Below are 57,671 nucleotides of genomic sequence, written 5' to 3' on the forward strand. Positions count from 1 at the left end.
ATTGCAAAACCCTTACTCAACTACGTCAAAAGCTAGCTTCTGTCCTAGAAACAATTACACCAGAATACATTGCTTCCCTTACTTCTTACGACTTTATTCTCGAAGCTTTATTTAGCGCAGCTTCATAAAGAATTGGTATTAGTATTCCATAAATAAACTAGATTCTATATGAAAAAACTCTCCTAATTTACGTGCTTGTTCTGTATTTATCTTCTGTTGTCCACTTAAAATATCATCAACCAAATCTTCTGTCCCTAAAACCGCTACTAAATCATCTCTACTTCTCTCAGATTCTTCTAAAAAAAATAACAATATAGATGCAGTATTACTCTGCTGGATTGGCTGATAATATTCCTGCTCAAACTTTTCAATTAAAGTAATTAATAACTGATAAAGTTCGTCTTCTTCTGGGGTGCGTTCCCGGTGCATTAAATCTTCTACTATCTTTAAAGCTTGCTCATTTTCAACTTCACTTTTTATCAGCTTGGGAAGATAAGCTGTTAATAATTCCTTGTATTTATCTGGATTAAAAGTAAGGGTCATCTTTCCAATTTTCCTTATCATATTCCGCATGGGTGAGGATATATTTAATATAAATTAACTGCCCTTCATAATCTATACTAACAATCAAGCGATATTTATTTCCTTTAATATTGAATACTGTAAAGTTACCAACAGCTTCAGCTTTAATAAAAATTTGCTGTACTTCAACTAAATTTGACCATTTCGCTTTAGTAGCAACCTTATACCAATTGCTTAATGCTTCCTGACAATCTGCATGGTTTTCTGCATATTCTCTTAAGATTCTAAAACTAATAATGTGCATCGTCCCTGATAACAAAAAGACTTAAAATAACTATTTAAAACAGATCCAGTCGCCTTCTACTTGAGCGATCGGACCACCAGGAAATGGATCGGTTTGCGATCGGTTGGGCGCTATAATTAAAGCCGTTAATTTTTCAATGTGTTCAAAACTGGGCGCATCAGTCAGTATTTGCTGCAATACCTGACGCATCACCCGACGTTGCAGAGCCAGTGGTGCTTTCTGTAATACCCGACGATTTAACCGTAAAGGAAAAACAGTAAGGGAATCTTTTTCATCCCCAATGCCCCATTCCATAGCCTTTTCACGCAACTGCTGGGCAGCTTTTTCCAAATATTCCACTTCCGCTTGTAAAAGTTCTGCTGTTTGGGCTAAGGCTGATTCTACTTGGGGATTGAAATTTTCCCGTAAATATGGTATTAATTCTTGGCGAATGCGGTTGCGGGCATATTGCAAATCTTGATTGGTGGAATCTTCCCAAATTTGTAATTTAAATTCTTGACAAAATTGCTCTGTTTGTATTCGAGTAATTTCTAAAAGTGGACGTACTAACACAATGCCTGTACTTAGGGGGCGTTGCCAAGTTAGGGCTTGTAAGCCATCAGCACCAGTACCGCGAATTAAGTTGTAGAGGAGAGTTTCGGCGCGATCGCTCTTCGTGTGTCCTGTAACTATATATTGATAATTATTGGCCTGAGCGATCGCACTTAAAACTTGATAGCGCCAATCGCGTGCAGCAGCTTCACTATTTATCGGCTTGTTCGCTGTTTCTAAATAAAAGGATATATCCCAAGTTTTAGCTAAGTTTTCGACGTGGTTAGCATTAGCTTCGGAGTCAGAACGCCAGCGATGATCGCAGTGAGCAATACCTAAATACCATCCCCATTTGGATTGTAAATCTAAAAGTAATTTTATTAAACACAGAGAATCTTGTCCGCCGGAAACAGCGATTAATAGCCGCTGGTTGCGCTCAAATAAGTGGCGCGATCTGATTGTGCGATGGATTTTTGCATGTAAGGGAGTCCATACCATTTTATGTTTTCAGCGCACACAGACACAGATAATTTTCTATTATATCTGTATATATGAACTTGGGTATTAGTTTTTACCGTCATTCAGTTGCTGTCGAAGGTCGTCAAGGGGAGAATTTTCGTGTTTGATGTTTAATCGATTATCTTCGATTTCAGTTTCATCAGGGCAAAATTCTAAGCACACTCTAATTTTACCTGTTCGCCATTGTTGACCGGGTATTAAAATACAACATTCAAATCCTTCTCCAAATACTCTCGATCCTGACGATGTAAAGTGTTCTGCCCAAATTTTTTTGATTTCCTTGAATAACTGAAACACTATTTGAGTGCGGGGTAAATTTTCAAATGCTTCTTGATGAAAATGCACAACATTATCATCAGGATTTAGAGGTTCCCATTCATCATTCATAATCAATTTCCTGTAACTAAATTTATAGTTCCCAAGAGTTCGGAATTAATTGTTTGGATTTGACTTATAATTGCAACTTATTTAACTATCACTGCTAAGTAGCTCGGCGTAAAAATTTGTTGTTGGCATAAGGCAGGAAGCACGAGGAAAAAGGGTTTTAGTCTAGTTTATCTTTCTTCACATAGTTTAGTTTTATTGTGCCAACTTACTTAGTTGTGGGAAAGTAATGAAGAGATCCTGAGTACAGTTAGCGGTAGCGGAGCGTTTAGCCCATGCTGAGTAATGATAATCGGACTGAAGATGAGGCGATAGAGATAATTTACTTAAAAACAATGGTGTTAACTATAACCAAGTATATTTTTCGCATCCAAGGGTGAGGGACATTATACATCATAAATTTATGTTGTAATTAGTGCCGGATAGAGCTAGCGTAAAGTGGACAATTTGACAATCTTTAATACTCAAACTACTTGGCGTATAGTCATAATCTGTCCGCACGCAAGAAGAACGTAAGACACTTGATATATGGTTCAGAATCTCGAAAGAACACGCCAGAGTGCAAAGTTTCCAGAAACTGCACCGGCTGCTAATCCCGTATTTTTTAGAACCTATAGCCGCCGTACAAAGGCGGGACTTAGGGAAACATGGGATGAGGTATGCGATCGCACTATACTCGGCTTAGTCGAGTTGGGAAAGCTCACTCAAGAAGAAGCTGCCACATTGGATAAGATGCAGCGCAGCTTGAAAGCTATGCCTAGTGGGCGCTGGCTATGGGTTGGTGGTACAGACTGGATAGCCAAGCCAAAGAACTTTTCCGGGGCTTATAATTGCACTTCTACCAATCTCGAAGACTGGAGTGCCTTCGGCTTAATGATGGATTTAGCAATGATGGGCTGTGGTACTGGAGCCGTCTTAGAACCACAATTTATTAACCAGTTGCCTCCAATTCGCAATCAACTCAATGTCACTGTAAAAGGTGAAATTGGCAGCACTCCTGTCGAACAGCGGCGTGAATATACTGAAACTCATATAGAAGGAAATAACGTCACTATTCACGTTGGAGATAGCCGTGAAGGTTGGGTTGAATCATATCAAGCCTTATTAGAACTCTCTACTGATGAACAATTTTCAGCAGAAGTTGAAGTATTAGTTGATATCAGCGATGTCCGAAAAGCAGGAGAAACTCTCAACGGCTTTGGAGGAGTTGCAAATCCGGTAAAATTGCCCGGACTTTATCAGCGTTGTGCATCTATTTTGAATAAAGCTGTGGGACGGCAATTAAATTCAGTTGAATGCTGTCTGTTAATCGATCAAGCAGCTGTAACAATTGTTGCCGGTAATATTAGGCGATCGGCTGGCATGAGGCAAGGTTCAAGCGTTGATAGTTTGTTCGCTGATGCCAAAGATAATTTATGGCAGCAAGATGAAAATGGCAACTGGCGAATCGATCCAGAGCGTGATGCACTCAGGATGGCAAATCATACCAGAGTTTTTCACCGTAAGCCAACCTTAGAAGAATGTGTTGGTGCTGTCCGCAAACAATATTATAGTGGCGAGGGAGCGATTCAATGGGCTGGTGAAGCTGTAGCGCGATCAAACATTGATTTGCTGCCAACACAAGCTTTGAAAGTTGAGTTTTTACAAGCTTATGAACAAGGAACAGCAAAACACTGGTTAGAAGAACGTTATCCAAATCTTGATGCTAATGAGCTAGAACATCGTTTAGCTCGCTATGGGCTAAATCCGTGTGGTAAGTGATTTTGCCTCACGTTAAAAACCTCGCAAAAACGGGGAAGGCTGAAATGCTAATCCCGTGGTAATCAAAGGAATTAAAAAGTCTTTGACACCGTACAGCGTAGAGAGTGAAACTAGATGACATCGAAAATTGGTGTCTAGAATATAATCTCTCCAAGAGTGCGGGGGCGGATGTGAAAAACACTTTTATTATCTGATATCACATCTGCAAAATGTACGCGGAGCTACTGCGAATAATCAAGCAGTAGAACTAGGGGATAAAAAGCCTCTAGGGTAACAAAGAAAGGAAATCATCGGTAGTAATTTCCACTGCAATTTGTCAGAGGTTCACCTTAATCAAATTGACCCACGTAACTACAAAGAACAAGAAGAAGCTTTCACTGCTGGGGCGTTATCTGTAGCGGCACTTTTAAATCACAAATTCCTGGAACCACGCTATCAATACAGCCGTGAATTAGACCCGATTGTGGGAGTTTCTTTTACAGGTTTATTTGATTTCTTTGTCCATGCTTTTGGTGTTAATTGGCTGCGCTGGTGGGAGGAAGGAAGACCCGCAACGCCGCAAGGATTAGCTTTCAAGCGTGAGGAAGAGAAATACCTCAGTTCTTGGAGAGATATTGTACATCGGGTAGTTTGGGATTATTGCGATCGCCACAATCTCAAGCGCCCAAATCGTTGTACCACAGTCCAACCCAGTGGTACTAAGGCTTTATTAACTAATGCTAGTTCGGGGTGGCATCCTCCTAAAGCGCAAAGATTCATTCGTCGGATCACCTTCGGTAAAAATGACCCAGTAGCCTTGGCTTGTATTGACTATGGTTACAACGTCATTCCCTCTCAATCAGACAAAGACGAACAAGGCAATTTACTTAACGATCCCTTCGATCCACGGGTGAGTGAATGGCTAGTAGAAATCCCTGTTTCTGTAACTTGGGCTGATTTACCAGGAGCTGATGAAATTGATGTTTCTAAGTTTTCAGTCTCAGCCCAATTTGATTTTGTCCTCCAGGTTCAACGTTGGTATGTGACTCACAACACATCAGCTACTTTGGAACTTCGCTCTGATGAAATTGAGCCTTTAGGACAGCGCATTTACGAAACCATTCAGAATGATGAGGGATATATTTCAGCTGCTCTTTTAGCGCGTTTTGACGATTTGCAATCATTCCCACGTTTGCCGTTTGAACCAATAAATAAATCAACTTACGATCGCTTAACTCAAGAGGTGAAAGCGCGACGCAAAACAGATGATTTCTGTGCAGTACTAAGCCGCTACGATTTAGGCGAAATGACAGAGGCTGGCCCTAGTGGTTGTGATTCTGATAAGTGTATGTTTCCCGATCGGGAACCAAGCTCATAAGGCGAAATGATCGGGGAGTAGGGAGTGGGGGACAAGGAGGACAAGGAGGACAAGGGGGACAAGGGGGACAAGGAGATAAACAAAACTTCTAACTCTTAACTCCTAACTCCTAACTCCTAACTCAGCACTCATTACTCATTACTCAACACTGTTTTGCCCAATGCCCAATGCCCCATGCCCAATGCCCCATCCCCAATCCTTTAACACGTTACGATCAATTAAGAAGTAATAATTTTTTACGGCAGTGCCAGGAGTCTTTTTATGTTCATTAATGAATTGTCACCTATATTCAGAGAATTTACTCGGCATCCAGTCTCATTTGTAGGTGGGTTTTTCTCTGGTGTGCTTCGACTCAATCTTGCAGACGATCCAGTTAAAAGCTGGTTAGATAAACAGATCCGCTCAAATAGTTACACCAGCAGTACCACAACAGATGCACATAACGGCAAAGCCAGTGGTCCTCAGCAGATTTCGATTGACTAAAAACTCCAACCTGACATAGTTGAATTTACTACAAAATAAGGAGTCAGTGCTGCCGATGGTAGCGCTGACTCTTACTTTTTACAATCAACATCTTGGCATTTGTTACTTTTGCAAGAAGCGGGAAAAGGGACTCATGTTTTTTATTGTTCCTTTCTCCTTTTCCCTACTTTTGCAAGGTGTCTATTGTACTCCTGCAAAGAAGCAAGCTACGGAGAAAGTGTGATGATGAATTACCAACTAAGATTAACTGCGTTGCCAAATTTTAATTGTCTTATCCAGACTGCCGCTGACTAACATTTCGCCGGAAGCTGTGAAGGCTAATGCTGTGACTATATTCCCATGACCTGTAAACGTAGCCAGCAATTCCCCGGTTTGTAAATGCCACAACTTGATGGTTTTATCAGCACTACCGCTAGCGATAATTTGTCCATCGGGACTTAAAGCGATCGCATATACCCGATCTCTATGTCCTTTCAGGGTATGAAGTAATTCCCCAGTCTCCAATTGCCAAACTTTAATCGTTTGATCCCAACTACCACTCACGAGCAGTTTAGCATCTGCACTGATTGCTAAGGAACAAACGATGTGAGAATGGCCCATGAGGGTATGCAGTGGTTGTGCATCTTTTAAACTTTTGATTCCCGTTTGTGGTGAGGTGCGCCAAACTTTGATTTTGCGGTAGCTACCTGTAACGAGAGTTTCGCCGTCTCGACTTAAAACTAGGGAATGAGCAGCTGTATCATCTAAGGAAAGTGCGATCGCAACTTGACGATGCATCAAATCCCAAAAGAGAATTTTCCTGTCATCTCCCCCTGTCGCTAACATTCTGCCATCTGGGGTGAAAGCAGCACACCGCACTACCCCATTGTGTTTGTGCAAAATATCTATCAAGTCTAAAGCGCCTACGTGCCAAAGCTTAATTGTCGAATCTGCACCGCAACTGACTAAAGTCTGTCCATCTGAACTAAAAGCTAGGGAATTCACTTCATCCACCAGCCCCGATATTACCCAAGGATACTCTGATAATGTCTCTATTAATTCGCCCTTGCTTAAATCCCAGAGTTTCGTCTCTCCACGACTACCACTTGCCAAAATGGGTAAGGCTTTGCCATTATTACACCCGGAACTGAAAGCTAGGCAATTAATCCCTCTGGTGTGTCCTTGCAAAGTCTGCCAGCATTCCCAGTCACCGACTATAGCTTTGAGACAATGTTCTGATGGTAGAGTCTGTATTGTATCTGCGATCGCTCTTTCATTAATTACTGGCGACGTGTCTTTTTTACCCATCAGTGATTCTAAATACCAACTTAACCCCCCTGCATATAACAAATTACTCGGAGTCACATACAGTTTTGGTTCGCTAAATTCAAGTTGATTTGTAGGTAAAAAGCCTGTTATGATACTTTGCTTCTCGTAACCTAAATTACCTGTAGATGGATAAAATAAACAGAGAAAAATTAATACTTGGTGATTTTTTAAATCTTCTTGAGTAACTGACCACCTAATTTTGTCTTTCTTAATACCATTAAAACTTTCTCCATCCGCAACGTAAACTTGAACACTTAGCTGAGGACGATCCTTGAGTATATAAGGAAATTTACTTTCGCCACCCAAATTTCCCTCGTCATCTAAAATCATGTTTTGCAAAGTATCTTGTGACACCTTTTTTACTAACTTGCCCAAGCGTTCGCTTATTACCCTGTCAACAATATGCTCCCGGAAAAGATAATCTTGGGCTTGTTGTTGGAAGTATTTGGGAAAAGGTATTGTCCAGTCAGGAGGCTCAGGATATTCCGGCGGCGTCGGCGGCGGATTTTTGGCGAGAACTTCTGCTTGTTGACGAGAAAGTTCTTGGAGTCTAGCCAATGGCTCGCCCCAAAAGGCTATAACTTCAGTGTGACAACCTTTAACTTGACTTTCCAGCAAAGATAAGTCATAAGTTTTAGGTTTTTTCACACGTTGAAGGAAGTCAATTTGTTGAGCTTTGAGTAAGCTAATCCAATCCATCTACATTCCTGCGGCAAACTATTGCATACCTACGGTAAGCTATACAAACGCAATTACTCAAGTTTATAACCTTAGTTAATTAAAAATTCAGTAATATTAACAGTCTAATAAAACACAGCCATTGACAAATGTTTCCGGGAAAGAGATAGATGGATAGCACTTAGACATTTCATGAACTGATGCAGTTGAAGTATATAGAATTAAATGATATCAGTCAATTCTAACGGAGATAGAGATCGAGATACTGTTTCTAGAGAAACACTTCTAGCTGCAAAGGAAAGTTAAATTTGAGACGGATTTAAAGATTGCAGTCACGTTAAGTCAGCAAATAGCTACATAAAAATCACCTAGTAACGATAATTCTCGGAAATATCCTCTGAAATCAAAATAAATGGTGAAGATTGGCTAATTTTAACCTTTGCGTTTTGGTTGTTTGGGTGTAGTACTTACATTAGATGAGTCGCCAAAAGTATCCCTTGCTTCGATTTGTTTAATTTTCATTTGTAAGTTCAAGTCATCACTGCTAACGATTGTTTCTAAATTCGCTAATCTCTGTTCTAACAGTTCTATTTGTTGCTGTTGCAAATAGTTAGTTTTGGATTTTTGCTCATCAGAACGCCAAACTGCAACTGTACCAACAGCCGCGCCACCAATTGCAACTAAAGGAAGAATAGCACCGCTTCTAGTAACGGCTGACAGTGGCACGCAAACTCCCAGAATGGCGACTGTAATTACCCAAATTCTTGTGGTAGCAGATAATCTGACATCTTGGTATTGTTCGAGATTGGGTTGAGATTTTTTAGCCATAAGTTTATCCACAGAAAAGTTATTTGCTACATTTGCACAAATGTTTACTAAATTACTTCCTACGATGGGGTTAAGTATAATTGCTATCCTAATATTATTTTTGTAATTATGGTTACTCAGTTATTTGCGATCGCTAAATTAGGATTGTTAGGAGCATTTGCACTTGGACAATAGAAAAATTTTCTGAAAATGATATTAGGAAGAACCAAATGACAGTTCGTGCTTTTTTCCAAGCTGCTAAAATTGAGGGTTTCCAGTCTCCTTACGATACCATTCACCTGAAAATTTTCTATCCAGCACAGATGTCGAGGCGTAACGTAGAAATAAATAGGGAAATTTCACCAGTTGATTTAGAAAAGGCACCTTTTCCAGTAGTGATTTTCTTCAACGGCTTTAACTGTGATGCTCAACAATATCAATGGTTGGCGGTTAAACTGGCTGAACGTGGATTAGTGGTGATTCTCTTTAACTGGATTGCAGAAGTTATGCCAGGAGTAATTAGTCTGAATCCAGGGGTTGATTTTGAAAAGATGAAACCAACAATTTATCGTACTGTTCCCACTGCTTTGGCTTTGCCAACACTGCTAGCGAAAGTGGAACAGTTACAGTCTGAGGGTATTTTAGCTGGAATGCTCGATCTGCAACGAATAGTTTTAGGTGGACACTTTGCAGGTGGTAGAGTAGCAATCGAAAATGCTGATCCCCACTTTTTCCCTCAAGTTGCAGCATCTTTTGGTTATGGTTTACACACTATGGGAACGTTATTATTGGGGTATGAACCAGGTACTATCTTACCCTTATCAGACTCCCTACCACTTCTACTGATCGGAGGAACCTGCGATGGAATAATTGCGAACAGCAGCGATCGCTATGGTATAAGTCCTGGAAATTCTACCACTCCAGTCATCCGTACATTCCAAGAAGCAATTACTGGCGGACGAAATGATAGCTATCTACTACTTTTGGAAGGAGCAAATCACTTTTCGATGGTTAATCGGCTAGACTCCACCTTAAAGACACCCTTGTTGGACTTTCCCGCCACCCAACCCCAAGAAAGCTTCCGTTTGCTGATAGGTGAAATCATTAGTTTGTTTATTGACACTCATGTTCGCCATCAACCAGAAGCATCTCGGTCGCTTGAGCAATTATTAAATACTGCCAATCCTCTGATAAAATCCTTTGAGCGTAAATAATTAAATTTATTATGACAAGTGCATCCTATATTTTTCTAGCTGGAGCAAGTCGCGGGGTTGGTCGAGAAATTGCTCAATATCTCACAGCACAACAGCTAAAGGTTAAAGCACTCCTGAGAACAGCAGCAGTTGCTAGTGAACTAGAAGCAATGGGTATTGAAGTAGTTCAGGGAGATGCCTTAAATCTTGGCGATGTCGAACGCGCAATGGTAACAGATGCACCTATTCACACCGTTATCAGTACAATTGGCGGTTTACCATCAGATGTAGAAAGGCCGGATTATCCTGGTAACAGAAATCTGATCGATGCAGCAGTTAAAGCTGGAGTGCAAAAGTTTATTCTTGTATCCTCCATTGGTGCTGGCAATAGTGTTGTTGCTGCCTCACCCCAAGTTTTAGAGGTATTGGGAAAAGTTTTAGCTGAGAAAGACAAAGCCGAACAACACTTAATTGCCAGTCGACTCACCTATACAATCATCCGTCCTGGTGGACTAAAATCAGAACCAGCAACGGGTAATGGCGTTTTAACCGAAGATCCGCACATTATTGGTAGCATCAATCGTGCAGATGTCGCGCAGTTAGTTGGTCGCAGTTTAAATAGCCAACGTGCCAATAATAAAATATTGTCAGCCGTAGACCGAAATATGCTATTCGGACAAAGAGAATTTGCCGAATTTACTTTGGAGTAATTTAAGCACGCCAGCGGAGTATTTGACCCTTGACAGGATTGACAAATTCTCGTCCTTCAGAAACAGAACGAGCATACTCTCGCTTTAACTGGTAGTACCACTGCGCCTGCATATCTGAGTCCTTAATCAGCCGCAGCACAGGGTTATATTTCAGTCCAATTTGCTGTTTTTCTACCACTGTTCGATCTTGACCAATGAAAGTCCGCGCCAGCACGTGTAACAGTGGTTTGAAAAAGCCTACCCAAGGAAGTGTCCAGTAAAGAGCAAAAGTTACCTCCGTTTCTGTGTCTGAAATCGGTGTAACTGCTGTCAAATTAACGACTCGATTATTACCAATGGTGGTTTCTTCAATTCTGACTCCAGGCAAACGAAAAGAAATCTCTGTTTCCGGGACACCACCGCCAATCAGCCAGTATAATCGACCCCCATTCGCAGGTAATCGGTGTCGTCGCATCGTAAAGCCGTAGGGTGAAGCATCAAATTGCTTTACTTCCTCGTGCAATTGCTCATTTCGCCACCACCAAGCGCGATGAACATAAGGTGAATGAGCCGGGTCCATCAGACCTACCACTGCATGATCTATGAAACAAGGAAATTTTACCACCTCTACAAACTGGTGAGAGCGATCGTCAAACCCTGGAATTACCGGAATTTCCATCTCAGATGCAGGTTGAGGGTTATCGGGATCGGGCATATATATCCAGATATTTCCTTGGGCTTCGCGAACACTATATGACTGCACGTCGAAGCGACTCAAATCAATCTGCTGTTCCTCCACAAGAGAAGGTATCGCAGTACAACGCCCAGCAGAGTTAAAGCGCCAACCGTGGTAACAACATTCAACTTCCTGTCCGTTGAATCTCCCACAACTCAAGGGCACACCACGATGGGGACAAATGTCCGTCATTGCAGACACTTTGCCATCCTGGCTGCGAACTAACAGCACTGGTTCTCCTAAGAAAATGCGGCTGATCATCATACCTGGCTTGATTTGATTGCTAGGCAGAGCATAGTACCAAGTATTACGTAATACAAAATTATCGTTATTTTTCATAACTAATGGCCTCTGCCTTTGACACAACAAAAGTCCTGGTTTGTGGAAAGGAAGGTGATGCTGGAAAACATTCTTTCAGGTTTTTAATTGCTGTAGATAAATTCAACTGATGTACTTCTTGATTGTGTTCGTAATTCTCTCAGATTTAGGTTGTTCTCAGAGCATTGCAGGTGTGAAATTGCATTATTCACCAGAAATTTGTACAAATACCGTTCTTTTACGCGGGCCATCCAACTCAAAAAACAACACAGATTGCCAGGTTCCCAAAGCTAATTTACTATCCACAACGGGAATTATCTCACTTGTGGTCAGCATCATTGCCATTAAATGAGAGTGAGCATTAATCGGCTCATCTTCTGGGACATCTCTTAAATGCAAATCATTATGCAAATAGCGGTCTGATTCCGGTGCGATTTTTTGCAAGAATACTTTTATATCTTCTAATAATCTGACTTCATTTTCGTTGATAGCTAAGGCTGTTGTTGTGTGTCGAGAAAATACTAAAACTTGTCCATTTTTAATTGATGTTGAGGCAATAAAATCTTTAATTTGTGGGGTGATATTATGAATATTAATTTTTGGTTCAGTTTCAATTTCAATTAACTTATTAATAATTGGCATCTGTTGAATTTTATATTTGGGATTGCGAACGAGGTACGCTAACACAGCTTAACGCCTTTTTGAAGGAGGCAGTTCTTGCTGGAGGCAGGAATTGAATGACTTTTAACTCCTAACTATAGTTTCCAAACCTTGTACTAATCTTTCTATACCTTCTTTTGCTGTTTCTTTTTGTAACGCCCCATAGGCAACGCGTAGATAGCATCCGTCATCTATGCCAAAAGTTGTACCTGGAATAACTGCAACTTTATGTTCCTGGATGAGTTGTTTGACTAACTCAAAAGCATCCATCTGGGTATGAACTTTGAGGAAAAAATAGAAAGCGCCATTGGCAGGGATAATGCTACATAAGCCTTGTAGACGATTAAGGGACTCTAATACTAGTTGGCGTACTTGAGCGATCGCTCCGATATGACTCTTCAAATAATCCTCTTTTGTCTGCAATGCCCCTAAAGCTGCATATTGAGAAATGACTGGCGGACAAATCAAAATTGTATCCTGGACTTTTTTAACAGCGACAAGTAAGTGTTTAGGAATCACCATGTAGCCAATGCGCCAACTCGCAAAACCGTATGCTTTAGAAAAGCTATAAAGAGAAATGGTGTACTCGCTGCTATTACTAAATGAGCCAGGTGAAACGTGTTTTACTCCGTTATATGTAAAGTATTCATAAGCTTCATCGCTGATGTGGTAAATACTGTGAGTAGCACAAATTTGATTTACTTGGCGCAATGCAGTTTCAGAATAAACAACTCCAGTGGGATTATTTGGTGAAATCGTCACTACAGCCCGTGTTTTAGGAGTAATTGCTTGAGCGATCGCATCTGGGCGCAATTGGTAATTTTCATCTGTCGCCACTAATACTGCACGACAACCAGCCATTGCGATCGCCATTTCGTGGTTGAAATAGTAGGGTGTATTCAGAATAATTTCGTCGCCTGGGTTAGTGATAGCAAGAATGGCATTCATAAATCCCATATTGCTCCCTGCTGTCACGACGATGCAGTTTTCCCCGTTGATTTCAATCCCGTTAAAGGCTTGTAATTTTCCCGCAAGTGCTGTCAGTAAAGGGGGAATTCCCTCAACTGATTTGTATAAATTATTGGCGGGTTCGGCTAAGAATTTGGCTAAAAATTCTATGGCTTCATGTGGTGGGTTGTAAGAAACAACACCTTGTCCTAGAGAGATGGTTCCAGGAGAGTTTTTAATCAGTTCCCCAACCACAGGAATAATTGGCGATTGTACCGCCTGCATACGAGAGGTTAGGGATTCCATATTTTCTTGCCTATGTACCTGCTTTTAGTATCTCTTACTGTGTTGTTTTTTGCTGCATATATTTCTGTTTTTAACCGATTTGTACCTTTAAAATTTTCTTTTCAAGGCAATCAGGTATACTTAAACAGGTCTAAATTTTATTTAGACTAGGACTTATGCAATTGTCACAAAAAAATCGGATTTGTAGTTTTTAGTAAAGGCTTTAGCCCTTATTTTTAAGACTTTAGTCTTCTTTTATCTTTCAGAGACGCTAACACGAATGAGACGCTGCGCCAACACTACGAACTGAAAATAATATGCCAGTTGCGTAAGTGCTGTAGACTATACTTTACGGAAAATTTATAGAGATTTTAAGCTGAATTGATATTAGTGGATATCTATCTTTTGGAGTGTAAGTTAGAATGCCATTAGAAAGTTAAAGCTTACATACTATTACTTAATCAAAATATGTTTATTTCACAACGTGGCATTATCACCTATGCTTACGGAGCATCTTATTATCTAGAAATGGCCAAGTCATTAGCACGTTCTCTACGTCTTCATTCACCAAATATTCCACGTGCTATTGTTACCGATTGTGAAGATGATAAAGATTTGCTAGAGCTTTATGATTGCGTTATAAATCTTAGAAAAGAATACGGTTCTAACGTAAAACAAAAATTTCATCTTTATGATTATTCTCCATTTAAATATACACTTTGTATTGATAGTGATTGCATAGCAGTAAGGGATATTAATTTTATTTTTGATGATTTTAAAGGCAGAAGTTTTAGTGTGGCAGGTGATGTATATCTTCAAGCAGGCGATAAAGATACATTCGTTGATGTAGATGATACACTCAAACGATTTAATCTGACAAAATTACCTAGATTTAATGGAGGTCTCTATTATTTTGAAAAAAACGATACTGCTAAGGCATTTTTTGAAACAGCACTAGAATTGGCAAGGGATTGGCAAAAGCTAGGTATTAGTGAATTTCGTGGTGATGGCCCTAATGATGAACGTATTTTTGGTCTAGCTATGATGCTACACAATCAAAGTATGTTTGAAGATAATGGTCTGATGATGCGAACACCTATTGGTCTTCGTGGTTCTTTTAATATAGATGCTATTAAAGGTAAATCTACTTTTAAAAAATACAATCAGGTGGTGTCTCCGGCTCTTGTACACTTTGCCTGCGTTTGGGGAGAGCATCCCGTATATCATCGGGAAGTAACAAAGTTAAAAAACCTAGATAAAGATGCAGCCCATCAGGTCAAGTCTAATATATTTTCCGCAATTCAATATAAGTTTGGCTATCAGATTGCTTTATTAAGATATATAGCTAAACGTGTACCTAAAAATCCTCAATATATTCAAGCTAGAGTGAAAAAACTTTTGATACAACTGTCTGAGTTGATTAAAACTAAATATAGAATTGAGGCAGTTCAGAGCAAATAAAGTTTGCTAAAACTCTGCATTCCTTTGTGTTTAATTTAAATTACTCAAAAGCTGTTTTAATTACTTTATGTAAAGCTTTAAGAGTCTATAAGGTGCTGTCTGAGGTTCAGGCAGCACTAACAAAGTGTAATAGCGATCGCGCCTCACATCCTTCGGAAATTATATTTTTGTGAAAACTACAAGGATTGTATCTGTGGGTTTATTCTAGAAACTACACGGTACAGCGCAAATTTGTATGTACCACAAAAATCTGTATTGCTGTACTTTTATGGAAAATCAACTAGGATTAATTCTAAAACTGCTTTTACTCTCGGCTTTGTTATCAGTATTAATTAAGTATGCAGGGCCAAGTCTACCAATTCCGGCGACAGCAACCAACGCGCTGATTATAGTATTCTTGCCGATCGCGATCGTAGCGATCGCTCTACTGTGGCGATTTCAAGCAGAAAAACAAAATTAACTCAATAGTTTTACGCACAAGTTCCTAAAATCAGCTAACCTAGCTTAATTACAATAAAATTGCATCTTGGCAACGGTTAGGAGTTAGCCTGTGAACCTCGGTCAATGGATCGGCTTAATCGCCATAGTTCTTTCTTTATACATCTTGTGGCAAATTCGGGAAGTGCTTTTGCTGATGTTTGCCGCAGTTGTGTTAGCCACCACCTTAAATCGGCTAGCGAAACGCTTCCAAAGCTTTGGGATAAGGCGCGGATTCGCCGTCCTCCTAGCAGTAGCTATCTTTTTTGCAGGTGTCGTGGGTTTTTTCTGGCTAATTGTGCCGCCATTTGCCCAGCAGTTTCAAGAACTAACCTATCAAGTTCCTAAAGGGTTTGGACGCTTTAATAGTTGGCTTGATGCCCTGAGAACTCGTATTCCTGATCAGTTAGTTCCTTACATCCCAGATATCAATAGTCTCATCCAACAAGTACAGCCTTTCGTCAATCGGTTACTGGGAAACTCCTTTGCTTTTGTATCTGGTTCTTTAGAAGTCGTCCTCAAGATTTTGCTAGTGTTGGTTTTAACAGGAATGATGTTAGCCGACCCTGTGGCTTACCGCAAAGTGTTTGTACGGCTTTTCCCCTCATTTTATCGGCGGCGGGTAGATGGAATTTTAGATAAGTGTGAAGTCTCTTTGGAGGGATGGATTACAGGCGCTTTCATTGCCATCTTTGTAGTGGGGGTGATGAGTCTGATTGGCTTATCAATTTTGCATGTCAAGGCAGCACTTGCTTTAGCGGTTTTAGCGGGATTTTTTAACTTGATTCCCAATTTGGGGCCAACCATGAGTGTAATCCCAGCAATGGCGATCGCTTTCTTGGATGAACCTTGGAAAGCGATCGCTGTCTTGATTCTTTACTTTATTATTCAACAGATTGAGAGTAATTTCATTACGCCCGTTGTGATGGCGCATCAAGTTTCATTGCTGCCAGCCATAACCTTAATTGCCCAGCTATTTTTCGTCACTTTCTTTGGCTTTTTAGGATTATTTCTAGCCCTACCTCTGACTGTTGTCGCTAAGATTTGGTTGCAAGAAGTGTTAATTAAAGATGTTCTGGATGAATGGGGAAATAATCATACACAAGAGACTGAGTTTGTGATAGTTTCTCAATCTCCAGAAGCAGATGATAATTGGAAAGCAGAAAATACAGACATTAAGAAGAAGCCATCGATTGATGATGACATCTTGAAACCAGAAGATTAGTCGCTCGCTTTTTGATTACAGAAAAAGGCGATCGCTTTTGGTCAGTGAGACATGAGTTCAAATCTCGTCCGGATCTCCAAAACCTTGACCTGATAGTTTAGCGGTAAAACACCACTACTTAAAGATTAGACTTCTTGGCATTTGTCGGGAAAAGGGTAAAGGGTAAGGGGGAAAGGAATAACAAAAAACCTTTAATATCCAAACATGCACCCTTTACCCACGAGAGTGCAAAAGTTACTTTTGCCAAGAGGTCTATTAAATTTGCAGAAACCGGAAATTAACTAGGCAGAAATTGTGAAACAACAACTGAAAGTTGTAAACTTTTGGTACGAACCCTTAGACATGGACATTGCTTATTTAAGTCCAGTAAATCCACTTAATTTTAATCATACATACATTTAATTGATAATACAAAGGTTATTTATAGTAATTTTACGTAGAATAAAAAATATTTTAGATACAGGCAACTTGTTTGCCCCAAAAAATATATCATTTTAATTTTGCAATCCTTGAATTCTTTTTTGGAATTTTATCCTTATACCACTTTGAAAAAAGAATGCGACAGATACATACGGACATACCTTTGTGATGTCTGGCTTTCTTAATTTTGAATTTTGAATTTTGAATTTTGAATTTTGAATTGGTATTATTTGGGGTGTTAAGCTGTTGCGCAGAGATTGGCGATCGCTATTTCGAGATGAAATTATCCAAAAGCCTCGATCGTCTGCGCTCACAAAGAGCAATGAAAATTTCTTTTCCCTACTCCCTAGTTACAGACGCGATTAATCGTGTTTCTCCCTATTCACTATTCAGCAGGAAGCGCAAGCACTGAGAAGATGCGAACAATTGCAGAAATTAACGAAAAAATTAAGCGCCAACGTGCGGTGGTGTTGACAACTGAAGAATTAAAAGCACGAGTTGTAGAAATCGGTGTTACTAAAGCTGCTAAAGAAGTTGATGTAATTACCACTGGTACTTTTGAGCCGATGGAATCAAGTGGTGCAATTATCAATCTGGGACATACCGATCCCCCAATAAAAATTCGCCGTTGTTGGTTAGATGGCGTTCCAGCATATTCTGGTTTTGGGGCAGTAGATTTATATTTGGGTGCGAGTTGCGCTGTGGAGACGACGGATGGGGAAGAAGTGCGAGAACGTGGTGGTGGTCATGTAATCGAAGATTTGATTGCTGGTAAATCTATACACGTGAAAGCGCAAGGACAAGTAACAGATTGTTACCCCAGAGCAAATTTTGAAACTACAATTACCAGTGACACAATTAATCAGTTTTATTTATTCAATCCGCGCAATCTTTATCAAAATTTTATTGTTGGTGTAAATGGTGGCGATCGCCCCCTCTTCACCTATCTCGGCCCTTTACAACCGCGTTTGGGGAATGCTGTTTATTCTAACCCCGGTGCGATTTCCCCCTTACTCAACGACCCCGATTTGCAACTCGTTGGTATAGGTACTCGAATTTTTTTAGGCGGCGGTATTGGCTATGTCGCCTGGGAAGGCACTCAGCACTTTCCTTTACAAAAGCGTTTAGCTAATCGTACACCGATCGGGCCTTCCGCCACTTTAGCTTTAATTGGTGATGCCAAACAAATGGATGCTCATTGGGTGCGGGGGTGTTACTTCAAAAGTTATGGCCCCTCATTAATGTTAGGGGTTGGGGTACCACTACCTGTATTAAATGAACAAGTAATTGAACACTGCGCTGTCCAAGATCGAGACTTAGTAGCCCCAATAGTAGATTTTTCCATTCCCCGGCGCGTCCGTCCCACCTTTGGTTTGGTGAGTTACGCCCAACTCAAATCTGGGTGGATCGCCATAGAAGGCAAAGCAGTACGCTCTGCCCCCTTAGCGAGTTTGTTTTTTTCTAGGCAAGTCGCCTTAGAGTTGAAAAAGTGGATCGAAGCAGGTACGTTTACCCTGACAGAACCAGTTTCTCCAATTCCGATGGAGCGATCTTTTCTACCCCAAGACCGGCGGACGGATTTTTGATTGGGGGGAGCAGGGGAGCACGGGAGCACGGGAGCACGGGAAAAGGTTAAAGGTTAAAGGGAAAAGGAATAAATTTAATCTTTCCCCTTTTCCCCTTACCCCTTTCCCTTTCGCCATGCCCAATGCCCCATACTCCATACCCAATGCCCAAAATGCCCAATGCCCAATGCCCAATGCCCCATTCCCTACTCTTGAGTCGGTTTCGGTCGTTTGATGGGTTTAGGAACAGGTGTTCTTGGTATAGGTTTTGACACTACTGAAGGGTCGCCGCCTGTACTTGTTTTCTTGATGGGGCGAGGGGTTTCGCCAGTGCGTCTGGGGGGGAATGGTTTTCTACCACCAGCACCACCAATGCCAGCACGAGGCCCACCTTTAAATGGTGGTTTGCGTTTTTTGGGTAAATCAGCGATCGCCTCAGCTTTTTCTACTACTAAAACGTCTGCTTCCCGCTTGGCTTGGAAGTCCCAGAATTTTCCCACTGCTTTGGTAGTTAGCACACCCCTCAATTTCAACTTAAAATATTTGGGTTTGTCAGTTGATTTACGTGGAGCCTGCCTAATTTTGACTACCAAGCTTTTAGCATCAAAAGATTGGTATACTACTTCACCACGAACAGAAAAACCACCATCAGTAACTTGTGATGAAGGTCTGGGGGCAGTTGTATTTAGTTCAGAGTTCTCGGATAAGCCATCATCGAGTGTCTGTAATTGCAACTCCAAATCCGATTCGTCCTCATCTGTTGAGTTTTTAGCCAGATTTTCTGGCTCCCAAACTCCGACGATTTGGATGTGCAAGGTATCATTTTCTTGTCTGGTACGTGGATATACTACCCACAAGTGTTCTTTTTCTAAGTCTAGATGATTCTTGACTAAGCTCATAATCCGGCCTAGGAGGACGGCATTGAGTTCTACACCATCTGCGGTCAACAGCGTACCTTGAGTAAATTGTTCGCTGCTAGCATGATAGCGACCCCGCACTAAGCCGATCGCTCGATACTGCATCGGTTCGCTGGGAGGTGGAATCGGTTGCTGGCGATTAATCAAGTTTCCATTTGAGTCAGTCTCGCTGGTGTTGACAGGCAAATTGTCAACTTGTTTAGAGGACTGGGCTGCTATGCGAACATTAGCGCCTGCCTCTACGTTAGTTGGGCCCTGGTTAGAGGCAGAAGAATTGGAAGATTCAGGCAACGGCATCAGGTCGGAATTCATAAAAACTCCTTGCGGCACAGACACATCCCATTGTGGGATTTTACAAAGGCAGCTGGAAAGAGCATTTGTGCGACTGATGAAAGTATATTGGCTTTTCACAAAATCACACTAGGGTACTCTATACAATCCTAAAGGCGCTAAATTTAATGTATAAACACTAAATGTCTAATTTAGCGGCTTTACACTAGTTTCGGAAGCATATCATAGCTACAATTCTGACGGCTCCTCCTAAAGTCATCACTTACTTTAGCAGTGTGGATAGTTAATTGTTATAAAATTCACAGGCAATTGGCGGTATTCCGCAAAGTTTTGGAAATTTTTAACTTTACGATTTGTGTAAATGATAATGTCATTAAAATTTAGGAGAAAGACAAAACCGTGTCTCAACCGCGCAATCGTTGGATAGTTCAAGTCGTCTTAGCGGTGGCAATTCTTGCTTTTGTGGGTGTTTCGGTGATTCCCATAATTGGAGCATTTAATAATACGCCACCCTCAAGTCAGAATACCGCTAGCAACAGAGGTAGTTTGCCCTCTACTGACCAAAAATCAAAACTGGAAGACGAAGTACGGGGTTATGAACAGGTTTTGCAAAGGGAACCAGAAAATCAGACTGCGCTTAAGGGTCTGTTACAGGCGCGGCTGCAATTACTGAGTCAAAAAGATAAAAGTGAGGTTAAACCAGCTGATATCCAAGTTGTCATTGAACCTCTAGAAAAGCTAGCAAAACTGAATCCCGAACAGTCAGAATATTCAGTGTTACTAGCTCAAGCCAAACAGCAAATTGGCGATCGCGAAGGAGCCGCTCAAGCTTATCGCTCGATTTTGTCCACGAAACCAGGTGATTTGAAAGCTTTGCAAGGAATGGTGGCTTTATTGATCAGTCAGCAACGACCTGAAGCAGCCATTGGTTTGTTGCAAGAAACCCTCTCTAATGCAGCCCAAGCAAATACAATTCAGCCTGGAAGTGTAGATATAGTAGCCGTGCAGGTGCTGTTAGGTTCTGTTCATGCTTCCCAGAAACGCTACGCTCAAGCTAGCTCTGTTTATGACCAGGCAATTAAGAAAGATCCCAAGGATTTTCGCCCCGTCGTGGCAAAAGCGATGCTCTTGAAACAACAGGGCAAAGATGCAGATGCAAAACCTTTATTTGATAGTGCCGCAGCTTTAGCACCTGCTAAGTACAGAGACGAAATTAAGAAGGCAGGAACAGTTTCTCCCATTCCTAAATCTACTACCCCTCCCGCATCTTCATTGGGAAATACTCCCAAGTAATGGGCATTGGGAATTGGGAATTGGACATTGGGCATTGGGTATGGAGAAGAGACAAGGTAGACAAGAAAGATAGGGGAGATTTGGGAGAGATTTGTTCAATAATTTCCTCTTGTCCCCTTGTCCCTCTTGTCCCCCTTGTCTCCCTGCCCCCTGCTCCCCTGCTTCTTCCCTCACGCTCCTTCAATGGCAGCAACAATACCAAAGACTAAAAATAGGCATCCGCCAATCAGGGTAAGTTGACGTTCAGAAATGCGTCCGGCAATCATTTTGCCGCCGATAACTGCGATCGCAGCACAAATGGCATGTCCTAAAATTGCACCTATTGTGACTCCAATGGGATTATTGCCTGCGGCTAGGGCAATGGTGGCAATTTGGGTGCGATCGCCCCACTCTGCCATAAATGTCAACATAAAGGCTTCTATGATAATTGCCAAACCAGTCTTTTGCTTTGGTAACTGCAAATCTGCTTGTTTTACCGCAGTTTCAGCTTCTTGTACAACTTCTGTATCACAAGCAGCATTGGACATCTTACTAGCGTCATACAACAGCTTGATACCGAAGGCAATAAATAAAGCTATTTCGGCGTAATGAATATAAACTTTTGGCAACAAAGATACTGCTTGTCCAAATATCACCGAAAGGATTGTCATCGCGGCTAAAGCAGCTGTCACACCTGTAAATACCAGCCGCCGCGGGTGGTGCATTGCCAAAATCACAGCAATAAAAAATGTTTTATCGCCTAACTCTGAAACTGTAATTAGTAATAAACCTGCGGTAAAAGCTGTTAACACTCTCTCAAGCTCCTGAAGAATCGTTTACCGATGTGAAGCTTGATGAGAACCAAAAGACCTCACCAAGTTTACACTTTTCGGTGTGAACTTAGTGAAGGTCTCGCTTTCAAATATTGATTATTTGCCATCTGAACCAGGCTGATCGCCAGTATGTTGATTCAGATGTACTGGCTTTTATGTTTTTATACCAGCAGCTACTCCCCTTCTATGCGATCGCAATCATACATATTTTTCATGTATTAAGTCAAGAGAGTAGGCATATAGAGGTATAACTTGAGAGTGAAACAGCACATACAGAACGATTCAGTGCCTTACTGAGGTAAAAACTGATCGTCTGTGACTTCTGTTAGCTGGTATAGAGTTTGGGAATGCGCCTTTAGAGAAGACATGGCAGTTTCCATCAGAAATGTTTAGATAATTTTTTGTATCTATTTACAATTAACATCTTTGTTCCGTCACGCAAGTCCAACTAACTTGGTGCTGAGTTCCCATACGCGATCGCCTTTTTCGTCATCGCGGGCTTGAGGAGAGACTTTTTGCACAAAAGACTTGCCATCTTTCTTCTGGCGATTTCCCCAACTCCAATAAACACCGGATTGATTATACTCAGGATCGGCAACTACGGCAGCAACTCGTTCTCCCGCCAACTCTTGAGACACATATCCCCCAGTGACGTACTTCTGGAATAAAGGGAAGATTTTCTGAAACAGGGGATAGTGGTTTCTAAATAGCGGCGTTTCTGCAACACATCCGGGATAAAGAGAACTGAAGACGATACCAGTTGACTCGTGATAGCGCTCGTGCAGTTCCCGCATAGTCAGCACGTTGCAAACCTTGCTGTCTTTGTAAGCTTTAACTGGTTCAAATTTTTTGCCATCAATCATCGATATTGGCTCTTTAAATCCTTCTGCAAAGCCTTGCAAATCGCCTAAATCAGGACGTGGTGGAATCTTTCCACCTAGTTCGTCTGGATTGTGCGTGACTGTTCCTAAAATTACCAGCCTTGGCTCTAAAGATGATTTCTTCAGATCCTCCAGCATCAGGTTGCACAATAGGAAATGCCCTAGATGATTAGTAGTGACAGTTAACTCGTAACCTTCTGGACTGCGTAACGGCTCTTTGATTAAGGGCATGTAAATTGCAGCGTTGCACACCAAAGCGTCTAGAGATTTGCCAGTGGCTCGGAAGTTCTTCACAAATTGTCGAACACTTTCCAAGGAGCCAAGGTCAATATGTATGCTGGTATAACTGTTGTAGGGGATTTCCACGCTTTGGGCTGCTTTTTGTGCCTTCGCTAAATCCCGACACGCTAATACCACATACCATCCCCTTTCAGCAAGAGCTTTTGCAGCATACAAACCCACCCCTGAAGAGGCACCCGTAATTACAACCGTTGGCTTTTGATGTTGTTCCATTCTGTTCAGCTCCCATTGACTGTCTCTAGAATCTCATACCAGCGAGCCATCGTTGTCACCAGGTTTTTCAGGGCTGTATTTCGGCTGAACTAACGCCCTTCTATCACTCTGGTGAAAACAATAATCGAAGCAGAAAACTGAAACTATGACTAAATCAAGGTTTGAAGCTTTATTTTCTAATATAATAAAGCTTCAAAAATGTAGCCTAAACTTGGAAAGTGAGGTTCGTAAGCCTTGCAGCGATTGCTTTCTGCAAAAGTGATGGAAGAGGGCTAAGTAAATGGGCGAGAAAATTCCCAAGTTTTTTACGAAATGTAAATACAGCACATACTTTACAAATTCGTTATTTCACCGTTTTTACAAAACTAAACATACATTAGTTTTATCGTGCTTGCCGACTTAACCTCTAGACAAAAAACCTTCAAAAAAGTAATTAAAATCACATTTTTGGTATACTACTGATGAATGCAATATCAACTTTTTTTGTTTTCAAATATTTTTTCTTCAGATATATTTCAGATGTATATTACTACTAGGCTGAAAAGTATAAGTAAATTGCCTAGCTGTTTAACAATTTATTTTCTGTGGATAAGCTTCTACAATCTGTAAAAAAAATTCTCCAAGACAAGCCTCTCGATCCAATTCAGTGGTTTGTGCTTTATCAATCGTGGTTGGGTAAAACTTATGGTGAGATGGCAGAGGTATCAGGTTACGGCAACAATTACATCAAGGAAGTTGGTTCTGAGTTGTGGCAAGACCTTTCGATCGCACTTGGGGAAAGAATAACGAAAAAAAATTTACATTTAGCTTTGAATAAACACTTGCAAGACGAGATAGATAATCAAAAAAATCAGATTCAAGAAAAGTTTGGTAAAGAATCTAATTTAGAAATGATTTCTCCAGACTTTTTTTCAGCAAGCAAGATAGAATTTCCCAGCGGCCCTGTAGCACTAAATTCTCCTTTTTACATCAATCGCCCTTCTCTGGAAGAACTTGTTTGTAATGAGGTTTTACAACCTGGTTGCTTAATCCGGCTCAAAGCACCTAGAAAGATGGGAAAAAGTTCTCTACTCAATCGGATGATTGCTTATGCTAAAGAGCAAGATTATCAAACTGTTTATTTGGACTTTCAAGAAGCCGATCGAGATATTTTTGTTTCTCTGGATAAATTTTTGCGTTGGTTTTGTGTAAATGTCAGTAGGCAGTTAAATCTCCTTCCTTGTGTAGATGATTTTTGGGATATAGAAATGGGCAGCAAGGTAAGCTGCAAAATCTATTTTGAAGCTTATCTGTTGCAATACATTGATGATAATCCTGTAGTTTTGGCTTTGAATGAAGTTCATCGGATTTTTGAATATCCCAACATTGCCCAAGACTTTCTGCCAATGCTGCGATTTTGGCATGAACAAGCAAAGCAAGATCGGACTTGGCAAAAACTACGGATGGTAGTGGTTCACACCACAGAAATTTATATTCCGCTTAAGCTCAACCAATCGCCTTTCAATGTCGGGATAACAATTACACTGCCACCATTTACCCTTAAACAAGTACAGAGTTTAGCATTACGTTACGGACTAAATTGGGCAGGAAACTCGGAAGGGGCAAAACGCCTTGCACCCCTACAAGCAATGGTAGGAGGACATCCTTATCTGGTGAGCCTTGCATTTTATCATCTATGTCAGGAAGGAATGACGCTAGAGGTGTTATTAGAAACTGCATCTACACCAGTAGGAATTTACGGTCAGCATTTACGAGAATTGTTGACACTACTGCAAAAAGAACCAGAATTAATGTCAGCTATGGAACAGGTAATTGCCACAGATGAAAAAGTAGAGTTAAACGCGATCGCTGCTTATAAACTAGAAAGTATGGGTTTGGTTCAACTAAACGGCAATCAAGCTAGTGCCATGTGTGAGTTATATCGTCTTTATTTTAGTCAACAGTTTGGAAAGCAAAATAATGCTAATGTTTATCGTGAATTTACCAGCTAGTTTTGATTGTTCATAGTAAACACTAAAGTTCTGATTGCGAACCTAATTATTCATCGATATTATCAGAATTTTCTTAACTGTTACAATCCAAATATGTTGATTGAGATATAGAAGAAACTTAAAATTAAAAATAAATTAAATAAATGAAAAACTATCGATATCAAGTTGGTGGTACTCTCACTAATGATGCTCCTAGCTATGTCGAGCGCAGAGCAGATGTGGAACTTTACGAAGCTTTGAAACAAGGTGAATTTTGCCACATCCTAAGCTGTAGACAAATGGGTAAATCTTCACTTATGGTAAAAACAAAGCACCGCTTGCAAAAAGAGGGCTTTAAATGTGCCACCATTGATATGACTAATATTGGTTGTGAAAATATAACTCCAGAGCAGTGGTACAAAGGAGTTGTTGGTGACTTATGGTTAAATTTTAAACTGTTAGGAAAAGTTAATTTAAAAACTTGGTGGCAACAACAAAACGATCTTTGTTTGGTTCAGAAAATCAGTCGGTTTATTTCGGAAGTTTTATTAGCTCAGTTTCCCAACGAAAGGCTATTTATTTTTATTGACGAAATTGATAGTATACTCAATCTCAATTTCTCTGTTGATGACTTTTTTAACATGATTCGATTCTGTTATAACCAACGAGCAATTAATCCAGAGTATCATCGAATAACATTTGCAATTTTTGGGGTCGCGACACCTTCAGACTTAGTTATATATGGAAATAATACTACCCCGTTTAATCTTGGTAAAACTATACAAGTCAATGGTTTTACCTTTGAAGAAGCTCAACCACTATCTTTGGGATTAGATATTAAAGACAATCACCCTCAGAAAGTTTTGAAAGAAGTATTAGCTTGGACACAAGGACAACCATTTCTTACTCAAAAGCTGTGTCGGCTACTTGTGAGTTTATCTCAAGACGATCTGGGTAGAAAGCTGAAAATTCCCCCTGGCACAGAAGAATTTTGGATAGAAAATGTGGTGCGATCGCACGTCATCGAGAAATGGGAATCACAAGATGAACCGGAGCATTTGCGAACTATTCGCGATCGCATCCTCAGAAACGAAAAATATGCTGCCAGATTGCTAGGAATTTATCAACAAATCCTTCAAGGAGTGAAAGTACCAGCCGATGATAGTCGAGAACAGGTAGAACTGTTGCTGTCTGGTTTGGTAATCAAAAAACAAGGTTTTCTCCAAATAAAAAATCGAATTTATCAAGAAGTTTTCAATTTAGAATGGGTTGGGAAAAAACTAGCTTACTTGCGTCCCTACTACGAAAACTTCAATGCATGGATAGCCTCAGAGGAAAAAGATAAATCTCGCCTATTACGCGGACAAGCCTTGATAGATGGCCAAACTTGGGCAAATGGTAAAAGCTTGAGCAACTTAGATTATCGATTTTTAGCTGCTAGTGAAGAATTAGATCGGCGAGAAGTACAGCAGGCTTTAGAAGCTGAACGCGCTCAAGAAGTAGAAGCACGACTTGCAGAACAACAAAAAAGGCTGGCTCAACAAAAGAAAAATGCCACAATAGTAACACTTTTGCTCGTGGGGATGACCATCAAATTAGTGATTTCTATAGTGTGGGGAGTATCGCTTTTACGAAAGATTGATGTTTTAGAATCACAGTTAAAATGCACCGATATTACTACAACTCTGCAATTTCCTCACTGTCCAAAGTCAAGAGCTGCTAGGGAAAGCTCAGAATAACGAGCGTTAAAAAAACTCTCAATAACCCAAGTGCAGCCGATGTATAGGTTAGTTATCACGAGCAAATTTAAAACAGCTTTCCGAAAATTTACTCGTCGTAATGCTGACTTACTTATGACAATGTTTATTAGCTCAATACAAGTGCGATCGCCTATCTTATAACAACTGTCTTGAAATTCAAGCGTGGGCGTAGCCCATCGTAGACATCGCATTATGTATGATGATTGATTTAGTGGGATGGCAAACAGAAACGCAGGTCTGGCCAAAGCTGCCGATGATGTGAGTTAAAATCCTGATATCTTTAATAACTACCCACGCAGAACGACCCCGAAAAAGCGATCGCTATGCTTCAGTATCCCCATCTCGAACAAGCGCTAAAATATCACTTCGGTTATGACCAATTCCGCCCCGGACAACGGCAAATTATCGAAGATGCGCTGCAAAATCGAGATTTAATGGTGGTGATGCCGACTGGCGGGGGGAAATCTTTGTGTTTTCAGCTACCAGCATTGTTGAAAAAGGGACTAACGGTGGTGGTGTCGCCGTTAATTGCTTTGATGCAAGACCAAGTAGAGGCATTGCGAAATAATAATATTAATGCGACATTTCTCAATAGCAGTTTGAACGCTTACCAAGTGCGATCGCGCGAAGAAGCCATCCTCAGCGGTAAAGTAAAATTACTCTACGTCGCCCCAGAACGTCTCCTCAGTGAAAGGTTTCTCCCGTTTCTCGATTTAGTTAAAGAAAAAATCGGTATTTCTAGCTTTGCTATTGATGAAGCGCACTGCGTTTCGGAATGGGGACATGATTTTCGTCCAGAATATCGTCAGTTGAAATCTCTGCGGAAACGCTATCCTGATGTGCCTACAGTCGCTCTCACCGCCACAGCAACCGATCGCGTCCGTAGTGATATTATTCAACAATTAGGTCTGAAACAACCAAGCATCCATCTTGCCAGTTTTAACCGTGAAAATCTTTATTACGAAGTTCGTCCTAAAACTAAATATGCTTACGCTGAATTATTAGAACTAATTCGAGAAACTGAAGGTTCGATAATTATTTATTCTTTAACTCGGAAAAAAGTTGATGAATTAACTTTTAAACTACAAAATGATAAAGTTATTGCTTTGCCTTATCACGCCGGATTAAGTGATGAACAACGTAGTAGCAATCAAACGCGATTTATTCGAGATGATGTCCGGGTGATAGTGGCAACAATCGCCTTTGGAATGGGAATTAATAAACCCGATGTCCGGTTGGTAGTTCATTTCGATCTGCCCAGAAATATAGAAAGTTATTATCAAGAATCGGGTAGAGCCGGTAGAGACGGAGAACCATCTCGATGTACAATATTTTTCAGCTTTGGTGATGTTAAAACAATTGAATGGAGTATCGATCAAAAAGCTGACCCTCAAGAACAGTTGATTGCGAAACAACAACTGCGGCAGATGATCGACTACGCTGAAGGCACTGATTGTCGGCGAACAATTCAACTGGGTTATTTTGGCGAAAGGTTTCCTGGGAATTGCGGTAACTGTGACAATTGTCGTCACCCCAAACCCGTGCAAGATTGGACAATTGAAGCTATGAAGTTTTTATCTTGTGTGGCGCGTTGCAAAGAAAGGTTTGGAATGCTACACATAATTGATGTGTTGCGAGGGGCAAAAAAAGACAAAATTATCCAGTACGAACACGATAAACTTTCTACCTATGGTATTGGTAAAGATAGAACTGTAGATGAATGGCGAATGTTGGGGCGATCGCTTTTACATCAAGGGTTAATAGAACAAACTAGCGATGGTTACTCAGTTTTAAAACTAAATGCCTTAAGTTGGCAAGTAATGCGAAAACAACGCCCAGTTTCCCTAGCTGTAACCACGGTGCAAAAGATTACCTGGGAACCGGAGAGTGAAAAAGCAGAAGTTGCAGAAATATTATTACAGAAGTTGCGATCGCTACGTAAAGAATTAGCTGATGAGCAATCTGTACCACCTTACGTCATCTTCCACGATTCCACTTTAAAATTGATGGTACAGGTGCAACCCCAAAACTTAACTGAATTTGCCAAACTTTCTGGTGTAGGTAGTCACAAACTCGCTCAATACGGTGAAAAGTTTCTTACAGAAATTCGCGCTTACCGCCAAGAAAAGGGTTTGCAAAATAAATCTGCTACTTCTGTATCATTTCCCAATTCAGCTTCTTACACTGAATTGCAGACATTACAATTGCATCAACAAGGTTTAAATATTGCTCAAATTGCCCAAAAGCGCAACCTTAGTCCAGCAACAGTTAGCAATCATCTAGAAAAACTTATTGAGAAAAATCAGCCAGTTGATTTAAATCAATTAGTACCTATAGAACATCAACAAAAAATTTGGCAAGTTTTAGAAGTACTCGGTGACATTTCTCTCACTCCCATCAAAGAACAACTAGGCGATAGGTACACTTTTGATGAAATTCGCTTAGTACGGAGTAAGTGGCGGCGTGAAAATCGCAAGAGATAATTTGCTAAGGACGAGTAATACAAACCAAAACAATTATTATTTCATTATGAATGACAATAAAAAAATGAACGAGGGAGAGAAATCAAAACTCGCAAATTTGCCAAAATCAATACACTGCTTTAACTTTATATATTTGCTTTTTTGTATTTCGTTTATTGCATTTGGAGTCAAGTTAATATCTGCACCAAAGATGATTACAACTTTATCTTGTGAGCGAACACCAAAGCACATCAATTGTCAGTTGGCTAATCGAGATTGGTGGGAGTCCTCTGTAAAAATCTATTCTGAATTAGATTTATGGATGGGCGTAGAAGTTAAGGCAATTCATGATGGTGGAGAGAACCGATATTATGTCAACCCTGTTATTAAACATGGGGAAGACTATCGCATTTATCGACCCTCATACTGGCAACCAGAAGCACAAAAACTTGCTGACAAAATTAATGCTTTTCTAAACGATTCTCAACAGAAATTTCTGACGCTCATTCAAGACAATTCTAACGCACTTATATTAGGTGGCTGGTTTTGCATTTTATTTAGTGCATTTTGTTTAAGTCTTACTATTTGCTTATATATTTGTTTTTTGAAAAACTAGATAATGAAGCTAAACTTAAGTCTTATTGATTAAAAGATTAAAGGAGTTAGTCAATGAGTGAGATGCTGAATACAGGAGTACGCTGGACAATTCACGATGTGGAACTATTTGCAGAAAATGAAGGGACGCGCTACGAGATAGTTGATGGAGAATTATTTATGACCAGGGCACCTCACTTTAAACATCAGCAAACTTGCGGCAGAATTTTTCAACAGCTTAACATTTGGTCAGATTCTACTGGTTTAGGAGAAGCTGTAATCAATCCCGGTGTTTTGTTTTCAGAATCCGATAATGTGATTCCTGATGTAGTTTGGGCTACTAAAGAAACCTTGGCGCTAACATTGGATGAAGCGGGACATTTTACTGGCGCACCAGATTTAGTAGTCGAAGTCTTGTCTGAGAGTAAGTCAGATGAAAGACGGGATAAGGAAGCAAAACTTAAACTTTATTCTTCCAGAGGAGTAAAAGAATATTGGATTGCTGATTGGCGATCGCGTAAACTAGAGGTCTATCGGCGCGAACAAAGTCAACTTAATTTGGTAGCAACCTTATTTAGTAATGATAATATAATTTCTCCGCTATTGCCTGGTTTTAGCTGTACTGTAGACCAGTTTTTTCCTGTATAAATTTTAGGTTGAAGGTAAAAACAGCTTTCATTCTTTTCCTAAAACACAATCTGTATAATTTATTGTTCAGATATCGCCTTGCACCAATAACTAAGTTTTCTCCTCATCAAGGCGATATCTATAGCTCATTAGTTTATATTAAGAAAAACTGGGAATTTCAGAGTTAGAATCTTGTGATGTCATAGCAGACTTTGAAGACTCAGTGTTTTGGTTTTTGACAGTCAGAATTACAGATACCAGCTTAGGCAGTGCTAGACAGGCAACAGTATTTAATATCGTTAGAAATATACCATCTATCAAACTCATATATTAATCTTCTCCGTTTGAAAATTGGTGGTGACTATATTTATTAGTTTGAAGCAAAATCAGTATAATTGCGTAATAACAAAATTTAGATTTCTTTTAGAGAATATAAGTTAAATATATATATTTTTATCAAAACAGAATAAAGGCGTCAGTCACCAGAATACAAGAAGGGTATTTTGAACGAAAAAGCAGATAGCGTCGCGTGTTGATTCTGAATTCAGAATTCAGAATTCTGACTTCCTACTCTGAGATGTGTTAGGGGGTCAAACCCCCTATTCACCAGATATATCCTCGCCCAAGTCAGAGAACTGAGTCTCTAGGTAGAGAGCTAATTCAAATTGCCATATCTATGAAATTAGAGCTATACATGAATGAAAAAATCTCATCTTTATCTATCAAAAGGATGAGATACGGATATAACAATTTCCTATATCTAAAGAAACTAAATGTTTGTTTTTAACCTATCTGACAGAGGATGTTAAAAAAATTAGACTATAGTAAATTAAAATCAATAATAATCAAAGTTCCTAAACAATTCAGGTAATTGTGCTATACACGTGCTTGGAACAATCTAAAACTTTGTTAAAATCAGCAACACACAAACTATGAACTCTACCACCGAAAAACGTATCGCCTTGATTTCCGTCCACGGAGACCCAGCGATTGAGATAGGGAAAGAAGAAGCTGGGGGACAAAATGTTTATGTGCGTAATGTGGGTGAAGCACTAGCGCAGCTGGGATGGCAAGTTGATATGTTTACCCGCAAAGTGAGTCTGGAGCAAGACTCGATAGTTGAACATAGCAACAATTGTCGAACTATCCGTTTAAAAGCTGGCCCCCTTGAGTTTGTGCCGCGAGATGAAATTTTTGAATATCTGCCAGAATTTGTGGATAATTTCCTCAAATTTCAAATAAAAAACGATTTTACATACGAATTGGTTCATACTAACTACTGGCTCTCTAGTTGGGTGGGGATGCAGTTAAATAAAATCCAAAAGAGTAAACAGGTTCACACCTACCACTCATTAGGAGCAGTCAAGTACAACACTATAGAAAATATTCCTTTGATTGCTAGTCAGCGATTAGCAGTGGAAAAACAAGTCTTGGAAAAAGCAGAGCGAATTGTAGCAACCAGTCCGCAAGAAGAAGAACACATGCGATCGCTAGTTTCCACAAAAGGCAATATCGATATCATTCCCTGTGGTACAGATATTCAGCGCTTTGGCTCCATTGCACGAGAAGCAGCCAGGGCTGAATTGGGGATTGATAAAGAAACCAAAGTTGTACTATACGTGGGGCGCTTTGACCAACGCAAAGGTATAGAAACTTTGGTACGGGCGGTAAACGAGTCTCAACTACGCGACTCCAAAAATATCCAGCTAATTATTGGTGGTGGTAGCACTCCAGGTAACAGCGACGGAATTGAGCGCGATCGCATTGGGCAAATCGTCAACGAATTGGGAATGAGCGACTTTACCGCCTTTGCAGGTCGTCTGAGTCAAGATGTTTTACCAACTTATTACGCTGCTGCCGATGTTTGCGTTGTTCCTAGTCACTACGAACCCTTTGGACTAGTGGCGATCGAAGCGATGGCAAGTGGTACACCAGTGATAGCAAGCGATGTCGGCGGACTTCAGTTTACTGTAGTTAATGAAAAAACTGGTTTATTGGCTCCACCACAAGATGTAGATGCTTTTGCCTCTGCGATTGACCGAATTCTCTTAAATCCAGAATGGCGAGATGAATTGGGTAAAGCTGGTAGAAAGCGCGTCGAAACTAAGTTTAGCTGGGATGGTGTTGCACATCAACTGAGTGAACTTTACACCGAACTGATGCAGCCACAAACAGTAGCGTCAACAGCGAAAGAACTAGTACACTCAACCGCCGAATTAGTGCAATCAGCAGCAAAAGAACTAGTACACTCAACCACCGAACTAGTGCAATCAGCAGCAAAAGAACCAGTTTTAGCTGCTAAATAACGCTTTTGTTTAACAGATAATGGTGAGTGAGTAACTCGAATAATATTTTGGGTTTAAATTTGGTAGCGTAGGCGTAAAGCCTGCGGCATAGCTACGCTTCGGGCGTAGCCTTTCCAAGAGTTGCCCGCCGTAGGCATCGCCTGAGCTTGGAAAACTCAACACCAAAAACAAACTGTATAAAAAACGAACTTATCACTTAAACGCAGAAGCTTATCTGATGATAATTTCTGCGTTTTTTGATTCGCAGCTATCACCAAAGCAAGTAACCGCTATGATAGGTGAGGTCTGTTATGCTTTAACTAAACAAAAATAAAAGCATAGCGATCGCTACCATTTGAATGTTAACAACTAATCGCTTTGCAACCAGTTGACTTTACCACTCTCACAGCTGCTTGTAGCGAAATCCGCGCTAACTGGCTGCCATCACGCTTAGAACAAGTTTACCAGCGCGATCGCTACACGATCGCTATGGCATTACGCACCCTAGAACAGCGAGATTGGCTACAGATTTCTTGGCATCCCCAAGCTGCACATATTTGTATTGGCGATCCGCCACCGCGATCGCCAGATACTTTTACCTTTAGCCAACAATTAATACACCAATTGGGTGGTTTGGCACTGGTGGCGATTCAAGCGATCGCCCCTTGGGAACGTGTGATTGATTTACAATTTGCCCGTCGTCCTGGAGAAAGCGCTCTATATCATGTCTATGCAGAAATCATGGGCAAGTATAGCAACGTCATTCTCACCGACGCTAACAATATAATTATCACTGCCGCTCATCAAGTCAGTCAGCAACAATCTAGCGTCCGTCCCATCCAAACCGGACAATTTTATGAAACACCACCGAAACTAACTGGAAGTGTCCCCTACTTGAGTGAATCTCAAGAACGTTGGCAAGAACGGGTAAGTTTAGTACCAGGAGCAATCAAGCGGCAATTGCTCAAAAGTTATAGTGGCTTGAGTGCTGCACTAGTGGAGTTAATGCTGCTAGAAGCAAATATCGCATCAGAAACATCTACCAATACTCTCAACCCCGACGACTGGCAACGGCTATTTGAGCGTTGGCAAGAATGGCTGCAAGCTCTAGATTCCAAAGAATTTCAACCCGCTTGGACAAAAGATGGTTATACCGTAATGGGTTGGGGTGCAGTTGAAAAGGTCAAAAATATCCAGGAGTTGCTCAACCGCTATTACAGTAACCAGATTAACCAACAGTTATTTTCCCAATTACGCCATCAGTTGAGTCAGAAGTTGAATAATATTCTGGCGAAATTACACAATAAAGCTCAAACCTTTGAGACGCGCTTGCAGCAATCAGATCGAGCCGATGAGTATCGACAAAAAGCTGATTTATTGATGGCTCATCTGCAAAACTGGGAACCAGGGATGAAAGAAATTATCATTGCTGATTTTGAGACAAATTTGCCAGTAGCGATCGCTCTCCAACCAGATAAAAATGCTGTCCAAAATGCTCAAAGTCTTTACAAACAGCACCAAAAGCTCAAACGCGCTCGTGCTGCTGTGGAACCGCTACTATTAGAAGTACAGACAGAAATTGAGTATTTAGAGCAAGTAGAAGCTGCGATCGGTCAAATAGATAACTATCAAACAGCAGAGGATTTGCGAGCTTTAGAAGAAATCCGCGAAGAGTTGATTGGGCAAAAGTATCTAGAAGATCCAGAATACCGCAGCCGCAGTGCCAATGAACTCCCTAGCACCAACTTTCATCGTTATCTTACTCCCAATGGCTTTGAAGTATTAATCGGTCGTAACAATCGCCAAAATGACCAATTGACCTTTCGTGTAGCAGGGGATTATGACTTATGGTTCCACGCTCAAGAAATTCCAGGAAGCCATGTATTACTACGTCTAGAACCGGGTGCTGTTGCAGAAGAAGCTGATTTGCAATTTGTAGCTAATCTTGCCGCTTATTACAGTCGCGCCCGTCAGAGCGAGCAAGTGCCAGTAGTTTACACTCAGCTAAAACACGTGTACAAACCTAAAGGAGCAAAACCGGGAATTGCCATTTACAAGCAAGAGAGCATACTTTGGGGAAAACCGCAAATAGTCTAGTTATTGGTCAGCAATTCCAAATTCAAATTTTGACAGGAGGATCAACTGGGGAGAGGATAGAGATTTCTCAGCGAGAGCAGAAACACAGAAGCGACTTGAGACCTTGACTGGGAGTCGTAAAGTGTGTCTTGGTTCAATCATACGAAGCATGATCGAGCTTTCCTCTTATATCATGTCCGCTTAATTAGTTATAATTCGGTGCATTTATGCAAAAATCAGGAAAACCTCTTTCCCCCTGCCCCCCTGCGGTCTTAATGATAAGTCTTTAACCGGACATGATATTAACCATTTGGGTGTTTCTCAGGTGTGATATCAGTAACAAAATTGGGTGCAACGCGATGATCAGTCTATGAGCAGCTTCACACAGCAATTCTCTCAAGCCTTAAGTTGCGGCTACTGTTTCATTCAAATGCAGTGCTAATCGAAAGGGGTTTCCAAGCTTCGAGTTCAGCTTTCATCGCGTCGAGCTTTTGCACAATCCCATTGGCTGAATCTTCGCCGAGCGCTAATCGCATGGGTGGATCGTCGCTTTCAACCACTTGAATCATCGCGGCAGCAGCTTTTGCTGGATCGCCGGGTTGGTTGCCATGCGATGACCGCATGACATCGATCATCTTGCCGCTGGTCTCAGCATAGTCTGTGATCGGATGCTTTGGCGTAACCATTGATGAACCAGCACCATTCGTCCGAAATGCTCCCGGTTCGATCAGCGTCACTTTGATGCCTAAGGGCTTGACTTCCTGTGCCAACGCTTCCGAAGCTCCTTCGAGCGCAAACTTGGTTGCACTATAGATCCCAAGTCCACTCAAAGAAGCCACACCAGCAAAAGAGGAAATATTGAGAATGTGACCACTGCGTTGCTCCCGCATGGTCGGTAGCACGGCACGAATCATGCTCAATGCACCAAAGAAATTCGTTTCAAATTGCCGTCTAATGTCGTCGTCGCTCAATTCTTCAATTGCGCCCATTGCAGGATAACCTGCATTGTTAACTAGGACATCAATGCGATCGTACTGATCCAATGCCGACTCGACCGCAGCTTGAACGTCTTGTAGATTCGTCACATCTAGACGAACCGGATGAATTGTCTGTGGGTATTGTTGAGCGAGATCATCCAGTTGTTCGGGTTTTCGAGCCGTGGCGACGACGCGATCGCCTCCTTTGAGAACAGCCTCAACTAGCGATCGACCAAAGCCACTAGAGCTACCTGTAATCAACCAAACTTTAGCATCAGAATTTGTCATGATTTGTTCAAGAGTGAATGTAGAGTGAGGTAAATGAAGGATTGGAAACGGCGATTGTCCGTCTTTTTGAGTTGCGATCGCTTTCTGCACAACAGCAACGGCAGCATCAACGGAGTGAACCTTTGTACAGTCATGTTATGGCTCTTTGATATAGAAATTTAAGAATAGGGTATGTTGCCATTGTTTTCCCCTCTAATTAGGCAGATCGCTGAAGCTCAATACCAAGAGTTGGTCAGCACTCCTAAAGAGCATTGGCCAAACAGGGCATTAATTATTCTCCCCTGCTCCCCAGTCCCCAGTCCCTAGCCCCCAATCCCCTCTACCCGCATCAAATCCAAGTCGCGTTCAAATATTTCATCAATTGGCAACATTTGACCATCAACAGTCATAAATTTATGGTCTTTTGTTGCCCGAATTATTGAACCATCTTCCAAGCAGTACTCAAACACCTCTTGTTGTCCGCGATCGTGCCACTGTGCTACAGGTTGCGTGTAAATATTTCCATTATTATCAACGCTGTACACAGTACATTCAATGCGTTTTTCTACAATTTCCTCAATCGGCAACAATCCATATTCTACTGTCAATATTTCCGTGTCATAGCTTAAACAATATTCAGCAAACTTCAACATTTGCTCAAATAATTCATCCGCAACTTTTTTCTGAACGCCGTTTTTTGCTGCGCCATCCACGAATTTTTCTCGCTGCTTTTGCATCTCAGAAACTTTCTTTTTACCCATCGCCCGACGCAGCAAGTCAGCTTGTCCTAAAGAATATCCGGCCATATCTTGAGCAATTTTCATTATTTGCTCTTGATAGACCATAATTCCATACGTTTCGTCTAAAATTGGTTCTAAAACAGTGTGTTGATAATCAATATTTTCTCGACCATGTTTGCGGTTAATAAACTTAGGAATCAGCCCTGCATCTAATGGCCCTGGTCGATAAAGTGCCAAAATAGAAGAAATATCTTCTATATTAGAAGGCTTCAAATCTCGCACTATCTGACGCATACCAGAAGATTCTAATTGAAATATCCCTTCTAGCTCACCTGCTTCTAATAATTCATAAGTTTTTTGGACATCTTTTGGTAGAGTGCTATGTTCACCTTTAGCTAATATCCTTTGGGCTTTTCTTTCATCGCGGGGAATTTCATCGGGATCGACCCGATATCCTCTCGTTTCTTGAATCAAATCTACAGTTTTTTGAATCAGCGTCAAGTTCCGTAAACCCAGAAAATCCATTTTCAACAAACCCATTGATTCCAGGTCTTCCATGAAATATTGGGTAATCACAGAACCGTCATTATTCTTCTGTAGCGGCACAATTTCATCAAGTGGTTCGTCTGAAATTACCACGCCTGCTGCATGAACACCAAAGGTTTTATTAGTTCCTTCAATTCGCATCGCCATATCAAGCCAATGGCGAACATGGGGTTCTCTATCATATTTCTCTTTAAACTCTGGTTCTGGGGTTTTATCGGAAACCATCACTTTGAGTTTTGTTGGTTTTCCCCGCACCACAGGAATCATTTTCGCCATTTTGTCAGCTTCCCCATAGGGAATATTCAACACTCTGGCGACATCTTTCAAAACTGCTTTAGAAGTTAGGCGGTTAAAAGTAATAATTTGGGCAACTCTATCTGCACCATATTTCTCAGTTACATAGTCAATCACTTTATCTCGTTGTTCAATACAGAAATCTGTATCAATATCAGGCATTGATTTCCGTTCTGGGTTCAAGAAACGCTCGAATAGTAACCCATGATGTACGGGATCGATATTAGTAATTCGCATTGCATAAGCAACTAATGAACCAGCTGCCGAACCGCGACCTGGCCCCACGGGAATATTATTATCTCTAGCAAATTTGATGTAGTCCCAGACAACTAAAAAGTATTTGGAAAAACCCATTTGCTGAATCATTTTTAGTTCGTATTCCAATCTTTCTTTATAGACGGAATCGACTTCTTGGCGAGATTTGCGATTTAAGCGTTCTAAAAGTCCACTCCATGCAACATCTTCGGCGTAAGTGTCAGCAGTATGACCAGAGGGAATGGGAGGTGTAGGAATTTGAGGCTCACCCATAATATGGTAAGGCTCAACTTTATCGGCCACTTCTCCAGTAGTAGCGATCGCTTCCGCAATTACATCATCCGGCAAATGATCGCGAAATAGCTGCTGCATCTCCTCACCAGACTTGAGATATTCTGTGCCGCTATAACGCATCCGCTTATCTTCAGCAATTAGCTTGCCAGTTTGAATGCATAGCAAAGCGTCGTGGGCTTCAACGTCAAAACAAGAGATAAAATGTGAATCATTAGTAGCAACAATTTTAATCCCTAGTTCCCTAGCAATTTTCACTATTTCTACATTCACAATTCGGTCTTCTTGGGAGCCGTGGTCTTGAATTTCTAAATAATAATCATCACCAAATACCTCTTTATACCACTGAGCAACTTTCCGGGCTGCATCTGGTCGATTACTGAGAATCGCTTGGGGAATTTCTCCACCCAAGCAAGCGCTGGTGACAATCAAGCCTTCATGATATTCTTTTAATAAATCTTTATTAATACAAGGACGAGAAAAAATTCCTTTACCTTGAACACCTTTAAGGTGAGAAATTGTAGTTAATTTGACTAAATTTTTGTAACCTTTGGTATTTTTAGCTAAAACAACTTGATGATATTTGGGACGGCGTTCTTGTTTCTCGATATCGCCGTTAATTACATACATTTCATTGCCGATAATCGGCTTAATATTTTGACTACGGCAGATTTTGATCAGTTCGACGGCTCCATACATGACACCATGATCGGTAAGGGCGATCGCTTTCATTCCCAGTGCGATCGCTCGATCCACCAACTCTGGTAGCTGACTTGCCCCATCAAGCAAACTATAGTCACTGTGAATATGTAAAGGAACAAAGGACATAAGCACCTCCAACCACAAGCCAAGACACCTCTAGGGGCCTACCTTGTGGTATACCCTTTCGAGCCAGATTTTGCAAAGCAACGGAATCTTAGATTAACAGTTTTTAACCAAAATTAAAGCTGTTCTTTTTCGGGAATTATCACTATTATTAGTGTTGTTTTAATAGTTACAGCAGTTAACCAGTATCTAGCCAATGAGTCAAACAGAGAGAACTACTTCGCCTGAAACCAAAGCTAGCCCTTGGTGGCAGCGTATCCCTCTCACGTTGCAAATTCTCATCGCCTTAATAGCGGCAGTCAGCGTCGGAATTGCCCTTGGTGCAGGGAATCCCAATCCCAGTAACGCCGCTTTAATCAATAATTTAGCAATTCCGGCTGAATTGGTGCTAAAGGCTCTCCGCGCCTTGGCTACACCCCTAATTTTGGTAGCAGTGCTGCATACTTTGATGACTACCAATATCCCTGGTACAGCCGGACGGCGGTTAGCAGTGTTACTTTTAACTAACACTACCGTAGCTATTTTGGTGGGACTTTTGGTAGCTAATGTACTGCGTCCGGGGACTTGGGGCAATGTAAACACCTCAACAAGTACGGCAATAACTGCTCAAAGTCTCGATCCTTGGGGAATACTCAAAGATGCTGTACCGGAAGCTGTTCTCAAGCCATTGGTTGATAATAATGTCATCCAGTTGATTGTGATTGCCCTGAGTTTTGGCATCGTTCTGCGGGCATTAAAATCTGAACAAATCGCCCAAGGCAAGAATGGATTCCAGCCGATAGAGGATGTCATTGGAATTTTATTTGAAGCGGTAGTCCGCATCCTCAATTGGGTAATTGCCTTAGTGCCGTTCGCAGTCTTTGGAATTGTAGCTAAAACTGTTGCAATGCAGGGATTTACACCGTTTAAATCTTTGGGTGCATTTATCGTCGCCGTATTGTTAGCACTGGTATTGCAAGCGTGCTACTACCTCACCAGAGTAAAATTTGGTTCTTGGGTACACCCACTAAAATTCCTCGCTGGTGGTTCTGATGCCTTTTTGACAGCTTTCTCAACTTCTTCCTCGGCGGCGGCAATGCCCGTAACCTTTGAGGTTTTGCAAACAAAAGTCGGTTTAAGGGAATCTTCTGCTGCCTTGGGGGCATTAGTCGGGGCAAATTTCAATAATGATGGTACTGCCCTCTATGAAGCAATGTCTGCGTTGTATATTTCCCAACTGATTGGACAACATCTGAGTCTAGGACAGCAGTTAATTGTCATCCTTACCTCGATTTTTGCATCTGTGGGTGCAGCAAACATTCCTAATGCAGGGCTGGTAACGATGACACTAGTGTTCACTTCTGTCGGCTTACCTACCCAGTACATTGCTTTGCTAGTTACTGTAGACTGGTTTTTGGATCGCTGCCGCACCGCAATTAATGTTATGGGAGATATGACTGTTAGTACTTTACTTGACGGCAAAAAGCCACGTTCTGTAGACGAGGCTTAGTTTGCCAGCTTTTCAAATATCTAATGCTGTTGAGGTCCTTTGGCGTCACATTCTTTAGTCCAGCAACGTTCTAAAAGTTGCAGACGCCAGATTAATACAAAGCGTTGGGGATTCAATACTAATTTAGTATCGCGACTAAATAAGGGCTGGTTCAGATACTGCCAAAGAGGAAATTTAATTTTGGTGTGTTTTGGAGTCATAAGAAGAAGAAAAATAATATAAAAGTTGTGTCTAGGAATTACCTAATACTCTTTTTCTAGTTAAAGGCTACCTTGCGTTTTTGCTATTGTCTTTGTGGCAATTGCGGAATTTCACCAAGTGAATTTATGTTGTTTACGCTTTAATACTGAAGTTGCACGCACCATTTTTCTGAATCCATATCCCGTGAAAAGTCATACCATTTCACGAAATTTCTATTACAGATACGTTAGTAAGGGCTTACACAATAAGACTTGTAATTAGTACTTACACACTCTACAAATCACCTATAATATGTGTTATGCAAAATGAACGTTTCAGGTGCTGAACACAGCCTTTATTTGGTCGCATATTGACTGTGTTGCGTGTTAGATATGGCTCAAAAGCCAAAATTACCTACAGTATGTATGTATGTATTGTAGATAAATTAAGGTGATTTATGTTACTAACTGTGGATTTACAGTCAGTTCGATTAAAAGGCTGCTTCTACAGTCATTATTGGTTCTTTAAGGAATCCATAACTGGCCCCTCGATTTTGATACTAAACGATAGTGAAATTAGCAGCAGTCAGAGTTGCCAAGATTTCATCAGTAGTAGTCACGATGATGTTATGACAGCAGAAACTCAGTTGCCTGAAGGTTAGACCACCAGACAAGCTAATTAAATTGTTGTCTTTGTAGAAGTCGGTAATAATATCAGTACCTTCTCCAAGGGCAAAGACAAATTTATCCCGGTCATTGCTAGCCTTCAGGATATCGCTCGCTACCAAGACCACCAGACAACAGGTCGTTACCATTGACGCCACAGAGGTGTCTTTGTCATTACCGGGGTGCTGTGGAATACATCGTTACCGTTGCCTTCAAGTAGGCGATCGCCTACTTGGATAGTAATATTAGCACTAAGTAAGTCGGCGCAATAAAATCAAACTGTGTGAAGAAAAGTAAATCTGTCAAGTTGCTCAAATTACCGTTAAGAAATTTTTTTTAATAACTCAAGTTGCTAATCAAAAACTACCTCTTTTTAAGTACAAAAGTTTCAAATATTTTATTTGGCTATGTTTGAGCTAAGTCCGTTTGTCTTGCTTCCTATAACCACTAATGTTGACTCCTATATCTATACCTTTAATATTGCAACTTATGTACGACAACAGCGTATAAATAAAGATAACTATGCCCAGCATCTCTAGCACTTCTTCTATAGTCGTTATGAAGACATAAACCATGTTATTGGGGGTGTAGTAATATTCATAGTATCCGCCTATCAATTCACTAACAATTGCACCTGCCACGTAGATTGTTCCAGCAATGAAAAATAAGCGTCGTGTCTTGCTAGGAAGAGTAAACACAAATCGCCCAAACACTAGCAAGAATCCGAGTACGAAGATAGCACCCACAATCACCCAAGCGTAGTACAAAAAACCACTGGTACTGAATGTACTTCGCAATGGTGTAGTTAGTCTTTCATGAAGACTGATCAATTCGTCTAAGAACAAACCAGCAAAGACTATTGATAATCCTCTCCATGCCCAGAAGTCTTTATTCTTAGTTGACTTCTGAGCTTGGAAAATGATTTCTAGCAGAATAGAACAAAATAGTAAAGCTCCTCCAGAGTAAATTGTAGGAATACTATCCTCGCTGTTGAGGTCGAATATAATTCTAAAGATATCTCTCCCAGGGAAGTCAGGTAGATAGTAGACATTGTAATTAGCAAAAAGACTGACAAGAGCCAAACATAAAATCACGCCAAGCAGGAATTTGAGGGTTTTGTTGGCAGAAAGATACACTTTGAATTGATGCGATGATTGCAACAGCAAGATCGCATCTTCTGGTTTTATCGAACTCGTTGACTCAATTACAGATATGCGATCGCTCTTACCATTGTCTGAATAAGATTGGTTTTTTAAAATTTTGCGTCGCTCTGGCAATACAACGTTTAACATGAAGTATTCAATGGTTTGCTGCTTAACAAAACCATGCATTGCCAGAATTTCTCCCAACTGTTCACCACTTAACTTTTGTGTCTTGAGTGCTGTGTCTAATTGATCTGGAGTAATTAGTTCAGCTTCAACCAAGTACGTCCCAAGCGGCTTAAGCTGAAAATTTTGCGCGTCTATTTTCCTAATCAATTAGGATCTCCTTATTTTCACTGGCTGAATGTAATAAATTTTTAAGCTTAGTCATGAAACATTACAATAATTCATGAGATCGGATTTTAATAGCTTCATAACCTTTACTTAATCATATTTTGTATATGCTAAATTCTCTACGTGTAAATTTATGCTAAAGAAAAGATGAATTTATTATGTAGATACGTCTGTTTAACCATTGCTGTTTTTTCTAAACGCATTCTTCTCAGCAAAAAAAATTAATCCACCTATCACTCTCATGTGTAGGTGGATTTATCAGATGTGCAGACATCTAGCGTGGTTGATTGTATCCCTAGCACACTGAGTAAGTAGCAAAAATGCTGCTAGAGTCGCATTGCAGGGTAATCTCCTAAGTTAGAGAGTACCAATAAAAGTTAATAATGAGTGCCGGTTTTGCGATGGTTAATGGCAGTTACAGCATCAGGCTTGAGTAATTTTCCTTCATCTACAGTTGCATACACAACCCAATGATCGCCACATTCTAGACGTTGGTTGACCGAACATTCCAAATATGCTGATGCATCAGTGAGGACGGTACAACCGTTATCTGCAACTGCTGTGCTAAAGTTGGCAAATCGATCTTCCCCAGGCGCGAAAGATTTACGGAAATGTTTCATGTAATCTTGATGATTGCCTTCAGGTAAAATATTTAAGGCAAACTTACCGCCTGGATACATCAAAGATTCGATCGCTCGCTCTTTGGCGATCGCCACTGTAATTCCGGGTGGGTTGAAGGTGGCTTGAGAAACCCAAGCGCCTAACATGGCGGTAGACACTTCTCCAAGTTTTGCTGTCACCACACAAACGGAACCAACAATCCGACCAACAGCCTGTTCCACTGGAGTCGCGGCTTGTTGGGGTACGCGTACCTTTTTAGCCTTTTTCAGTACTTGGGCAAAGTCTGTACCTAATTCTTCACAGAACTTGAGGGTAACATCATCAGGTTTAAACTTCACCTTCAAAGTGTCAAAGCCAAAGCGATATCCAGCATCCCGGAGTTTACCTTCGATTAAGTCAAAGGCTTCGCCGCTCCAGCCGTAGGAACCAAAAACTCCAGCGAGTTTACTGTTGTCACCACTCGATAACACAATCCCTAAAGCAGTATGAATCGGAGTTGGCGCATGACCACCAATAGTAGGCGAACCGATGATAAAACCCTCTGACTGTGCGAGGTTGATGCGAATTTCATCAGGGGTAGCAAATTCGCAGTTAATCGATTTAACTGCGACTCCACCTTTAGTTAATCCCAGAGCGATCGCTTGTGCTAAAGTCGCCGTATTCCCGTAAGCTGAAGCGTAAAGTAAGGCAACGGAAATTTCGCGATCGTTGTGAGAACGGCTCCACTCTGCATAAGCTTTGGTAAGTTCAATTAAGCCGGTGCGTACCAAGGGCCCGTGACCTACAGCATACATTCTCACCTGCAAATCTGATATTTTCTCCAAAGCTGCCTGCACATGAGGAGTTTGGGGAGCCATCAGGCAGTTAAAGTAGTAACGCTGGTCTTCTTTGAGCGCTTCCCAGTTATCATCAAACACATCATCACCACAAAGATGAGTTGCAAATAACTTATCTGTGTAGAGAATTTGGGTTTGCTGGTCGTAGGTACAAAGTCCTTCCGGCCAACGCGGACTCGGAGTGGGTAAGAATTTCAAAACATGACCCTTACCCAAATCCAAAGTTTCTTTCCCCCGCATCACCAAGACATTTAAATCTTGCTCTAAAAAAGCAGCACGCAAATTGTTCGCACCAGGAAGAGAACAGACAAAAGTTACCTGTGGTGCTAGTTCTAAAATTGCTTTGAGGGTTGCAACTCGATTGGGACTAAAATGACCCAAGATTATATAATCCAAACTTTGCAAATCTAAAGTCTGCCGCAATGCCTCTAAATAAATTTCGGTAAAGCTTTCTGGCGGTGGATCGATAAGTGCGGTTTTATCAGCTTCAATTAAATAGCAATTGGAGGTAGTACCTCTTTCAAGTGCGTATTCAATTTCAAACCGCAGACGTGACCAACTACGCGCTCTGATAGCCTTAGTATTGGTAGCAATTGGTAAAACTTGTACGTCGCGTGGCTTGGAATTGGTCATAGCTGTTAAAAGTTAGCGAATAGGGCATTGGGCATTGGGAATTGGGCATTGGGAATTGGGCATTGGGAACAAGGATAAATAACCCATACCCCGTACCCCATGCCCTATGCCCCGTGCCCCATGCCCAATATTTAGTAGTAATTACCTACTTTGCGATGGCGAACGGCTGTCAATCCATCGTTTTTGGAGACACGACCTTCTTGGACGGTGCAGTATAATATCCAGTGGTCGCTGCATTCCATGCTGGTCTGGATTTCACATTCCATGTATGCCAAAGCATCAGTCAGAATCGGCGAACCGTTTTTCGCGGTTTGAGTTTTTACCCCAGCAAAACGATCGGCACCAGGATGCAAGCGCTTGAGGAAATGTTTCTTGAGTTCTTGATAATTGCCTTCTTCCAAAACGTTGAGGACGAAGCGATCGCCTACTTGCATTAAGGAATCAATGGCGCGGTCTTTCGCAACGGCAATTGTAAATCCTAATGGTTGCAAACTCGCTTGCGTTACCCAGGATGCCAGCATTGCACTTGAGACATTATCTTTTTTTGTAGTGACTATATATAGTCCGCTGCTAATGCGACCTAGTGCCTTTTCCATGTTGACATCGAGGGACTTGATTTGCTTGATGTTGCGATCGCGCACTAGCAATTGTCCGATGTCTTTACCCGCTTCTTCACACAACTGGAATGTTGAGGCGGTGGGAGCCTCTTTAATCCGAATGGGTGGGAAAGCTTCTTTGATGCCAGAGTCAAGAAATTGTCTGCGGAGTGTATCAATGGGTTCATCATCCCCACCGTAGCATTCAAACAGCCCAAGAAATTGCTTGTTCTTAGCGACAGCTAGCACCGAACTGATACTAGCTTGGGCGGCGGCGGCGGTAGTCGAGGGCATACCGATAATGATCCCAGCTGCTCTCCCGGCTAGTTCTTGAATTTCTTGGCTCCCAGCAGTACTCAAATCCAGTACTTCTACGCCAACGCCAGTTTTCAGGATACCTTCGGCAATTGCGTGACCAAGGCGTTCGCCATATCCATATTCTGAGACAAAAAACAAGCCAACTGTTGTTTCTGCTTTAGCTTGTCTTTGGCTCCAATTTTCATAGCACCCGGTTAGAACATCTAAATGGTGGTATAATAACGGGCCGTGACCATTGGCGATTATATTAATCTTCCCTAGTTCGCCCATCCGCTTCATCGCATTCAGCAGCGAACGAGCGTTAGGGCCCATCAAGCAGTCGTAATAAAACCTAAAGTCCGCTTCGATCGCTTCTAAATCTTCGTCGAAGGTGCGATCGTCACAGAAGTGCATTCCAAAAGCATCACAGGTGTAGAGAATTTGGGTTTTGCGGTCAAAGCTAAAGATTGTATCCGGCCAGTGCAGGTTAGGCGCACTCACGAATTCCATTTCGTGTCCTTTGCCGATATCGATGCGATCGCCAGTTTTCACAACCCGCTTGGAAAAAGGATCGTGTACTAATCCCTCAAGGAATTGCAGTGCAACTTTTGAGGCTAAAACAGTGGCTCTAGGAGCTAACTGGAGGACATCTTCTACTAAGCCGCTATGGTCTGGCTCTGTGTGACTAACAATTATATAATCAATTGTTTTGGGGTTAACAAGACCTTTGAGAGTTTCTAAATACAGATCGCGAAACTTCTGGTGAGAAGTATCAATCAAAACTGTTTGTTCGCCCCTAATTAGATATGAATTGTAGGTTGTACCGTTTTGCAGTCCAAATTCGATATCAAAGCGATCGCGATCCCAGTCAAGAGAGCGAATCGCCGTTGTGTTAGGGGCAATTTCTACAGTTTGTATAGTTAGCCGATGTTGAACGTTCTCTGCGTGGGCCTTGCCGGTCGTAGACATCGATACCATTATTCGTCTCCGAGCGCAAATTAACAGGTTTTTCTTCTGCCCCCATTCTCTCTATTATTTTTATTTGAAGTTGTAATGAATATCAGTTTTTGAAAAATTTAACTTGTATCAATTATTGCTGTTTTTTAGCAAAAAATATGACTCAACAAATATCCTAAATAAATATTAATTTATCCCTAAGTTTCACTGAGTACTTGTTTTTGCTATTTATCTGGTTTTATCTTAATTTAAAAATATCATAATAATTATTTTTTAACTAAGAAAGCATAATTTTACCATTATTAGATTGTTGGTCTATCTACCAAGTTGAGATTACTTTTAATACTTCATATTGTCAAAGGATATGTTTATAAAGTAGAAAAATTTATGTTTTTCAGGTACTCGCTTAATTAAAAAAGTAGGAAAAGTAGGAAAGGTAGGAAAAGTAGGACAAACTTATTAGGCTGACAAAAAGGGTCGAATCGGCTGTTAACATTAGTTTATTCAATGGGTATTCAATATGTTGCCTTGATCAAAAATATGGTGCAGAGAATATAAACTTTATGTAAAGTCGATAAAAAAGATATTTTTTTGAAGATAATCAAGGCAAATTTCCAGAGACTAGTTGAATAAAAAGAAAGTAGGCTTGTATATATTTTTTTGCTCATCTAAAAGGAAACTAGCATAAAAATAATTTTTAAAGTTTCGATAAACCTCCGTAAGCATAAGAAGAATCTCAGGAATTTAATGATACAGTCCTTTATTATCGACTTTAAACATTAATCAAGATCGCGCCAACAAGTTTTTCTTGTTATAGCTATAAGCTACAGCTTTAGGCTATCAGATAAGTTTACCTATATAGGTTAATGTGTAATCTCGATGTGCCGAACTTCTTATCAAAATCCATTGTTGATGAAAAAATGCAAATTTTGATAGTTTTTCCAAGCCAATACCGATCGCGTAGTAGCCTTATAGACGCCGACATCACTAATACTTGTAGTTAAAATATTGAAAATGTATTATGAAATACCTAAGTAATTCGGTATACAGGCGTAAATAGATACAAAAATGACAAAAATTGATTTTGTAAAAGGTTATTGTTTATGGGATGCCGATTAAAAGTATTTCTCACAGAAGAAGAAAAGCTGACTTTAGAAGAATTGAGAAAAGCCAAAGATGTTCCTCAACGTACTAAGGATCGCGCTCAAGTTTTACTGCTGAATACTCGCGGCTTAAAAAATGAGCAAATTGCAAAAGGCTTGAATTGGGCGATTTCAACAGTGCGTCAAACCCTTCATCGCTGGGAAAAAATGGGTTTAGCGGGTTTATGGGATGCTCCTGGCCGAGGAGGAAAACCACGATATTCAGAATCAGATTTGGTTTATCTCGAAAATTGTTTAGCTCAAGAATCAGAGACTTATAACTCTAAACAATTAGCAAAAAAACTAGCATCTGAGCGTCAAGTAAACTTGAGTGCAGATCGACTACGACGGGTACTGAAAAAAAGAGGAAGAAGGCTTGGAAGCGCACACAAACCCAGAAACAGCGTGATTAGCTGATTACACCATCTTGGAATCGGATCGCTTGTTTCGTTTGGGTAGCGATCGCTAGATTGTGGTTGAAAACCAAGATTATACCAAGATTATATTCTTGACAAGTTCCTGCTTTTTGCAAAGATAATACTTGTTGCGCTTCTTTGTGTTATTTGGGCTTGGGCGCTGTTGAGGTATACACATTCTTGTTTAAAGTTTGCCGAGAAAATTGTAGAGACACCTTAGCGCAGCAGAATAACAGTCCAGTTTCGCATCTTTACCAAAAATTTTGGGCTTCACTGAACGGTATTGCTATTTTAGCCGTTGAACTCAAGTTAACTGTGCATTATAGAAAATTATGATGGAGTTTTCCATAAAACAAAGTCCACTTACACATTACAGTGTCAAGTGGACTTGTTAACTATTTTTAGTGGATCCGAGCAGAGTCGAACTGCTGTCCAAATTGGGTATTGACCCCCCGCTCATTCACAGGTTTAGCCTTTCTGACCCTCAAGGCGGGAATCGTTCATTATCCCGAACGTAGGATGCTCTGATTTAATCTTAGCCAGCAAGCCAACCAGAGAACGCTTGCTAGAGCATCCGTTGGGGTTTGGTCTTCAGTCCTTAACGGAGTCAAACTAAAGACGCTCGAACCTGTAAGAGGTTTTTAGGCAGCTGCTACTAGAGCAGGCTTACGAGCAAAGCTAACGATGTTATTCGCATTTACTTTTTGTTTGAGCCTTTGATTTGCGAGAGGAGACTCACTCTCGACCTGAATCACAGAGCAGCGTTCGCCAACCTGTCGAAACCGTGACGGACCCATGCGCTTCATATTTCAATTATAGTACGCGATTCTTAATTCGTAATTCGTAATTCGTAATTCGTAATTATCAAAGTCACGATATATGGCTGCCATTACTCAAAATAGCCAATCGTTAATGGTTTTAAAATTAGCGATTGGCTATTTATGACGATCCACAACAAGTATTTTTCTAAGTTAGTGCTTCAGCACCGCCCACAACTTCAAGGAGTTCTTGGGTAATTGCAGCTTGTCGAGCTTTGTTGTAGGACAGCGTGAGAGTGTTAATTAGTTCACCAGCGTTGTCACTGGCATTACTCATAGCTGTCATCCGCGCTGCTAGTTCGCTAGCTGCCGATTCTTGTAGCGCCCGCAATAGCTGGTTACTCAGATACAAGGGCAATAGAGAATCGAGAATCTGCACGGGATCTTGCTCGAAGATCATGTCAGGAGCCAACGTGCGGACTTCCTTAGTCACTTTCTCGCGTTCGACTTCAAATTTACCACCACGGGTTGTCAAGCGGAAGATTTCATCATCGCCTGCTTCTAGACCTTGGGGATCGAGGGGCAGTAAGGTTTGTACCACAGGACGGGAGCTAACTAAGGAAATGAATCTGGTATAGATTAATTCGATGCGATCGACTTCTTCTGAAAGGAACAAGGAAAGTAGTTGATCGGCGATCTGATTGGCTTCTGCTGCGGTGGGAATTTGCTCTAAGCCGCTGTAGGTGGCATCAATTGGCTGATTGCGGCGTTGAAAGTACTGTGTAGCTTTGCGTCCGACGATCACAAATTGATAGTCTAAACCTTCTGCCTGGATTTCTTTAGCGCGGTTTTCTGCACGACGGATAACGTTACTATTGTAGCCGCCGCATAGACCGCGATCGCCTGAAATTACCAATAACCCGACTGATTTAACTTGGCGTTTTTTCAGCAGTGGTAGGTTTGCTTCTTCAAAGCGCAGACGGCTTTGCAAACCATACAATACTTGTGCCAAGCGATCGGCAAAGGGGCGAGTTGCTAGCACTTGTTCTTGCGCCCGGCGCACTCTAGCCGCAGCTACCAGACGCATGGCTTCTGTAATTTTTTTGGTGTTTTTGACCGACTGAATGCGATCGCGTATTGCTTTTAGATTGGCCATATTCTTGAGTTAGGAGTTAGGAGTTAGGAGTTAGGAGTTAAGAGCTAGGAGTATTTCATTAACTTTTAACTCTTAACTCTTCACTCCTCACTTTAATTACGCTGCTGCTTTGAAGGTCTTCTTGTATTCGGTAAGTGCTTCCTTTAAAGCAGCTTCTTCTGCATCACCTAGCGCTTTGGAGGCTCTTACTCCTTCGGCGTACTTACCAGTCTTTAAGTACTCGCGCAAACCTTGGGTAAAGGTTGTGACTTTATCTACGGGAACATCATCTAAGTAACCATTGATACCAGCGTATAAAATTGCTACTTGCTCGTATACTGAGAGTGGCGAATTTTGTGGCTGCTTGAGAAGTTCGCGTAACCGTTGACCCCGTGCTAACTGGTCTTGAGTGGCTTTATCTAAGTCAGAAGCAAATTGAGCGAAGGCTTGCAGGTCGTCAAATTGGGCTAGTTCCAATTTAATCTTCCCGGCAACTTTTTTCATTGCCTTGGTTTGCGCCGCAGAACCCACGCGGGATACAGAAATACCGGGGTTCACAGCCGGACGGATACCAGCGTTGAACAAGTCAGAAGACAGGAATATCTGACCATCGGTAATGGAAATTACGTTGGTGGGGATGTATGCTGAAACGTCACCAGCTTGGGTTTCGATGATTGGTAGGGCGGTCATACTGCCTTTACCTAATTCGTCACTTAGCTTTGCTGCTCTTTCTAGCAAGCGGGAGTGAATGTAGAATACATCTCCAGGGTAAGCTTCGCGTCCGGGTGGACGACGCAGCAGTAGTGACATTTGGCGATAAGCTTGGGCTTGCTTGGAGAGATCGTCATAAATTACCAGGGTAGCTTTGCCTTTGTACATAAAGTACTCGGCAATAGTTGCGCCTGTGTAAGGAGCTAAGTATTGTAGGGTTGCTGGTTCGCTGGCGCTAGCGGTGACGACGACGGTGTAATCAAGTGCGCCTTTTTCTTGCAATGTTTGTACTACGTTGGCGACTGTGGAAGCCTTTTGACCGATCGCAACGTAGACACAAATTACATCTTCTTCTTTTTGGTTGATGATTGTGTCGATCGCGATCGCAGTTTTACCAGTTTGACGGTCGCCAATAATCAATTCCCGTTGACCGCGACCGATGGGAATCATTGAGTCAATAGCTGTAATCCCCGTTTGCATGGGTTCGTGTACTGATCGACGAGCAATGATACCGGGTGCTGGAGATTCAATCAAACGGCTGTCTGAGGATTTGATGTCTCCCTTACCATCGATGGGACGACCCAAAGCGTCTACAACTCGTCCAATTAATGCTTCTCCTACCGGAATCTGAGCAATTCTACCAGTAGCGGTTACAGAGCTACCTTCTTGAATTTCTAGCCCTTCACCCATAAGCACCGCGCCCACGTTGTCTTCTTCTAAGTTTTGGGCGATGCCAATTGTGCCATCTTCAAATTCTAAGAGTTCCCCAGCCATAGCCTTTTCCAGACCATAGATCCGGGCAATACCGTCACCTACTTGTAGGACGGTACCAACGTTAGCAACTTTGACCTCTTGATCGTATTGCTCGATTTGTTGTTGGATAATGCTGCTAATTTCGTCAGGTCTAATTGATATGCTCATGTGTCTATCTTGTTTGCTTTCGAGACGGAAAAATTCAAGAGTTAGGAGTGATGAGTTAAGAATGATGAGTTAAGAGCGATGAGTTAAAAAATCAAAGGTTAAAAGTTAAAAGTCAAAATAAATTATTGTCTACTTAACTCTTAACTCCTAACTTCTAACTCCTAACTTCTAACTCCTGTACAGACGCGATTAATCGCGTCTCTACTCCTAACTCTTAACTATTAGTTAAGCGCAATGACAGGCGGCGCAACTGACCCCGGATACTAGCGTCAATTACCTGCGAACCTACTTTAATAATCACACCACCAATTAACTCGCTGTCTACCTTGGTTTCTAGTTCTACCTGGCGAGCATTAGTTATAGCAATCACTTTTTCTGTAATTGCCTGCTGTTGAGGTTCTGTGAGGGGAACGGCTGAAATTACTTCCGCTAATACGGTTTGATTCAGCTGCCGCAACAGCGCCAGATATTGTTGAAAAATTGATTCCAAGAATGCAATGCGGCGTTTGTCTACTAATACCAACAAAAAGTTACGTAAGTAGGGGTTAGCGCCTTCACCGAGTATTTGTTTGATCAGAGCTTTTTTGTTCTCAGCCTGAATAAACGGGTTACTGAAGAAGTCATATAGCTGTTTGTCTGCCCTTAACAGCCCCAGTAAAGTACGCGCATCTTCCCCGAACTCTTCTGTCAAATTTTTCGATTGCGCTATTGACAAAAGTGCCTGTGCATAGGGTTGGGCTACTTCGGCTGTTGCTACTTGACTTGTCATACATTGCCTCCCAGTTGTGCGATGCTGCGGTCAATTAAACTTTGTTGAGCATCGTCGGCAATCCCGCCTTTGAGTTGCGATTCGACTTTTTGCAATGCTAGTGCAGCAACTCTTTGCCGCAGTTGAGCGATCGCTCGCTCTGTTTCGGTATTTAAATCTGCTGCTGCTGTTTGTTTCAAGCGTTCTACGTCTTGCGCTGCCTTCGCCAACAAGGCTTCTTTCGTCTTTTGGGCGTTTTCTGTGGCCGATTGGCGGATACGTTCTGCTTCTGCCTGAGATTGCTTCAACTGCTCTTGCGCTTGGGAAAGGGCAGTCTTTGCCTCTTTTAAGCGCCCTTCTGCTTCCTGAATTGCGGTGGCAATATTGGATTGTCGCTCGTTCAGGATATTGCTTAAAACTTTACGTCCGAAGTAGAATAAGATGCCAACCAGAATCGCTAGATTAATCAGATTGGTTTCAAAAATGTCTAGGTTTAGACCGAAACCACCTTCTGCTGCGCCTTCTGCCAATTCAGAGTGAACAGCGTTCGCTTCTGCGGCAAGTAATAAGAATGTCCCCATGATACCCATTTACAAGTGCGCTGCTCGCTTGCTAATACGTTGTATTTTTCCCAAGGGAAGGAAATTTAAGTATCTTTTCCCCGTAAGGAAATTAAGTATCTTTCCCCAGAAGGGAAAAAGTGCCTTTATTTGACACTTAAATTTTGCGCTCTGGACTAGGGCCCAGTTACGCGTATGCTTTCGCAGAGCCAGTCTAGTTAGCTTATCTAACTGGAGTTGGCCCCAATAGTTTTTCTAGAATCTGCCTGCTTAAAGCATCAACTTGTTGCTCTAAGGTGCGAAAAGCTTCTTGCTTTTGTTGTTCTATTTCAACAGAAGCTTGTTCTCGTTGAGACTGAGCTTCCTTTTGGGCTTCAGCGATTTTCTCGGCAGTAATTTTTTTAGCTTCCAGTTGAGCTGCTTCTAGAGTAGCTTGCGATTGTCTACGAGCGTCTGCGAGTTGCTGCTCATATTCGGCGGCTAAACGCTCGGCTTTTGCCAAGCTTTCTTTCGCCTCAAGGGTATTCGTTCGGATATAATTATCGCGATCGTCTAGTACCTTGGTCAGTGGCTTATAGAAAATTGCATTCAACAAAGCTGCTAGTAGCAGGAATTGCAATGCCATGAAGGGCAAGGTAGCATCGAAATCAAACATTTGTCTCCTCTTTGGCTGGAGTAGCAGTGTTCATGGCTAGCAACGTCATCCAACCTTTGATATTTTAGAGACCCATAGCCAACAAGGGTCAACTGAACATTATAACTATTGAGATACCTAAAACATTTCGATTGTAGAGGCGTGATGGTTCACGTCTCCACACTCACAAAAATTTCAGGTATTAGCCGAAAGGATTAGCAAACAGCAATACCAGGGCAATTACTAGACCATAGATAGTCAAGGATTCCATGAATGCCAAGGTTAATAGCAGAGTACCGCGAATTTTTCCTTCTGCTTCAGGTTGACGAGCAATACCTTCTACTGCTTGTCCAGCAGCGTTTCCTTGACCAATACCAGGGCCAATTGCAGCTAAACCAATCGCTAAAGCAGCAGCGAGAACTGAAGCAGCCTGAACTAATGGATCCATGTTGATTTTCCTTGCTTTGATTACAAAACTAACAAAAGTGCGTTAACGATTAGAAACGTGATTTTCACGCTGCACAGGAGTTCTTTGATCGCGCTTTGCGATGTTTTGAGCGAATATGCTCTTCTTGACTGTGCTATCAACTGAGAAGTTTAATGCTCCTCATGTCCTTCTTCACCATGCCCCTCCATTGCCTCATGAATGTATGCTCCGGCTAGGGTGGCAAAAACCAGGGCTTGAATGGCACTGGTAAATAAACCCAAGGCCATTACAGGCAGAGGTACAAATAGAGGAACTAGCAGCACCAGCACCGCTACTACCAATTCATCCGCCAAAATATTACCAAATAGTCGGAAGCTTAGGGAGAGGGGCTTGGTGAAATCTTCGAGAATTGCGATCGGCAACAAAACAGGTGTTGGCTCTATATATTTCTTAAAGTAACCTAAACCCCGTTTGCTAAAACCTGCGTAAAAGTACGCTAAGGAGGTCAGCAATGCCAATGCGACAGTCGTATTGATGTCATTGGTGGGAGCTGCCAATTCGCCCGAAGGTAGCTTGATGAGCTTCCAGGGAATTAGCGCACCTGACCAGTTCGATACGAAAATAAACAAGAACAATGTGCCAATAAATGGCACCCAAGGGCGGTACTCTTTCTCACCAAGTTGGTTTTTGGCCAGATCGCGAATAAATTCTAGGGCATATTCCATCAAATTTTGGATGCCCTTGGGAATTCTTTGTGCGTTGCGAGTAGCAGCAATTGAAGCCACTACTAGAATACTAATCACAAACCATGAGGTGAGAAAAACTTGCCCATGAATTTTAAGATTGCCCAACTGCCAGTAGAAATGATGACCTACTTCTAATTCGGCGAGGGGAAAAGAATTAAAGGCGTTTAAGACACTAAGCATTTGCATTCTTCAAGCATTTTCCCCAACGAGCGAGGATGGGATTACTATCTTTGTGAGCCTGACTTTTTAAGAATCAGGAATGAACGCAATTTGCACCATATAGACGAGGAGCGTGGCTTTGTAAGTTAGAAATCCCAAAAAAATGGGCAAAATCTGTAGCTCACGCCATCGAGTTGCCACGATCATGACTCCAATAAACAGAGCAAAACGAGTTTTGCTCAGACTGGTTTTTTCACTACCAAGCTGCTCAACATCTCTTGCCAACATTTTTAAGTAAACCACACCTGTACACGCCCCAATTAAATAATTTAGGGCAATGTTTAAGGAATAAAAAATCCACACAGAGATAAAAATAACCCCCGTCAAGACAAGCGTGATTACCAATAATCGCTGAAAGAGTTGATAGAACTCTTGCATGGAGTTACCTGATTCTGTGTCTTCAGAACCAGTTTTAGCATCTTGTTGCGTTGTCGGAGTGGGCGCAATTGATTCGTCAGACAAGCTCACGGGACTTGAAACCAGTACAGTTAAATATGATGACTGCACATTCAGTCAGCTGAATCATATCACGATCCAGTAACAATACTTTAGGAAAAAACAATTAACTTCTTGTCAACATCAGGCAGTAAGTACCGACGGACTAAAGCCTACAGCAATTTTATTAAGTTCACGTTGCCGGAATTGGTGAAAAAGTAAAGGTTTTATAGCCTATTTGTCAACTGAGGGCAGGCAAGATGCCCGCCCCCACAAGAGTTTTGGGTTGAATATACCTCGATTAAATTATTTTGGCAGTCCGTAGACCGAACAGCAATCCTACAGATAAGCCAAAGAATAAACCCAAGAAGACGATATAAGATACAATTGCAAACATTTATTGCTCTCCAGAATACTTCCTAAATCTATTGAATCATTAGTTGTTGGGTATTGGGCATGGGTATGGGACATTGGGCATAGGGCATGAGGGTAGAGGAAAAATACTTACTAAAACTTCTTTGCTGCTTGCCTGCTTCTTAGCAATCTCCTATGCCCAATGCCCTATGCCCATTTTGTAGATTGCGATACAATACAGCCCACAAGCGCTTGTTTGGGGTTGGGCAATGACTTCTGTAATTAATGTAAATTTACCAGAGCAGTCTTATGAGATTGCGATAACTTCTCTTCTCCTGTCGGAGACGCTGCACGAACGAGACGCTACGCGAACGTCGAGCGACGCTAACGCACCTTCGAGTTTAGATCGACTGGGTCAACAGATGTCCAGTCTCAATTTAGGCAAAAAGGTACTGCTAGTTTCTAATCCGACGATTTTTAAGCATTTTGGCGAAAGAGCAATTACATCCCTAAAATCTGCTGGATTTGAAGTTGCTAGCTGCAATCTACCACCTGGTGAACGCTACAAAACCCTCAATTCCATCCAAAAAATCTACGATGTAGCCTTGGAAAACCGCCTAGAACGTTCTTCTACGATGGTGGCTTTGGGCGGAGGTGTAATTGGCGATATGACTGGCTTTGCGGCTGCAACTTGGCTACGTGGTATTAATGTTGTCCAAGTGCCTACCTCTTTGTTGGCGATGGTAGATTCGGCAATTGGTGGCAAAACTGGCGTGAATCATCCCCACGGTAAAAACTTAATTGGGGCATTCCATCAACCGCGTTTGGTTTTAATTGACCCAGATGTGTTAAAAACTCTCCCTATGCGTGAGTTTCGGGCAGGAATGGCAGAAGTTATTAAGTACGGCGTGATTTGGGATGCCGAATTGTTTGCCCAGTTGGAAGCAAGTAAACGCCTCGACCAACTCCGGTATGTAAAACCTGACCTGATAACCAGCATATTAACACGCTCTTGTCAAGCTAAAGCTGATGTTGTTAGCAAAGATGAGAAAGAAGGCGGATTACGGGCGATTCTCAACTATGGACATACCATCGGTCATACAGTGGAAAGTTTGACTGGTTATCGTTTAGTGAATCATGGTGAAGCGGTGGCTATTGGTATGGTGGCAGCCGGTCAAATTGCTGTGGATTTAGGATTGTGGCAAAAAGAAGATACAGAACGTCAAAATGCTTTAATTCAAAAAGCGGGTTTACCAACTCAGTTGCCAGATGGAGTAGATATTGAAGCAATTATTGAGGCGTTGCAGTTAGATAAGAAAGTCAAAGCAGGAAAAGTTCGGTTTGTTTTACCAACGGAAATTGGTGTAGTAAAAATTACCGATGAAGTG

At 41.4% G+C, this 57,671-nt stretch carries 45 protein-coding genes, 1 other RNA gene and 3 pseudogenes (1 of these 49 running past the window's edge); 20 read left to right on the top strand and 29 right to left on the bottom strand.

Annotation, left to right across the window (positions count from 1 at the left end; genetic code table 11):
• Window positions 1–138: 138 nt before the first annotated feature.
• From RMY32_RS27785 to RMY32_RS27800, 4 genes are all read right to left on the bottom strand, one after another.
• Window positions 139–543, bottom strand: a complete 405-nt coding sequence (locus RMY32_RS27785; RefSeq protein ID WP_322715066.1) for a hypothetical protein — start codon at window positions 541–543, stop codon at window positions 139–141.
• Window positions 527–826: a type II toxin-antitoxin system HigB family toxin gene (locus RMY32_RS27790; protein ID WP_152590697.1), complete on the bottom strand. Its 300-nt coding sequence runs from the start codon at window positions 824–826 to the stop codon at window positions 527–529. Before RMY32_RS27790 ends, RMY32_RS27785 begins: the two co-directional genes overlap by 17 nt.
• Before the next feature lie 30 nt (window positions 827–856).
• Complete coding sequence (gene tilS / locus RMY32_RS27795; protein ID WP_322715067.1) at window positions 857–1,855, bottom strand: tRNA lysidine(34) synthetase TilS; 999 nt, start codon at window positions 1,853–1,855, stop codon at window positions 857–859.
• Window positions 1,856–1,921: 66 nt separating this feature from the next.
• Window positions 1,922–2,263: a KGK domain-containing protein gene (locus RMY32_RS27800; RefSeq protein ID WP_322715068.1), complete on the bottom strand. Its 342-nt coding sequence runs from the start codon at window positions 2,261–2,263 to the stop codon at window positions 1,922–1,924.
• Window positions 2,264–2,788: 525 nt separating this feature from the next.
• Here RMY32_RS27800 and nrdJ (RMY32_RS27805) point away from each other — a divergent pair.
• The 3 genes and pseudogenes from nrdJ (RMY32_RS27805) to RMY32_RS27815 form a co-directional block, all read left to right on the top strand.
• Window positions 2,789–4,018: pseudogene (gene nrdJ / locus RMY32_RS27805) on the top strand (ribonucleoside-triphosphate reductase, adenosylcobalamin-dependent); the annotation flags it as partial.
• Window positions 4,019–4,304: 286 nt separating this feature from the next.
• Window positions 4,305–5,378: pseudogene (nrdJ, locus tag RMY32_RS27810) on the top strand (ribonucleoside-triphosphate reductase, adenosylcobalamin-dependent); the annotation flags it as partial.
• A 261-nt stretch (window positions 5,379–5,639) separates the two neighbouring features.
• Window positions 5,640–5,861: a hypothetical protein gene (locus tag RMY32_RS27815; protein ID WP_322715069.1), complete on the top strand. Its 222-nt coding sequence runs from the start codon at window positions 5,640–5,642 to the stop codon at window positions 5,859–5,861.
• 243 nt (window positions 5,862–6,104) lie between these two features.
• Here RMY32_RS27815 and RMY32_RS27820 read toward each other — a convergent pair whose 3' ends face one another.
• Both RMY32_RS27820 and RMY32_RS27825 read right to left on the bottom strand, forming a co-directional pair.
• Window positions 6,105–7,868, bottom strand: a complete 1,764-nt coding sequence (locus RMY32_RS27820) for a WD40 repeat domain-containing protein (protein WP_322715070.1) — start codon at window positions 7,866–7,868, stop codon at window positions 6,105–6,107.
• A gap of 411 nt (window positions 7,869–8,279) precedes the next feature.
• A complete protein-coding gene (locus RMY32_RS27825; protein ID WP_322715071.1) occupies window positions 8,280–8,675 on the bottom strand; it encodes a hypothetical protein in 396 nt (131 codons plus the stop codon).
• 209 nt (window positions 8,676–8,884) lie between these two features.
• Between RMY32_RS27825 and RMY32_RS27830 the strand changes: the two genes are divergently transcribed.
• The gene (locus tag RMY32_RS27830) at window positions 8,885–9,868 is read left to right on the top strand and encodes a dienelactone hydrolase (protein ID WP_322715072.1); all 984 of its coding nucleotides are present in this window, start codon (window positions 8,885–8,887) and stop codon (window positions 9,866–9,868) included.
• 11 nt (window positions 9,869–9,879) lie between these two features.
• The gene (locus RMY32_RS27835; protein WP_322715073.1) at window positions 9,880–10,557 is read left to right on the top strand and encodes an SDR family oxidoreductase; all 678 of its coding nucleotides are present in this window, start codon (window positions 9,880–9,882) and stop codon (window positions 10,555–10,557) included.
• 1 nt (window position 10,558) lies between these two features.
• Here RMY32_RS27835 and RMY32_RS27840 read toward each other — a convergent pair whose 3' ends face one another.
• The 3 genes from RMY32_RS27840 to RMY32_RS27850 all read right to left on the bottom strand — a co-directional run bounded on the left by RMY32_RS27840 (window position 10,559) and on the right by RMY32_RS27850 (window position 13,504).
• Window positions 10,559–11,611, bottom strand: coding sequence for an aromatic ring-hydroxylating dioxygenase subunit alpha (locus RMY32_RS27840; protein WP_322715074.1), 1,053 nt, complete (start codon window positions 11,609–11,611; stop codon window positions 10,559–10,561).
• A 183-nt stretch (window positions 11,612–11,794) separates the two neighbouring features.
• Window positions 11,795–12,232 (bottom strand): secondary thiamine-phosphate synthase enzyme YjbQ, encoded by a 438-nt coding sequence (locus RMY32_RS27845; protein ID WP_322715075.1) that lies wholly within the window; start codon window positions 12,230–12,232, stop codon window positions 11,795–11,797.
• 102 nt (window positions 12,233–12,334) lie between these two features.
• Window positions 12,335–13,504 carry a pyridoxal phosphate-dependent aminotransferase gene (locus RMY32_RS27850; RefSeq protein WP_322715076.1) on the bottom strand — a complete coding sequence of 390 codons (1,170 nt, stop codon included), beginning with the start codon at window positions 13,502–13,504 and terminating at the stop codon, window positions 12,335–12,337.
• Window positions 13,505–13,951: 447 nt separating this feature from the next.
• Between RMY32_RS27850 and RMY32_RS27855 the strand changes: the two genes are divergently transcribed.
• From RMY32_RS27855 to RMY32_RS27870, 4 genes are all read left to right on the top strand, one after another.
• On the top strand, window positions 13,952–14,944 hold the full coding sequence (locus RMY32_RS27855; RefSeq protein WP_322715077.1) for a hypothetical protein: 993 nt from the start codon (window positions 13,952–13,954) through the stop codon (window positions 14,942–14,944).
• A gap of 268 nt (window positions 14,945–15,212) precedes the next feature.
• Window positions 15,213–15,404, top strand: a complete 192-nt coding sequence (locus tag RMY32_RS27860; protein ID WP_322675070.1) for a hypothetical protein — start codon at window positions 15,213–15,215, stop codon at window positions 15,402–15,404.
• 90 nt (window positions 15,405–15,494) lie between these two features.
• Entirely contained in the window at window positions 15,495–16,646 is a 1,152-nt protein-coding gene (locus RMY32_RS27865) for an AI-2E family transporter (RefSeq protein WP_322715078.1), read from the top strand.
• A gap of 836 nt (window positions 16,647–17,482) precedes the next feature.
• A complete protein-coding gene (locus tag RMY32_RS27870; protein WP_322715079.1) occupies window positions 17,483–18,652 on the top strand; it encodes a homocysteine biosynthesis protein in 1,170 nt (389 codons plus the stop codon).
• 185 nt (window positions 18,653–18,837) lie between these two features.
• Here RMY32_RS27870 and RMY32_RS27875 read toward each other — a convergent pair whose 3' ends face one another.
• Window positions 18,838–19,860, bottom strand: coding sequence for a hypothetical protein (locus RMY32_RS27875; protein WP_322715080.1), 1,023 nt, complete (start codon window positions 19,858–19,860; stop codon window positions 18,838–18,840).
• A 378-nt stretch (window positions 19,861–20,238) separates the two neighbouring features.
• Between RMY32_RS27875 and RMY32_RS27880 the strand changes: the two genes are divergently transcribed.
• The gene (locus RMY32_RS27880) at window positions 20,239–21,132 is read left to right on the top strand and encodes a tetratricopeptide repeat protein (RefSeq protein ID WP_322715081.1); all 894 of its coding nucleotides are present in this window, start codon (window positions 20,239–20,241) and stop codon (window positions 21,130–21,132) included.
• Window positions 21,133–21,302: 170 nt separating this feature from the next.
• Here the strand turns inward: RMY32_RS27880 and RMY32_RS27885 are convergent, their stop codons facing one another.
• Both RMY32_RS27885 and RMY32_RS27890 read right to left on the bottom strand, forming a co-directional pair.
• Window positions 21,303–21,923 (bottom strand): TMEM165/GDT1 family protein, encoded by a 621-nt coding sequence (locus RMY32_RS27885; protein ID WP_322715082.1) that lies wholly within the window; start codon window positions 21,921–21,923, stop codon window positions 21,303–21,305.
• Between the two features lie 455 nt (window positions 21,924–22,378).
• Window positions 22,379–23,338 (bottom strand): protochlorophyllide reductase, encoded by a 960-nt coding sequence (locus RMY32_RS27890; RefSeq protein WP_322715083.1) that lies wholly within the window; start codon window positions 23,336–23,338, stop codon window positions 22,379–22,381.
• 584 nt (window positions 23,339–23,922) lie between these two features.
• On the opposite strand from RMY32_RS27890, the gene RMY32_RS27895 reads away from it, so the two are divergent.
• From RMY32_RS27895 to RMY32_RS27925, 7 genes and pseudogenes are all read left to right on the top strand, one after another.
• The gene (locus tag RMY32_RS27895; protein ID WP_322715084.1) at window positions 23,923–25,329 is read left to right on the top strand and encodes an AAA-like domain-containing protein; all 1,407 of its coding nucleotides are present in this window, start codon (window positions 23,923–23,925) and stop codon (window positions 25,327–25,329) included.
• 143 nt (window positions 25,330–25,472) lie between these two features.
• Window positions 25,473–27,047, top strand: a complete 1,575-nt coding sequence (locus RMY32_RS27900) for an AAA-like domain-containing protein (RefSeq protein WP_322715085.1) — start codon at window positions 25,473–25,475, stop codon at window positions 27,045–27,047.
• A gap of 344 nt (window positions 27,048–27,391) precedes the next feature.
• Window positions 27,392–29,551: a DNA helicase RecQ gene (recQ, locus tag RMY32_RS27905; RefSeq protein WP_322715086.1), complete on the top strand. Its 2,160-nt coding sequence runs from the start codon at window positions 27,392–27,394 to the stop codon at window positions 29,549–29,551.
• A 46-nt stretch (window positions 29,552–29,597) separates the two neighbouring features.
• The gene (locus RMY32_RS27910) at window positions 29,598–30,146 is read left to right on the top strand and encodes a hypothetical protein (protein WP_322715087.1); all 549 of its coding nucleotides are present in this window, start codon (window positions 29,598–29,600) and stop codon (window positions 30,144–30,146) included.
• 62 nt (window positions 30,147–30,208) lie between these two features.
• The gene (locus tag RMY32_RS27915; RefSeq protein WP_409884170.1) at window positions 30,209–30,772 is read left to right on the top strand and encodes a Uma2 family endonuclease; all 564 of its coding nucleotides are present in this window, start codon (window positions 30,209–30,211) and stop codon (window positions 30,770–30,772) included.
• A 911-nt stretch (window positions 30,773–31,683) separates the two neighbouring features.
• A pseudogene (locus RMY32_RS27920) lies at window positions 31,684–32,919 on the top strand (glycosyltransferase family 4 protein); the annotation flags it as partial.
• Between the two features lie 495 nt (window positions 32,920–33,414).
• Window positions 33,415–35,133, top strand: a complete 1,719-nt coding sequence (locus RMY32_RS27925) for an NFACT family protein (protein WP_322715089.1) — start codon at window positions 33,415–33,417, stop codon at window positions 35,131–35,133.
• 401 nt (window positions 35,134–35,534) lie between these two features.
• Here RMY32_RS27925 and RMY32_RS27930 read toward each other — a convergent pair whose 3' ends face one another.
• Window positions 35,535–36,377, bottom strand: coding sequence for an oxidoreductase (locus RMY32_RS27930; RefSeq protein ID WP_322715090.1), 843 nt, complete (start codon window positions 36,375–36,377; stop codon window positions 35,535–35,537).
• A 302-nt stretch (window positions 36,378–36,679) separates the two neighbouring features.
• Window positions 36,680–39,310 carry a DNA polymerase III subunit alpha gene (locus RMY32_RS27935; RefSeq protein WP_322715091.1) on the bottom strand — a complete coding sequence of 877 codons (2,631 nt, stop codon included), beginning with the start codon at window positions 39,308–39,310 and terminating at the stop codon, window positions 36,680–36,682.
• Window positions 39,311–39,503: 193 nt separating this feature from the next.
• Here RMY32_RS27935 and RMY32_RS27940 point away from each other — a divergent pair, with 193 nt between their 5' ends.
• Window positions 39,504–40,796 (top strand): dicarboxylate/amino acid:cation symporter, encoded by a 1,293-nt coding sequence (locus tag RMY32_RS27940; RefSeq protein ID WP_322715092.1) that lies wholly within the window; start codon window positions 39,504–39,506, stop codon window positions 40,794–40,796.
• Between the two features lie 20 nt (window positions 40,797–40,816).
• On the opposite strand, the gene RMY32_RS27945 is transcribed toward RMY32_RS27940, so the two are convergent.
• From RMY32_RS27945 to RMY32_RS27965, 5 genes are all read right to left on the bottom strand, one after another.
• On the bottom strand, window positions 40,817–40,996 hold the full coding sequence (locus RMY32_RS27945; RefSeq protein ID WP_292785777.1) for a hypothetical protein: 180 nt from the start codon (window positions 40,994–40,996) through the stop codon (window positions 40,817–40,819).
• A gap of 539 nt (window positions 40,997–41,535) precedes the next feature.
• The gene (locus RMY32_RS27950; protein ID WP_322715093.1) at window positions 41,536–41,790 is read right to left on the bottom strand and encodes a hypothetical protein; all 255 of its coding nucleotides are present in this window, start codon (window positions 41,788–41,790) and stop codon (window positions 41,536–41,538) included.
• Between the two features lie 267 nt (window positions 41,791–42,057).
• Window positions 42,058–43,119: a hypothetical protein gene (locus RMY32_RS27955; RefSeq protein WP_322715094.1), complete on the bottom strand. Its 1,062-nt coding sequence runs from the start codon at window positions 43,117–43,119 to the stop codon at window positions 42,058–42,060.
• 395 nt (window positions 43,120–43,514) lie between these two features.
• On the bottom strand, window positions 43,515–45,227 hold the full coding sequence (locus RMY32_RS27960; protein WP_322715095.1) for a diflavin flavoprotein: 1,713 nt from the start codon (window positions 45,225–45,227) through the stop codon (window positions 43,515–43,517).
• A 131-nt stretch (window positions 45,228–45,358) separates the two neighbouring features.
• Complete coding sequence (locus RMY32_RS27965; RefSeq protein WP_322696105.1) at window positions 45,359–47,098, bottom strand: diflavin flavoprotein; 1,740 nt, start codon at window positions 47,096–47,098, stop codon at window positions 45,359–45,361.
• A gap of 1,082 nt (window positions 47,099–48,180) precedes the next feature.
• Here RMY32_RS27965 and RMY32_RS27970 point away from each other — a divergent pair.
• Window positions 48,181–48,636 (top strand): helix-turn-helix domain-containing protein, encoded by a 456-nt coding sequence (locus tag RMY32_RS27970; protein ID WP_322674311.1) that lies wholly within the window; start codon window positions 48,181–48,183, stop codon window positions 48,634–48,636.
• Window positions 48,637–49,037: 401 nt separating this feature from the next.
• Here the strand turns inward: RMY32_RS27970 and ssrA are convergent.
• The 10 genes from ssrA to petL form a co-directional block, all read right to left on the bottom strand.
• Window positions 49,038–49,430, bottom strand: a transfer-messenger RNA (tmRNA) gene (gene ssrA / locus RMY32_RS27975).
• A gap of 171 nt (window positions 49,431–49,601) precedes the next feature.
• On the bottom strand, window positions 49,602–50,549 hold the full coding sequence (locus RMY32_RS27980) for a F0F1 ATP synthase subunit gamma (RefSeq protein ID WP_322696106.1): 948 nt from the start codon (window positions 50,547–50,549) through the stop codon (window positions 49,602–49,604).
• 96 nt (window positions 50,550–50,645) lie between these two features.
• Window positions 50,646–52,160, bottom strand: a complete 1,515-nt coding sequence (atpA, locus tag RMY32_RS27985) for a F0F1 ATP synthase subunit alpha (RefSeq protein WP_322696107.1) — start codon at window positions 52,158–52,160, stop codon at window positions 50,646–50,648.
• 214 nt (window positions 52,161–52,374) lie between these two features.
• Window positions 52,375–52,929: an ATP synthase F1 subunit delta gene (gene atpH, locus RMY32_RS27990; protein ID WP_322715097.1), complete on the bottom strand. Its 555-nt coding sequence runs from the start codon at window positions 52,927–52,929 to the stop codon at window positions 52,375–52,377.
• Window positions 52,926–53,498, bottom strand: a complete 573-nt coding sequence (locus RMY32_RS27995) for a F0F1 ATP synthase subunit B (RefSeq protein ID WP_322674307.1) — start codon at window positions 53,496–53,498, stop codon at window positions 52,926–52,928. The genes atpH and RMY32_RS27995 overlap by 4 nt, the downstream gene beginning before the upstream one ends.
• A 193-nt stretch (window positions 53,499–53,691) precedes the next feature.
• Window positions 53,692–54,123 (bottom strand): F0F1 ATP synthase subunit B', encoded by a 432-nt coding sequence (locus RMY32_RS28000; RefSeq protein ID WP_322715098.1) that lies wholly within the window; start codon window positions 54,121–54,123, stop codon window positions 53,692–53,694.
• Between the two features lie 181 nt (window positions 54,124–54,304).
• Window positions 54,305–54,550 carry an ATP synthase F0 subunit C gene (gene atpE / locus RMY32_RS28005; RefSeq protein WP_012411162.1) on the bottom strand — a complete coding sequence of 82 codons (246 nt, stop codon included), beginning with the start codon at window positions 54,548–54,550 and terminating at the stop codon, window positions 54,305–54,307.
• A 149-nt stretch (window positions 54,551–54,699) separates the two neighbouring features.
• Complete coding sequence (gene atpB, locus RMY32_RS28010; RefSeq protein ID WP_322652708.1) at window positions 54,700–55,461, bottom strand: F0F1 ATP synthase subunit A; 762 nt, start codon at window positions 55,459–55,461, stop codon at window positions 54,700–54,702.
• Window positions 55,462–55,521: 60 nt separating this feature from the next.
• Window positions 55,522–55,962, bottom strand: coding sequence for an ATP synthase subunit I (locus RMY32_RS28015; RefSeq protein ID WP_292873069.1), 441 nt, complete (start codon window positions 55,960–55,962; stop codon window positions 55,522–55,524).
• Between the two features lie 268 nt (window positions 55,963–56,230).
• Entirely contained in the window at window positions 56,231–56,326 is a 96-nt protein-coding gene (petL, locus tag RMY32_RS28020; protein ID WP_099101760.1) for a cytochrome b6-f complex subunit PetL, read from the bottom strand.
• A gap of 226 nt (window positions 56,327–56,552) precedes the next feature.
• On the opposite strand from petL, the gene aroB reads away from it, so the two are divergent.
• On the top strand, window positions 56,553–57,671 hold the 5' portion of the coding sequence (gene aroB, locus RMY32_RS28025; protein WP_322715099.1) for a 3-dehydroquinate synthase. Its footprint extends 39 nt past the window's final position; the window shows 1,119 of its 1,158 coding nt (coding positions 1–1,119); its start codon is at window positions 56,553–56,555; its stop codon lies beyond the right edge, outside the window.

It is taken from the genome of Nostoc sp. ChiSLP03a (assembly GCF_034531215.2).
Lineage (GTDB): Bacteria > Cyanobacteriota > Cyanobacteriia > Cyanobacteriales > Nostocaceae > Nostoc.

What these genes read in the sequence shown, in the direction of transcription:
- RMY32_RS27785 (WP_322715066.1), bottom strand. Translation starts at nt 543, where the DNA reads ATGACCCTTACTTTTAATCCAGATAAATACAAGGAATTATTAACAGCT.
- RMY32_RS27790 (WP_152590697.1), bottom strand. Translation starts at nt 826, where the DNA reads ATGCACATTATTAGTTTTAGAATCTTAAGAGAATATGCAGAAAACCAT.
- tilS (WP_322715067.1), bottom strand. Translation starts at nt 1,855, where the DNA reads ATGGTATGGACTCCCTTACATGCAAAAATCCATCGCACAATCAGATCG.
- RMY32_RS27800 (WP_322715068.1), bottom strand. Translation starts at nt 2,263, where the DNA reads ATGAATGATGAATGGGAACCTCTAAATCCTGATGATAATGTTGTGCAT.
- RMY32_RS27815 (WP_322715069.1), top strand. Translation starts at nt 5,640, where the DNA reads ATGTTCATTAATGAATTGTCACCTATATTCAGAGAATTTACTCGGCAT.
- RMY32_RS27820 (WP_322715070.1), bottom strand. Translation starts at nt 7,868, where the DNA reads ATGGATTGGATTAGCTTACTCAAAGCTCAACAAATTGACTTCCTTCAA.
- RMY32_RS27825 (WP_322715071.1), bottom strand. Translation starts at nt 8,675, where the DNA reads ATGGCTAAAAAATCTCAACCCAATCTCGAACAATACCAAGATGTCAGA.
- RMY32_RS27830 (WP_322715072.1), top strand. Translation starts at nt 8,885, where the DNA reads ATGACAGTTCGTGCTTTTTTCCAAGCTGCTAAAATTGAGGGTTTCCAG.
- RMY32_RS27835 (WP_322715073.1), top strand. Translation starts at nt 9,880, where the DNA reads ATGACAAGTGCATCCTATATTTTTCTAGCTGGAGCAAGTCGCGGGGTT.
- RMY32_RS27840 (WP_322715074.1), bottom strand. Translation starts at nt 11,611, where the DNA reads ATGAAAAATAACGATAATTTTGTATTACGTAATACTTGGTACTATGCT.
- RMY32_RS27845 (WP_322715075.1), bottom strand. Translation starts at nt 12,232, where the DNA reads ATGCCAATTATTAATAAGTTAATTGAAATTGAAACTGAACCAAAAATT.
- RMY32_RS27850 (WP_322715076.1), bottom strand. Translation starts at nt 13,504, where the DNA reads ATGGAATCCCTAACCTCTCGTATGCAGGCGGTACAATCGCCAATTATT.
- RMY32_RS27855 (WP_322715077.1), top strand. Translation starts at nt 13,952, where the DNA reads ATGTTTATTTCACAACGTGGCATTATCACCTATGCTTACGGAGCATCT.
- RMY32_RS27860 (WP_322675070.1), top strand. Translation starts at nt 15,213, where the DNA reads ATGGAAAATCAACTAGGATTAATTCTAAAACTGCTTTTACTCTCGGCT.
- RMY32_RS27870 (WP_322715079.1), top strand. Translation starts at nt 17,483, where the DNA reads ATGCGAACAATTGCAGAAATTAACGAAAAAATTAAGCGCCAACGTGCG.
- RMY32_RS27875 (WP_322715080.1), bottom strand. Translation starts at nt 19,860, where the DNA reads ATGAATTCCGACCTGATGCCGTTGCCTGAATCTTCCAATTCTTCTGCC.
- RMY32_RS27890 (WP_322715083.1), bottom strand. Translation starts at nt 23,338, where the DNA reads ATGGAACAACATCAAAAGCCAACGGTTGTAATTACGGGTGCCTCTTCA.
- RMY32_RS27900 (WP_322715085.1), top strand. Translation starts at nt 25,473, where the DNA reads ATGAAAAACTATCGATATCAAGTTGGTGGTACTCTCACTAATGATGCT.
- recQ (WP_322715086.1), top strand. Translation starts at nt 27,392, where the DNA reads ATGCTTCAGTATCCCCATCTCGAACAAGCGCTAAAATATCACTTCGGT.
- RMY32_RS27910 (WP_322715087.1), top strand. Translation starts at nt 29,598, where the DNA reads ATGAATGACAATAAAAAAATGAACGAGGGAGAGAAATCAAAACTCGCA.
- RMY32_RS27915 (WP_409884170.1), top strand. Translation starts at nt 30,209, where the DNA reads ATGCTGAATACAGGAGTACGCTGGACAATTCACGATGTGGAACTATTT.
- RMY32_RS27930 (WP_322715090.1), bottom strand. Translation starts at nt 36,377, where the DNA reads ATGACAAATTCTGATGCTAAAGTTTGGTTGATTACAGGTAGCTCTAGT.
- RMY32_RS27935 (WP_322715091.1), bottom strand. Translation starts at nt 39,310, where the DNA reads ATGTCCTTTGTTCCTTTACATATTCACAGTGACTATAGTTTGCTTGAT.
- RMY32_RS27940 (WP_322715092.1), top strand. Translation starts at nt 39,504, where the DNA reads ATGAGTCAAACAGAGAGAACTACTTCGCCTGAAACCAAAGCTAGCCCT.
- RMY32_RS27945 (WP_292785777.1), bottom strand. Translation starts at nt 40,996, where the DNA reads ATGACTCCAAAACACACCAAAATTAAATTTCCTCTTTGGCAGTATCTG.
- RMY32_RS27950 (WP_322715093.1), bottom strand. Translation starts at nt 41,790, where the DNA reads ATGGTAACGACCTGTTGTCTGGTGGTCTTGGTAGCGAGCGATATCCTG.
- RMY32_RS27960 (WP_322715095.1), bottom strand. Translation starts at nt 45,227, where the DNA reads ATGACCAATTCCAAGCCACGCGACGTACAAGTTTTACCAATTGCTACC.
- RMY32_RS27965 (WP_322696105.1), bottom strand. Translation starts at nt 47,098, where the DNA reads ATGGTATCGATGTCTACGACCGGCAAGGCCCACGCAGAGAACGTTCAA.
- RMY32_RS27970 (WP_322674311.1), top strand. Translation starts at nt 48,181, where the DNA reads ATGGGATGCCGATTAAAAGTATTTCTCACAGAAGAAGAAAAGCTGACT.
- RMY32_RS27980 (WP_322696106.1), bottom strand. Translation starts at nt 50,549, where the DNA reads ATGGCCAATCTAAAAGCAATACGCGATCGCATTCAGTCGGTCAAAAAC.
- atpA (WP_322696107.1), bottom strand. Translation starts at nt 52,160, where the DNA reads ATGAGCATATCAATTAGACCTGACGAAATTAGCAGCATTATCCAACAA.
- atpH (WP_322715097.1), bottom strand. Translation starts at nt 52,929, where the DNA reads ATGACAAGTCAAGTAGCAACAGCCGAAGTAGCCCAACCCTATGCACAG.
- RMY32_RS27995 (WP_322674307.1), bottom strand. Translation starts at nt 53,498, where the DNA reads ATGGGTATCATGGGGACATTCTTATTACTTGCCGCAGAAGCGAACGCT.
- RMY32_RS28000 (WP_322715098.1), bottom strand. Translation starts at nt 54,123, where the DNA reads ATGTTTGATTTCGATGCTACCTTGCCCTTCATGGCATTGCAATTCCTG.
- atpE (WP_012411162.1), bottom strand. Translation starts at nt 54,550, where the DNA reads ATGGATCCATTAGTTCAGGCTGCTTCAGTTCTCGCTGCTGCTTTAGCG.
- atpB (WP_322652708.1), bottom strand. Translation starts at nt 55,461, where the DNA reads ATGCAAATGCTTAGTGTCTTAAACGCCTTTAATTCTTTTCCCCTCGCC.
- petL (WP_099101760.1), bottom strand. Translation starts at nt 56,326, where the DNA reads ATGTTTGCAATTGTATCTTATATCGTCTTCTTGGGTTTATTCTTTGGC.